Raw genomic sequence first — 54042 nt, forward strand, 5'->3', positions numbered from 1 at the left:
CGCCCGTCGACGTCGACGAGCAGGCGATCGGGTCGATCAACCTCTACGCCGGTGCCGCCGACCTGCTGACCCCGGGGCACCAACTCACCGCGATGCTGCTCGCCGAGCACGCCGGGCTGCTCCTGGCGGCGGTCCGCGACCGGGCGCGCAAGGCCGCCCAGGCGGGTGAGCTGGACCCCTCGGTGCTCGGCGACGGGGTGGTCGGGCAGGCGATCGGCGTGATCATGACCCAGCGCGGCTGCCCGGCCCAGGAGGCGCTCGACGTGCTGCGCAGCGCGGCGTCGTCGCTGGACATCCCGCTACGCGACGTCGCCGACCGGCTGGTCGCCACCGTGTCGCGGCCCCGGGACAACTGAACGCTCCGGCCGTCGCCGTCCCTGCACCCGCCGCCTCCGCCGGTGCGACCGGGGTCAGCGTGACCGCTGGGGTCACGTCGGCCCGCTGGGACCACCGGCACCACCGGGCCCCCGGGCCGCGTGTCGTTTCGGCGTACCGGCGCCCGGGTAGCACCCTGGACTGGTGACGCGTGTGCCGACCTGGGGAGGAACCATGCAGAGCCGGCTGCGGGTGCATGGGCACCCGATCCAACCGATGCTGGTGACGTTCCCGTTCGGGCTCTTCGTGTGCGCGACCCTGTTCGACCTGACCGACGTGCTCGGTGGGCCGGCCTTCCTCGGCGAGGTGGGCTACTGGACGTCCGTGGCGGCCCTGGTCGCCGCCGCGCTGGCCACCGTGGCCGGCATGATCGACCTGTGGGACGTGCCGGTCGACCGCACCCGGCGTACGGCGATCACCTTCAACCTGGTGAACGTGGCGATGGCAGCGCTGTTCCTGATCTCCTGCCTCGTCCGCGCGGACGCGCCGCAGCGGGGCGCCTCCGTCGTGCTGCTCTTCGTCGAGCTGGTGGCCTTGGGCGTCGGCGCGGTCGGCGTCTCGCTGGGCGCCCGCCTGGTACGCCGCTTCGACGCCGGCCGCCGGTCCGAGGCCACCACCTTCGACGCCCTGGCCGACGTCTCCGACGCCACTGTCGACCTGGCCCACCGCCGCCCCTAACCGTCCCGGGTGGGGTGCGACTCGGCGTGGTGGGCGGCCAGGACGTCCGCGCCGAAGTCGCTGGCCGGGCGGCGCAGGACGGTGTGCGCGTGGTTGCCGTCGTCGGTGGTGTTGTCGTACTCGATCAGCAGGTCGTCGCCCTGCACCCGGTAGTAGTGGCGCCGGCCGGGCACGGTGGGGCCGGCCCAGGCGAAGTGCAGCTGCCCCGAGTCCAGCCGGCGTGCCTCCCGGATCGCCAGCTCGGGCGGGAGCCGGTCCAGGTAGAGCGCCACGAGCTGGTCCAGCAGGGCCCGGCCGGTGGGTCCGAGCCGGTCGGCGGGCACCCCGAGCGGCTCCAGCGGCCCGTCCACCCGGGGGCGGGTGGCGCTGATGATGTCCCCGGGCGCCTCGTCGGCGACGATCGCCGCCGCCCGGCCGGCCGGGCCCATCGCGTCGAGCAGGGCGCGGGCCAGGTCCTCCTCCACGCCCAGCGGGCGGGAGACGGGGCGGCCGGCGTACCGGACGGTGGCCGGGTTGGCGCCGAGGAAGATCGGCGCGGGGGAGACCTGGTCGGCCACCACGGTCATGCTCACGGAGAGGTGGTGTCCCTCCAGGCGCCACGCCCAGGCGTCGTCGCGGGCCGGGTCGCCGAAGACGGCCACCCAGTAGTCGCCGCTGTGCCGGCCCCGGCGCCATCCCTCCGCCCGGTCGAGCACCTCCTCCAGCGCGACGATCGCCATCGCCTGGGCGTACGCCGGTGGGCTCAGCGCGGTGGCCAGCAGCCGGTGCGCGGCCTTGCGCCCGGCGCGGTCGAGGTCGGCCAGGCAGACCCCGGGGCGGGGCCGCGGCCGGTACTCGAGCCAGCGGCGGGCCGGCTCGTCGTCGAAGCGGTGGGTGGCCTGGGCGCGGGTGGGCTCGTCCAGCGCGGCCAGCAGCGCCGTGGCGGCGGTGCGCATCTGTTCGGGCAGCGGATCCTCCACCGACCCTGTATACCGTTCGCGGGCCGGGCACGCCGGGTGTCCCTACCGTTTCGCCCCCGGCGCCGGTAGCCGTCGGCGCCGAGCCGGGCGCAGGGGCCGGCCGTCCATGCTGGAGCGTCAGCGTGCGGTCGGTGTCGGGCCCCTGGTGCAGCGGCGGCCGGCGCGGCGCCGCACGTCGCTGTCGGCCGGCTCCGCGGCGGTCGGCTCCGCGGCGGTCGGCTCCGCGGCGGCCGGCTCCGCGGCGGCCGCCGCGATCAGCCGGTCGGTGCGGTCAGCAGCGTGAGCATCTCGGTCAGGTCGAAGAACTGGGCCGTCTGCACCGCCGACGGACTGCCGTGGTGCGGGTCGGCCCCGGCGGCGAGCAGCGTCCGGACAGCCTCGCTGCTGCTGCGGAAGGTGGCGGCGGCCAGCGCCGTCTGACCCCGGTCGTTGGTCCGGGAGTGGTCGGCGCCGCGGGCGAGCAGCGCGGCGACGGTCTCGGGGTGGGCGTGGTAAGCGGCCAGGACCAGCAGGGTGTCGCCCTTGTCGTTGGTCAGGTCGACCGGCAGCCCGGCGTCGACGTAGTCGGCCAGTTCGACGGTGGCGCCGTCGCGCGCCAGGTCGAACATCCGGTGCGCGAACGCCAGCGTCTCGGCGTCGAGTTCCTCACTCACCGGTCCAGGTTAGTCGGACGCCGGCCTGGTACGTTGCTCGGCCGGTGTGCTGGGGGGAGGGCCCGATGGACGACAGGGTGTACGTGGGCAACGCGGGCGTCGACGGGGCGACCAACGCGGGCTGGCTGCTCGGCCACTTCATGCCGTCGGGCGACCCCCGGCACAGTGCCGACGTCGAGGTGAAGTGGGGCGTGCATCCGGCGGGGGAGGCGCGCTCGCGATGGGCCACGGGCGAACGCCGGACGGCCCTGCTGGTGCTGGTCAGCGGCCGGTTCCGGGTCGAGTTGCCGGACCGGACGGTGGTGCTGGGCGAGCCCGGCGACTACGTGCTGTGGGGGCGGGGCGTGGACCACTCCTGGTACGCCGAGCGCGAGTCGGTGGTGCTGACCGTGCGCTGGCCGTCGGTGCCCGGCTACCGGGTGGCGCCGCCGGTCCGGCGCTGACCGCACCCGCCCGCCCCGGCGGCACCCCGCCGAGCACCGTGAACCGGGCGGGCACCCCCCTATCGGGTCAACTCGACGGCTCTGCTGTAATCATCAGGCTTCGTACGCAGAGCGAGCATCCGGCTCCGATGCGTTCGTCAATTGTCACATTCATGCAACGCAGCCGCCCCTTGACCCTCGCCCGGGCGCCGGGAAGCATCGATGGAGCGGCGTCCCGGGCCGTGGGGAGATCCCCGGATCAGCCAAGGAGGACCATGTCGGTCAGCCCCGCCTCGTCGCGCGCCGGATGGCATACGTCCCAGCCTGCTGTTCCCGGTCGCCCCCCGGGCGGCCAGCGTCGTCCCGCCAACACCGCCGCGCCGATGCTCACGGTGACCCTGAACATCCCGTTGGCATCCGAGGAGTCGCTGACCCCGCCCGCCCGGCGGCTGCTCGAGGCCGCCCGGGAGATGCTGGAACGCGGTGAGGGCACCATCGTCACGGCCACCGCCGAGCGCCGCCCCGACCCGGTGCCCGCCGGCCGCGCGCCGTCGCGCGCCGTCGCCGCCACCATCCCCACCCTGCACATCCTCGCGTCGTCCCGGTCGGTGCTTCGTGACGGCGAGCCGTTGCCGCTGACCCGGTTGGAGTTCGACCTGCTGCTGCACCTCGTCGCCCACCCCCGTCGGGTGTTCACCCGGTTGCAGCTGCTCAACACGGTCTGGGGCTACGAGCACGCCGGCGTGCGCACCGTCGACGTGCACGTCCGCCGGCTGCGCGGGAAGGTCGGCGTCGACGTCCCGCTGGTCACCACCGTCTACGGCGTCGGCTACCGGCTCGCCGACGACGCCCGCGTGACCATCGACCGCAACGGCTGACCGCCGCCCGCCGCGTCCGCCGCCCCGCCGGGGCACCATGGTCGGATGCGCATCCGACCCATCTCCCCGCAGCGGCTCGTCGCCGAGCTGACCGAGCGCCTCGCCGGCACCGACGCCCCCGGCCGGCTGCGGGTGGCCGTCGACGGCGCCCCGGCGGCCGGCCCGGACGAGCTCGCCGCCGCGCTGGTCGACCCGCTGCGCGCGCTCGGCCGGCCGACGCTGCACGTACGGGCCGCCGACTTCCTCCGCCCCGCCTCGGTGCGCCTCGAGTACGGCCGCACCAACCCCGACGCGTTCTACCAGGGCTGGGTCGACGAGCCGGGGCTGCGCCGGGAGGTGCTCGACCCGGCCGGGCCCGACGGCTCCGGGCGGGTGCTGCCCTCACTGTGGGACGCCACCGCCGACCGGGCCAGCCGCGCCGCGTACGTCGACCTTCCGCCCGGGGGCGTCGTGCTGGTCAGCGGGGCGCTGCTGCTCGGTGCGGGCCTGCCCTTCGACGTCATGGTCCACCTGGCGCTCTCCCCGGCGGCGCTGGCCCGGCGCACCGATCCCGCGCTGCAGTGGACCCTGCCCGCCTTCGCCCGGTACGCCGACGAGGTCGCCCCGGCCTCGTTCGCCGACGTCGTGGTGCGCGCCGACGATCCCCGGCACCCGGCGCTGGTGGAGTCCCCGGTGTCGCCGTGACGCCGGGAGGCGGCGAAAAACCGTCGGTTTGAGCGCCGGTGGGGCGGGGTATTCGCCCGGCTCACAGAGCGCGGGTGATCCGCCCGCGCGCAGACCACCACGGCGCTGGGGCGCGTACCGGTGCCCCGGCGGATTTCCAGGCCAGAAAGGCAGGCAGCGATGCTCGTCCACGACACGGTCGGTACGGGCCGATCCCAGGCGGAGATCGACCAGATCCGGCGCTCCCTGCAGGCCCGCTACGACGAGCTGTCCGCGGAGTACGAGCAGGCGGTGCTGCAGAGCCAGGTGCTGCGGCTGGTGGAGGTCGGCGACACCGCCGGCGACGATCAGGCCGACAGCGGCACCAAGACGGCCGAGCGGGACACCGCGCAGTCCCTGCTGCGGACCATCCTCGACCGCCGTGCCCAGTACGAGCACGCCCTCACCCGGCTGAAGGAGGGCACCTACGGCTTCTGCGAGGGCTGCACCTCGGCCATCCCCGTCGAGCGGCTGGAGATCTTCCCCTCCGCCACCACCTGTGTGCAGTGCAAGCAGAACCGGGAGCGTCGGGCGGCCTGACCCCCGCGAAGGGTCGCCGGTCGGTCCGGGACGCGGTGAGGTCGAGCCATGGGTGAGATCAGGGTGGGCACCGCCTCCTGGACCGACCGGACCCTGCTGGACTCCGGCTGGTACCCGCAGACGGCCGACAGTCCCGAGAAGCGGCTGGCGTACTACGCCCGGCAGTTCCCGCTGGTCGAAGTGGACGCCACCTACTACTCGCCGCCCGCCGAGCGGACGGCGAGGCTGTGGGCCGAACGCACCCCGCCCGGCTTCACCTTCAACGTCAAGGCGTTCAGCCTGCTCACCGGGCACCCGACCCGGCCCGGTGCGCTCTGGCGAAGCGGTGCGCCCCGCTGCGGCCGGTCTACGAGTTCCGGCACACCTCCTGGTTCGACGGCGACAACGCCGACGAGACCCTCGCCTTCCTGCGCGAGCACCGGCTGGCGTACGTCTGCGTGGACATGCCGCGGGGGCACCGCTCGTCGGTGCCCCCGGTGCTGGCCGCCACCGCGGACCTCGCGGTGGTCCGCTTCCACGGGCACAGCGACAGGTGGACCAGCCGCGACATCCACGAGAAGGTCGGCTACCGCTACTCCGACCGGGAGCTGCGCGACTGGGCACCGAGGCTGCGCGAGCTGGCCGACTCCGCGGTGCAGACCCACGTGCTGATGAACAACTGCTACCGCGACTACGCGCAGACCAACGCCGCGACGCTCGCCGGGCTGCTCGACGCCGCCTGATCCGGGCGGCGGCGGGCACCGGCCCGGTGCCCGACGGTTCATCCCGTCCGGGTGAGGGCCGCTCACCCGGCGCCGCGCAGCATGGACGGTGCGTGCGGTCGACGGTGGCCGTGGCAGGCGACTCCACGGAGGTGGCTGGAGATGACGGTTCGGGTGGTGCCGGGTCGACGGTCCGGCGCCGTGCTGCACGTCGTCGGCTCGTCCGCCGACGTCCGGTCGGCGCCGCGCCCCGCCCGGGTCGGCCCGACCCGGCAGCCGCGCGGCCCGGTGGGGCCGCCGCGACGTGAAGACGACCGACGGTGGGAGACCGACGTACGGGGGTGGACAGATGGCTGAGCAGCTGCATTCCGCGTTCGAGTCCTCGATGGACAAGACCAACGTGATCCTCAAGGACATCGAGCAGGCCTACGGCTGGCCCAAGGAGCAACGCAACCAGTCCTACTGCGCGCTGCGCACGGTGCTGCACCTGCTGCGCGACCGGATGCCGGTGCAGGAGAGCGTGGAGTTCGCCGCGCAACTGCCGGTGCTGGTGCGCGGGATCTACTTCGACGGCTGGCAGCCGTCGAACGTGCCGATCAAGCTCAACCGGGACGACTTCCTGCTGGAGGTCCGGCAGGGCTTCCCGTACGACGCGGAGGGCGGCCCGGAGCGGGTGGTGCAGGTGGTGCTGGACACCCTGCGCCGGCACGTGACCCAGGGCGAGTGGGACGACGTGAAGGCCACGATGCCCCGGGACCTGGCGAAGATCATTCCCTGACCCGGCGCTCGTCCCGCGACGGCCCGCTCCACCCGCGGTGGGGCGGGCCGGACGCCGTTCGGGCCGGCACCGGGCTCCCGGGCCGGCACCGGGCTCCCGGGCCGGCACCGGGCTCCCGGGCCGGCACCGGTAGCGCCGGCCCGTGCGGAAGTCCCCGCCGTCGTCACCAGAGGTCGAAGCGGAAGACCTCGAAGGCGGTGCCGTGGCGGACGCCGAGCCGGGCGCCGGCGGGCCGGCTCAGCCCGTCGAGGAACTCCTCGGCGTCGAAGCTGCCGTCGCCCAGCCCGGCCAGGTACGCGTCGTGCGCCCGCAGCGAGGCCACGCCCCGCTCGAAGGTGTCGGTGACGTCGACCCCGTGCGCGGCCAGGGGCGAGGAGGCGGCCCAGACCTGGCGCACCCCGTTCCACGGCTCGACCCCGTCGACGAGCTGCTCCGGGAACACCCACCGGTTGCCGGCGTCGCGCACGGCGTCCAGCACCGCCCGGCCGGTGGCGATGTGGTCGGCCTGGTTGAGCGTGTACGCGCCGTCCCAGGTGTCGCGGAAGTTGTTGGTGAGCACGATCTCGGGGCGGTGCCGGCGGACCACCCCGGCCAGGGCGCGGCGCAGCGGCACGCCGTACTCGAGGACGCCGTCGGCGAGGCCGAGGAACTCCACGGTCTGCACGCCGACGAGGGCGGCGGACTCGCGTTGCTCCCGCTCCCGGACCTGCCTGGCCCGCGGCGGCGCCATCGCGTCGATGCCGGCCTCGCCGCTGGTGACGAGGCAGTAGCCGACCTGCTTGCCCTGGCCCGTCCAGCGGGCGACCGCGGCGGCGGCGCCGAACTCCAGGTCGTCGGGGTGTGCCACGATCGCCAGCGCGCGCTGCCACTGCTCGGTCACCGGTTCCAGCGGGCGCGGCCCGGTCGCCTCGGTCATCGTCACCTCCTGGTCGAGGACCATCCTGTCACCGTCGGCGCTGTCGCGCGGCGCGACGTCCGGCCCTGGGTGCCGACGGCGACGGCTCCGGACACCCGCCGGCGAGCCCCGGTCGGAGGTGGCCGGCGTGCCTGACGACGGCCCGGACCGGGCGCGGCGAACCACCGGTGTGAACCGGAACGGGCGTCTACGGTGTGGTTAGAGAAGATCGCGCGTGGGGTACCACCCGCTGCACGACGGACCCCGGCGTAACGGCGGGGCGGCACATCCCTAGGGAGCACCGATGGCACTCAACGACGACGACATGCAGACCACCAGCGGCGGCGGCCTCGAGGGCCCGGCCGACGGTGGTGCGACCCCGGGCCACCAGGACGGTGGCGCCGACGGTGGCGCGGAGGGCCCGGCCGACGGTGGCGCGACCCCGGGCCACCAGGACGGTGGCGCCGACGGTGGCGCGGAGGGCCCGGCCGACGGTGGCGCGACGCCGGGCCATCACGACGGTGGCGCCGACGGCAGCGCCTGACGGATCGCCATGACCGACATCGACCCGCCGGGCGGCGACCGCCGCCCGGCGGTTCCGTCCGAGGCCGCCGCCGCGCTCGCCCGCTGCGTGTCGGTCGAACCGGCGAAGTTCGCCGCCGCGCACTGGGGACGTACGCCGCTGCTCTCGCGCGCCGACGAGCTGCCCAACCGGGTCGGCTTCACCGACCTGCTCAGCCCCGCCGACGCCGACGAGCTGCTCAGCCGCCGCGGCCTGCGTACGCCCTTCCTGCGCATCGCCAAGGACGGCCAGCTCGTGCCGGCGGCCCGCTTCACCGGCGGTGGCGGCGCCGGCGCCGAGATCGGCGACCAGGTCCTCGACGAGCGGGTGCTGGAGCTGTACGCCGGCGGCGCCACCCTCGTCCTGCAGGGCCTGCACCGCACCTGGCCGGCCCTGGTCGACTTCACCCGCGAACTCGGCGCCGCCGTCGGGCAGCCGTTGCAGGTCAACGCCTACCTGACCCCCGCCGGCAGCCAGGGCTTCGCCACCCACTACGACACCCACGACGTCTTCGTCCTCCAGGTCGACGGCCGCAAGCACTGGCGGATCCACCCGCCGGTGCTGCCCGACCCGCTGGAGAAGCAGCCGTGGGGCGGCCGGGCCGACGAGGTCGCCGCCATCGCCGACGGGCCCGCCGCGCTGGACGTGGTGCTCGCCCCCGGCGACGCGCTCTACCTGCCGCGCGGCTGGCTGCACAGCGCGCAGGCCCAGGAGTCCAGCTCGCTGCACCTGACCGTCGGCGTGCGGGCGCTGACCCGTTACGCCATGGTGGAGGAACTGCTCGCCCTCGCCGCCGAGGACCAGCGGCTGCGCGCCACGCTGCCGTTCGGCACCGACGTCGCCGATCCGGACGCGATCGAGCCGGAGCTGACCGAGACGGTGGAGGCGCTGCGGGACTGGCTGCTGCGGGCCGACCCGTCGGCGGTGGCCGCCCGGCTACGGCAGCGGGCCTGGCCGGCCGCGCGGCCCGCGCCCATCCGGCCCCTGGCCCAGGCCGCCGCGCTGGCGGCGCTGGACGCCGACACCCGGCTCGCCCCGCGACCCGGCCTGCGCTGGCGGCTCACCCCGCGTGGCGGCCGGGTCGCGTTGGTGCTGTTCGACCGGACGATCACCCTGCCCGCGTCGTGCGCGCCGGCCCTGCGTGCCCTGCTCGACGGGGAATCCGTCCGGGTCGGCGACCTGCCGGGTCTCGACGACGACGCCGACCGGTTCACCCTGGCCCGCCGCCTCCTGCGCGAGGCGGTGCTGGTCCCCGCCTGAGCGGCACCGCCGGACGCGGGCCGGGTCACCTCCGGCCCGGCCCGGTGTGCCGCACGGGGCCGGCTCAGGCGGGACCGACCGCCGCGACCGGACGGACCTCGATCGGCAGGGTGGTCGCCCGGGACAGCTTCTCGGCCCAGCCCAACGCCGCGTCGAGATCCGACACGGCGATCACGGTGAAACCGCCGATGTGCTCCTTGCCCTCGGCGAACGGGCCGTCGGTCAGCAACGTCTCGTCGTCGCGGGCCCGGACCACCCGGGCGGCGTGCGTCAGTTCCAGCCTGGCACCGAAGACCCAGACACCGCGGCGGCGCATCTCCTCGTCGACGGCTGCGACGTCCCGCATGATCGGCTCGAGGAACTCCGGCGGCGGGGTGTCCCCGTCGGGTTGGATCACGTTGAGCACGAAGTTCCGCATCGTACGCTCCCTGTCGTCGGGCGGGGCCGGCGTCGTCCGGCCTCCTCCATCTACACGAACGGCGGACCGGCGGATCGACGACGCGCGGCGGCGACCTGCGCCCGTAACCCTCCGGACTCTGCGGCGCGGGTGGATCAGCGACCGGCAGCGCGCCGGTGGATCAGCGGCCGGCGACCAGCAGCGCCAGGGTGGTCACCAGCCCGGCGACGAGCACGACGGCCATCGGCCGCGGGCCGAGCACGGCGTGCCGGCGGTCGGCGAGGACCTTCGCCGGCACCAGACCGACCAGCGGGCCCAGCAGCGTCACCACCAGGGCCAGCACCGGCAGCCCGACACCCAGCTCCCCGCCGTACCGGTCGCCCGCCGCCCGGGCCGCGCCGCCGAGGGCGTACGCGAGCACCGCGCCGGCCACCCCGCACAACGCCAGCAGCGGGTTGACCGAACCCGGCAGGTCACCCGGCTGGCGGGTGCGGTTGAGCAGGTCCCGCACCCCGGCCAGCAGCGGAGCCGGATCACCCGTCGCGCCGGGCACCGGTGCCGGCGGCCCGCCCGCCCGGCGGCCGGACCCGCCGAGCCGACCGCGCAGCGACTGCCACAGGTCGGCGACCTCGGCGTCCACCCGTTCCTGCTCCTCCCGGGCGTCCACCAGCTCCTGCTCCGCGCGCCGCAGCTCGGCCTCCGCCTCGGCGACGGCCCGCTCGGCGGCGGCACACTGCTGGGCGTGCCAGGTGTGCGCCTCGGCCCGCTGGGCGCGCACCCGCGCGCTCAGCTCGGCCAGCCGGCGGACCTGGGCCGCGTACGACTCGCTGGTCACCGGTTCGTTCATCGCGCCGGCCCGTAGGGGATGATCACCTGGCCGGTGCGGTGCACCGCCCGGTCGAAGAACAGCCCCCGCCAGGGGCGGGGATACCAGTCCGGGCCGCCGGTGCCCGGATACAGCGACGAGCCCAACTCGCCGCCGTGGGCGTCCAGCGCCACCCAGGCGCCGATCTGGTCGGTCCGGGCCGCCGGCCCGCCGAGGTCGGCCCGCATCCGCGCGACGCCCCGCCACCAGGCCAGCACGTGGGTGCGCCGCTCCGGCCCGTCGTGCAGGATCCGGCGCAGCTCCTCCAGCCCGGTGCGCCGGCCGATGCGCGCCGCCATCGCCCCGGCCGCCGCATCGACGGCGAACAGCAGCAGGTAGTGGGGGGTACCCGGCGCGCCGAGCCCTTCGGCGGCCTCGACCATCAGCTCGCCGACGGTCTCCTCGTCGTACCAGGCGGCGTCGTCGGCGAGGTCCTCGTAGAGGGACCGGGCGGCCGGGTCGGCGTCCGGGTCGAGGCAGGCGATGGAGAAGCGGGCCGTGCCGGGGCGGTGCTGGCGGGCCAGGGAGCGGGCCGCCGCGTCGAGCACCGCGCACGCCTCGTCCACCCGGGTGCCCAGCACCGCCAGGTTGCGGCCGGGCGCCCGGGGCAGCCGCAGCGCCGCCGAGCGCGCCTGTACGTCGATGATCTCGCCGAGCAGCGCGACCGGCGTACGCGGGTGCCCCGTCTCCGGCGCGGTCAGCGCCCGGAAGTCCGGCGCGTCGGCAAGCCGGGGGATCGCGTCGCCGTCGAAGAGCCGGGCCGGTGCGGCGTCCTGCGGGCGCATCCGCCACAGCCGGTGCTGCAACTCGCTCCACGTCTCCCAGTCGCTGGCCGACGGGATCCGGGCCACCTCGTTGCCCTCGGCCATGCCCGACTCGGCGTTGACCACCGCGTGGTGGCGGGGCAGGGACTGGGCGGCGTCGTTGCGCTCGGCGAGGATCCGCAGGGCCTTCGGCAGCGCGATGCGCAGCGTGAACTGCGCGACCAGCGCCGGCCGGCCCCACAGCGCCTCGATGCCGCGCACGTCCTGCGAGGCGAGCACCAGGTGGATGCCCTGGGACCGGCCGCGCCGGGCCAGGTCCTCCAGCAGGTCGGCGGCCTCCCGGGCGACCACGTCCCGCCCGGCCAGCAGCATCTGGAACTCGTCGACCACCGCGACGATGCGCGGCCAGTGCCCGGTGGGGTCGACGGCGCGCAGCTCGGCGAGCTTGGTGACCTCGTGCTTCTTCGCGGCGTCGGCACGTCGGCGCAGCTCCTCGGCGAGGAACCGCAGCAGCGCCAGGCCGAACTCCCGGTCGGTGTTGACGTTGATCCCGACGAGCCGCATGTGCGGCAGCCAGCTCGGGTCCCGCCGGCCCTTGGCGAACCGGGCGAAGGACACCCCCTCCTTGAAGTCCAGCAGGTAGAACTCCAGTTCGGCGGGGGAGTAGCGGGCGGCCAACGCGCCGATCCAGGCGAAGATCAGGTTTGTCTTGCCGGTGCCGGACGGCCCGCCGATCAGCGCGTGCGGCGGGTAGTCGCCCAGGGTGAGCAGCACCGGCCGGCCGTGCGGGCCCTCGCCGATCGGGGCGGTCAGCCCGGTCGCGGAGTCCTCCCGCCACATCCGTTCCGGCGGCGGCAGCAGGTCGGTGAACGGCGTCGGGGCGGGGCCGGCGTTGACCCGTGCCGCCACCTCCCGGCAGGTCTCGGTGACCAGCACCGGCGGGGGCGGGGGGTCGAGGCGTACGGGCAGGCCGCCGGGCCCGCCGATCAGGGCGCCGTCGGGGTGCGCGCCCACCCGGGTCACGGTGGGATCCTCGGGCAGCGGCACGCCCCGGACCACGAGGTGCACGCCGCAGGCCGCCCCGGTGCGGACCACCCGGTCGAGCTGGCCGCGCTCGTGCCGGGACAGCTCGTCCCCGCCCAGCAGCACCGCCACCCGCCACGGCTCGGGCCGGCGACCGGTGGCGGCGGCCAGCTCGCGCAGCGAGCCGTACTCCCCGGCCAGCACCGTCTCGTTGATCCGGCGGATCTGCTCGACCAGGTCGTCGAGCAGCCGGGCCAGCCCGCCGGGGCCGACGAAGGTGAGCAGCCCGGCGGTGCCGAGGGGGGCGAACCCGGCCAGACCGCCGCCCAGGTGCTCGGGGTCGTAGCCGACCAGCCGGACGGCGCCCGGGTCGGCCCGCCCGACGCCGCGCAGCAGCAGCGCCGACACCACCGCGTCGCAGCCGACCCGGTCGTCCCCGGTCAGCTCGACGTGGCCGGCGTCGAGCAGCGGCACCAGCGCCGGCACCGGTTCGGCGCCGGGGATGCGTACGGTGCCGATGCGCAGCGGGCCCGGCGGTTCCGCCCGCCGGGTCGGCGTGGGTCGCCACCGGGTCCAGTCCGCGCAGGCCGCCCCGGGGGCCTCGCGCTGCGCCGCGTGCGCCGCGCGCCGGGCCAGCTCCGTGATCTGAGCGGTGTGCCGATCGTCGATCTCGGCCAGCCGCCGGTCGCGCTGCGCGCCCACCCGCTCCGGCACGACCGCCGCGGCGCGGCGCACCTTCGCCAGCCGCTCCCGGGCCGTCCCGAGCTCGGTCTGCGCGATGGACAGCCGGGTCCGGGTGGCGCCGAGGGCCTCGCCCAGCATGCCGCGGACCCGGGTGACCAACTGGCCGCGCCGGTCAGCCATCGACGCCCCGCCCGCGCCGGTCCGCGGCGCCGCCCCGGGCGGGCGGGCTCGACCAGACCCGGCCGGCCGAGCCCGGCCCGCCCCGGCCGGTTCCGCCGTCCGCCGGGCCACCCCGCGCCGCCGCGCCGCCGGCGCCCGTCGACCCGTCGGGCCGGGCGGTCGGCGTGCCGTCGTGCGTCGGGGCGGGCCGCTCGTGCGTCGCCGCCCGCTCCCGGGCCGGGCCGGCCTGCCCGGGAGCCGCCGCCCGCTCGGCCGCGTCGGCCCGGCCTGCTCGCGCCGCCCGATCCCCGGCCCCGGTGGCCTGGTCGTGGGCCGCCTCCGCCCGGTCCCGTGCCGCCGCGACCCGCTCCCGCGCGGCGGCCACCCGGCCCTTCGCGGCGGCGGCACGTCGCTGCCACTCGGCGTCGTCGGCCCGGTCGCGGGCGGCCCCGGCCTGCCGGGCCCGCTCGTCGTCGGCGCTTCGCTCCCGGGTGGCCCCGGCCTGGCGGGCCCGCTCGTCGTCGGTGGGCAGGTCCCGGCCGAGCCGGGTCAGCAGCACCCCGGTGAGCACCCCCGCGGTGACCGCCGGGTCGGCGGCGTGCGGCTGCTCCGCCTCGCCGCGCCGGGGTGGAGGCATCCGACAGATTCGGGTCAGCAGGGTGTCCAGCACCGCGGGGGGCAGGCCGGGCAGCAGGTCGCGGACGCGGCCGTCCAGCTCGCGGTGCAGGCGCCCCAGGTCGTCGGCGCGTGGCGGGTGCCCCAGCAGCTCACCGGCCAGCTCGCGCAGCAGCGGCGGGGCCACCGCGGCCAGGCCGAGACCGACGTCGGCGTGCGCGCGACGCAGCTCGGTGTGCAGCCGGTCGCGGTCGCCGGCCCGGACCCCGCCGACGACCCGGCGCAGCAGCTCCCGGGCGTCGTCGACCTTCTCGTCGGGCTGTTCCGGCGGCCCCTCCCGGCCGCCCGTCAGCTCGGCCACCCGCACCGACCACCAGCGGCGGGGCGTCACCTCGGCGACGGGCTCCGGTGCCGCAGCGCCCGGAGCCGCCTCGCGCGGCGCGTCGTGCGCGGGCCGGCGTTGCTGCTCCTGCGGCCCGGGGGCCGGGGAACCGTCGGCGGCCAGCCCGATCGCGGCGAGGTACGCCGACAGCTGCTCCTGCGCGACGCGCAGCGCGTAGCCGGCGGTCTCGGCGTGCTCGGTGGCGGCGGAGAGCTCCGGCACCCCCATCGGGTCGGCCGACTCCTGGCGCACCCAGCGCAGCCGCTCGGCGGCCAGCCCGAACTTCTCCCGCGCCAGGGCCAGCTGTGCGAGCGGCAGGTCATCGGCGGCGGCGCGGACCTGTGCGCCGACGTCCTCGACGATGGACACGGCCCCGCCCTCAGAGCGTCGCGACGTAGAGTTGCGCCTGCTCGACGGCGACGAGTGTCGCGGCGAGGCACTCCTCCAGTTCCTGGCTGGCCTGGGTCAGCGAGGACTGGGCCGCCTCGACCGTCTCGTGCCCGCTGCCCTCCAGCGCTCCGGCGAGGGTCTGCTGCGCCTCGGCCAGCTTCTCGCCGGCCGCCTGCACGGCGCTCTGGCCGTCGCCGATCTGTTGCAGCGCGACATCGATGGCTGCCTTGAGCTCGGCGACGCTCGCCACGGCGAAACCTCCTGGGGGCGGGGAGGCCTCCATTAGAGCCTATCCCTCACGGTGAGAGAACATCCGCCCTGTCAGTGTTCCTGCCTCGCTGACCGGTTGTCGACCGGAAGCGTCGTCAGTCCGATCAGCGGGACCCGCCGGACGGTGCCACCGCGCCTTGCAGCCAGCGCGGCCCGTACACCTCGGCGCCCTGCGCGGTGACGCGTTCCCGCAGCTCACGGTCGGCAGTGACGACCAACCGACGACGCTGCGGGGCGGCGGCGACCAGGTCGACGACGGCGTCGTCGCCGGAACCGGGCGCGGCGACCACCCGGACCCCGGCGATGCCCGGGACGTCCCGCGCCCGGCCCTCCACCACCAGCACCACCTCCACCGGGGGCGGCAGTCGCGCAGGCAGGCCGGCGGTGGCCACCGGGGCCAGCGAGTCGCGCAGCCGGGCGGTCGCACCCGCGCGGTCGCGCCACCAGCCGTCCGGGCGGGAGCCCACCACGTTGGCGGCGTCCACGATCAGCAGGGGCGTCGTCGCGTCCATGCCGCCAGCCTGCCACCCGCCCGCCCCGCCGCGAGGTAAGGAAGGGTCCCTTCCTCTACCGCAGGCGTTAAGAAGGTGCCCTTCCTTACCGCCCAGCCGGGCCGGTCAGGTGGCGAGGTGGTGGGGTTTGTCGGGCTGACCGCCGGGTAGCCCCTGGCGACCGTCGCGCCCGACTGCGGAGGACAGACATGATGGGACCCGGTGACTTCGGCTCCGACCCGTGGGACGAGTTCCTGGCCCGGTACTTCGGCCGGGGCGAGGGTGGGCGCCGACCCGCGCACCGGGTCGACATCACCCGACTGATGACCGCCGACGCCCGGGAGATGCTGGCCGACGCGGCCCGCCGGGCCGCCCAGCGGCAGAGCACGGACCTCGACACCGACCACCTGCTCTGGGCGGCGCTGCAACGCGAACCGCTGCGCGACCTCGTCCGCCGTGCCGGCGCCGACCCGGACACGTTGCTCAACGCCCTCGGCGGGCGCGGCGACGGCGCGCCCAGGGGCGAGGTGCCGCCCAACCTGTCGCTCACCCCGGCGGCCAAGCGGGCGTTGCTCGACGCCCACCAGCTGTCCCGGGCGATGGGTGCCAACTACATCGGCCCCGAGCACATCCTGATGGCGCTGCCGCTGAACCCGGAGTCCCCGGCCGGCCGGATGCTCGCCGCCGGTCGGATCCAGCCCGAGTCGTTGCAGGCCGCCAGCGCCGAGCGCGGGCCGATGACCGGCCCCAGGCCCGACCGCGGCACGCCCACCCTGGACCAGTACGGCCAGGACCTCACCGACCTGGCCCGCAACGACCAGATCGACCCGGTGATCGGCCGGACCGAGGAGATCGAGCAGGCCGTCGAGATCCTGTCCCGGCGGACGAAGAACAACCCGGTGCTGATCGGCGAGGCCGGCGTCGGCAAGACGGCGATCGTGGAGGGCCTGGCGGAGCGGATCTGCGACGGCGACGTGCCGCAGACGCTGCTGGGCAAGCGGGTGATCCAGCTCGACCTGGCCGGCCTGGTGGCGGGCACCCGGTACCGGGGCGACTTCGAGGAGCGGCTGAAGAAGGTCATCGACGAGATCCGGGCGCACCGCGAGGAGCTGATCGTCTTCCTGGACGAGATCCACACCCTGGTCGGCGCGGGCGGGGCGGGCAGCGAGGGCGGCATGGACGCCTCGAACATGCTCAAGCCGGCGCTGGCCCGGGGCGAGCTGCGGGTGATCGGCGCGACCACGCTGGACGAGTACCGCAAGAGCATCGAGAAGGACGCGGCGCTGGCCCGCCGGTTCCAGCCGGTGTTCGTGCCGGAGCCCACCGCCGACGACACCGTGGCCATCCTGCGCGGGTTGCGCGACCGCTACGAGGCCCACCACCAGGTGCGCTTCACCGACGAGGCGCTGATCGCCGCGACCGAGCTGTCCGACCGCTACGTCACCGACCGGTTCCTGCCGGACAAGGCGATCGACCTCATCGACCAGGCCGGCGCGCGGGTGCGGCTGCGCACCCGCACCCCCGCCTCCGACGTGCGGGAGCTGGAGACGCAGCTCGAGGAGGTACGCCGCGACAAGGAGCAGGCCGTCGCCGACGAGCAGTACGAGAAGGCGTCCGCGCTGCGCGACCAGCTCGCCGAGCTGGAGGAGCAGATCCGCCTGGCCCGGGGAGACGAGGGCGGCTCGTCACAGGTGCCGGCCGTCGGGCCGCAGGAGATCGCCGAGGTGGTCTCCCGGGCCACCGGCATCCCGATCAGCCAGCTGACCGAGGAGGAACGCGACCGGCTGCTGCGCCTGGAGGGCCACCTGCACGAGAGGGTCGTCGGCCAGGAGGACGCGGTCACCGCGGTCGCCGAGGCGGTGCGCCGCTCGCGGGCCGGGCTGGCGGACCCGAACCGCCCGATGGGCAGCTTCCTCTTTCTCGGGCCCACCGGAGTCGGCAAGACCGAGCTGGCCCGGGCGCTGGCGGAGGCGCTGTTCGGCGAGGCCGACCGGATGGTCCGGGTGGACATGAGCGAGTTCCAGGAGCGGCACACGGTCAGCCGGCTCGTCGGTGCCCCGCCCGGGTACGTCGGCTACGAGGAGGCCGGCCAGCTCACCGAGGCGGTCCGCCGCCGCCCGTACGCGGTGGTGCTGCTCGACGAGATCGAGAAGGCCCACGCCGACGTGTTCAACATCCTGCTCCAGGTGCTCGACGAGGGGCGGCTCACCGACAGTCAGGGCCGTACGGTCAACTTCAAGAACACCGTCCTGATCATGACGAGCAACCTGGGCTCGGAGCTGATCACCGGCGCCCAGCGCGCCGTCGGGTTCGGCACCGGTGGCGAGGGCGGCGACCAGGAGCGCGAGGAGCTGCGCGAGCGGCTGATGCGCCGGCTCCAGGAGAACTTCCGGCCGGAGTTCCTCAACCGCATCGACGAGGTGATCATCTTCCGTCGGCTGGAGGCCGAGCAGCTGCGCCAGATCACCGGCCTGCTGCTGGAGGAGACCCGCCGCCGGTTGCACGCGCAGGACATCCAGGTCCACTTCACCAGTTCCGCCATCGACTGGATCGCCGAGCACGGCTACCAGCCGGAGTTCGGCGCCCGGCCGCTGCGTCGGGTCATCCAGCGGGAGGTCGACAACCAACTGTCCCGGATGCTACTGGAATCGGCGGTCTCACCGAGCCAGAAGATCACCGTGGACGCCCGCGACGGGCGGCTCGCCTTCGACGTGGCGGCCGGCGAGCGCGGCTACAGCCCGGCCACGACGTCGCACCCCCGATGACGGGAGGGCGGACATGACCGAACCCGAGGAGACCCGGGACGAGAGCGAGCGCACCGATCCGATCCTGGCCCCGCCGACCGCCAACCCCGCCCGGGTGCGGATGCCGCCGGAGGGCGTGGGCCAGCAGGGCGACGACCCGGAGCCGGCGGAGTCCGACCGCCGCCGTCGAGAGGAGGGCTGATGGTACGCGAGCAACGGCTCGAACCCGAGGTGGAGGTGCTCTGGGACGACTTCCACGCCCAGGTGAACGTCCCGTCGGAGCAGTTGCGACAGTGGCTGCTGACCCGCGGCTCCGGGGAGGAGTCGTTCGGGCCCGACCCGGACCTCGACCTGCCCGGGCTGGGCCGACGGATCCTGCGGGTGCTGAGCAAACGCAAGGTCGACCTCACCCCGGAGGACATCCGGGTGATGCGGGACGCGATCGACGAGATCCAGTCCCGGCTGGAGGAGAAGCCGCCGCGCGGCAACGCCGACGACGAGTGGCGGCACTCCCTGCTCGACCTGGGCCACGACGTCCTCGTCGAACGCTGACCCGGCGGGGCCGGCGACGCCCGGGTCCGCCCGGCGTCGCCGGCCCCAGTGGTCAACCGTGGTCGCTCTCCAGGCTGCCGATCGTCAGGCCCGCGGCGTCCGCCGCCGCCTCGCGGTCGGCGCGCGCCCGCTCCTCGCGGGTCAGCAGGTTGGCGTACTCCGTGACGTCCGCCGGGTCGGGCACCTCCGGCAGGCGACGCAGGAACGATTCCACGTCGCGGGCGGCGGCGGTGTGCGCGGCGGCGGCCTGCCGGAGGACCTCCCGGTCGTCGGCGGCTGGGTAGAGATCGGTCATGTCCGCCTGATACCCGGCGTCACGGCGTTCGCACCCCGTCGGCCCCGGCAGCCGTCAGCCGCCGCGCCCCGTAGGTCGGGTTGCGCAGCAGCCAGGCCAGGTACTCCGGGTGGGCCGCCAGCGAGTCGGTGTACGCGGCCAGCGCGGTCTCCAGCACCAGTTCGGCGTCCCGGGCGGCCGGGGAGTCGGAATGCCAGCCCAGCATCAGCCGCCAGCGCAGCGGCGTCCCGGCCAGCATCCGGGTGACCAACCCGGCGACCGGACGGAACGTGGCCTGGCAGAGCGCGATCGCCTCGCCCGAGTCCACCATGTCGATGCAGCAGCGCACGTCGGTCTCGTACACCTTGCGGGGGGTGAAGCCGGCGCGGGCGCAGGCGGCGGCGAAGCAGTCGCCGAAGCAGCCGTCGCCCGGCGCGGCGACCCACTGCTCGCGGCTCAGGTCCACCAGGCTGACCTCCGCCCGCGCGGCCAGCGGGTGCTGCTCGGGCAGCAGCACGAGCACCGGGTCGACCGCCACCTCCCGCCAGCTCAACCCGAACTCGGCCGGCGGGGCGGCGTCGCCGCACACCCCGATCAACGCGAAGTCCAGCCGGCCGCCGGCGACCAGCTGGGCCAGCTCGTCGGCCGACCAGGAGGCGTGGGTGGTGATCTGGGCCGGTGGGGGGTCGGCGGCGAGCCGGTGCACCAGGCGGCCGAGGATGGGGCTGTTCACCCCGCCGAAGCGGTACCGGCGGGGCGCGTCCCCGGCGCCGGCCAACCGCGCCGCCTCGTCCTGCAGGCCCTTCATGGCCGGCAGCAGCACCCGGGCCCGGGCGAGCACCAGTTCACCGAGGGCGGTCGGGCGGGCACCGCGGCGGTCCCGTTCGAACAGCGGCCCGCCCAGGGTCCGCTCGATGCGCTGGAGCTGGGCGGTGAGTGCCGGCTGGGCCAGCCCGAGCGTCGATGCCGCCTTGGTCACGCTCCCCGTCTCCGCGATCGCGCAGACGACCCTCAGGTGTCGCAGCTCCAGATTCATACCGTGACGGTATGACCCAGTAGCGGCCGACGGAAGGCCCTGAACGGATCAACGCCCTCCGATGTGTCCCCGATCTGCCCCGACGTGCAGTGCGCGAGCCCGCCGGGTCGGGCCGGACGCCGCCTCCCCGGCCCGGTCGCGGGACGGTGAGGCGGCGGCTCGGCCGGCGGGGCGTTCGGCAGGCCCGGCGGGCGTTCGGCAGGCCCGGGTGGGCGGACCGGCAGACGGGACCAGGCCGGCCAGGCGGGTGGGCCGGTCAGGCGGGTGGGCCGACCCGCCGGTTCAGGCCGGCGGCGGCTCGGTCAGGTCGGCCAGGTAGGTGGGTCGGCCGGTGACGGCGTCGCGCAGCTTGTCGACCACGCCCACGGCGGGCTCCACCACCCGGTTCCACGGCGGGGTCGCCGGCGTGCCGGGGTGCGGGCGCGTCGGGGCCGCCTCCTCGGCGATCTCCAGCCGGTTGCCCAGGCGGATCAGCTCCTCGGTGCTGGCCACCTCGCGCAGCGCCGCGACCAGCGCGCCCGCCTCCTCGACGTGGCGGTGGACCCGCGCGGCGACGTCGGCGAGGCCGTCGTCGGCGAGGCCCCGCAGGGCGGTCAGCAGGGCCCGGTCGTCGGCGATGGCCCGGTCGATCCGGTCGGCCGCGTCGGGCATGGCGGCCCGCACGGCGGGCAGCAGGTACTGCTCCTCGGCGGAGAGGTGCCGCGACAGCGCCGCCGTCAGCACCTCCAGGCCGCGCTCGGGAGCGGGCTCCGGGCCCGGGTCGGTGAGCCGCCGCAACAGCTCCCGCAGCTGCCGGTGCTCGCCGTCGAGGATGTCGGCGACGTTGCGCCCGCCCGGCCGGAAGCCCTCGTCCTCACCGGTCGGCGGCAGCGGTGGCAGGGGAACGGTCATGGTGCCCTCCTTGGGCGGCGGGCCGAGCGGGTGTGCCGGGCGCGGTCGGCGATACCCCACCGGGTCGGCGGCGAAACCGCCCCGCACGGCCGCCGGGTACGGGCCGACCCGGCGCAGCGGGACGACCGCGGCCATGGTCGGCTGGTATGAAGAACCGTTGACATCGTGCGGGACTCCGGTCCGCCCCGACGGCGAACCCGCCATGCCTGACCTGCCTCGCAGGAGGTCCCGTGTCCTGCCCGGCCCGACGGCCCGGGAGATCCACAGAAGGAGCCTGATGACGAGCGACGCCGCCGCCGCCCGACCCGACCCCACCGACGAGGTCGTCGACCTCTGCCGCGACCTCCTACGGATCGACACCACCAACACGGGCGACAACGACACCAGCGCCGGGGAACGCCTCGCCGCCGAGTACGTGGCGGAGAAGCTCGCCGAGGTGGGCCTCGAGCCCGTCATCCACGAGTCGGCGCCCGGCCGGGCGAACCTCGTCGCCCGCATCCCCGGCACCGACCCGGGCCGCGGGGCGCTGCTGGTGCACGGCCATCTCGACGTCGTACCCGCCGACGCCGACGAGTGGTCGGTGCACCCGTTCTCGGGGGAACTGCGCGACGGCTACCTGTGGGGCCGGGGCGCCATCGACATGAAGGACTTCGACGCGATGGTGCTGGCCGTGGTGCGGCACTGGCAGCGCACCGGGGTCCGCCCGCCGCGCGACATCGTCCTGGCGTACACCGCCGACGAGGAGGCGGGCAGCGACTACGGCGCGCACTTCCTGGTCGAGCGGCACCGCGGTCTGCTCGACGGCTGCACCGAGGCCATCGGCGAGGTCGGCGGCTTCTCGTACTCGGTCAACGACAGCCAGCGGCTCTACCTGATCGAGACCGCCGAGAAGGGCATCGACTGGCTGCGCCTGCACGCCAGGGGCCGCCCCGGGCACGGCTCGATGGTGCACGACGACAACGCGGTCACCGCGCTCGCCGAGGCGGTGGCCCGGATCGGCCGGCACCGCTTCCCCGTGGTGGTCACCGACACCGTGCGGGCGTTCCTGGAGGAGGTCTCGGACCTGCTCGGCATCGAGCTGGACCCGGAGGACCCGGAGACGGCCATCGCCAAGCTCGGCCCGATCGCCAACATCATCGGCGCGACGATCCGCAACACCGCCAACCCGACCCGGCTCGCCGCCGGGTACAAGGACAACGTCATCCCCGGCCGGGCCACCGCCACCATCGACTGCCGCAGTCTGCCGGGGCAGTCGGAGCTGCTGGAGCGGCAGCTGCGCGAGCTCGTCGGCCCGGACATCGCCATCGAGTACGTGCAGCGCCAGCCGGCGCTGGAGACGACGTTCGACGGCGACCTGGTCGAGGCGATGTCGGCCGCGCTGCGCGCGGAGGACCCGGGGGCGCGGCCCGTGCCGTACATGCTCTCCGGCGGCACCGACGCGAAGGCGTTCTCACAGCTCGGCATCCGCTGCTTCGGCTTCGCGCCGCTGCGGCTGCCCGCCGACCTGAACTTCTCCGCGTTGTTCCACGGCATCGACGAGCGGGTTCCGGTGGACGGACTACAGTTCGGCGTGCGGGTTCTCGACCGGTTCCTCCGCACCTGCTAGCCCCCCGCCAGGAACCCGGTGTTCCGGCGGGAACCTCTGATCGTGAAGGGACTGACCCACATGACCGACCAGCACGGTGAGCTGGACGCCGCCCTCGAGCGCGTGATCGATGCGGCCCGCCACCATCTGGCCGCCGTCCGTGCCGCGCAGGGCCGCATCGACGACGACGACGTCTGGCAGGCGTACGTCGCGCTGAACAACGCGTCCTTCGCGTACGACGAGCAACTCCTGGACGCCTTCGGCGAGGTCACCCCGTGGGACGTCGAGTCGATCGACCCGGAGGAGGCCGACCAGCGCTTCGGTGACGCGGAGGGCGTAGAGCCCACCGACCCGCACCCGCGGGTCGTCTCGGTGCGCCAGCGGCGCGACTACCGGGTGCCGAGCGTGTCGGCGCTGATCCGGGTCGCCGAGGCGGCCCGGCGGGAGGGCACCCCGGCCGAGGACGAGCCGGAGCCCGTGGAGGGGGTCGGCGAGGCGGTGCTGGAGCTGTTGCAGAGCGGCGACGGCTCGCTCGGCGCGCTGGACGTGCCGGAGCTGGAGCCGCTCGACGGCGTGGTGATGGTCAGCGAGGTCGGCACCCCGGTCGACCTGGAGTCCTTCGACGACGACGACCCGGTGGGCCCGTTCCAGCCCGCCGTGGACGACCGGCTGGTCGGCCGGCTCGACGAGCATCCCTTCATGGAGCTCGACGAGGAGCACGACCACGCCCACTAGGCGCTGACGGCCCGCCCATCCGGGCGGTGCGGGCCCGGGGTCGACCGAACGCGGTCGGCCCCGGGCCCTGCTCGTGCCGTGCTCAGTACGACAGCCCCGGCTGCGGCTGGTTGACCCGGCGGCGACGCAGCACCACCTGCCGCGTGCCGTCGCGGTACAGCCGCACCCGCGCCAACTCCCACCCGGAGAACTCCGCCTGGATCGCCAACTGCGCCGCGGCGGTCAACCGGTCGACGTTCGGCGGCAGCCGCAGCGGCGCGTACTCGTAGTCCATGAGCCCCATGCTGCCCAGCCCGGAGGCCGTCCGCCACCCCCTCGCCGGTGACGCTTGCCGCTGTTGCCGGGGTGGCGGGCGGAGCGCGCCGGCGGCCGGCCCGGGCACGCCGGGCCCCGGAGTGACCCCGCCGAACCGATTGACTTTCGATAGGTTGCAAGCGATAGTCGATGTATGTTGAACGAGCATCGAGCGGTAGCGCCGCTCAGAGTCTTCCTCGTGGTGCTGTTCGGGGTCCTGGTCATGCTGCAGACCTTCTCGTTGCCGGGGCAGTTCGCGCACATGGCACAGGAGTCCCCGGAACAGGCCTACCTCAGGTGGCCGATGACCGCCGTCGCGGTGTTCTGGGTGCTGTGCGTCCAGGTCGTGATCGTGTGCACCTGGAAGCTGCTCACCCTGGTCAAGCACGACCGCATCTTCAGCGAAGCCGCGTTGGCCTGGGTGGACGCGATCGTCTGGGCGATCGTCGCCGCCTGGGTGGTGCTGCTGGGCGTCTTCCTCTACGTGGGCTTCAACGCCACGGACCCGGGGCTGCCGCTGCTGCTGTTCCTGATGCTGGTGGGCGTCGCCGTGCTGGGTCTGCTGATGGTGGTGATGCGCGCACTGCTGCGGCAGGCCACGACGCTGCGGACCGACATGGAGGCGGTGATCTGATGCCCATCGTCGTGCGCATCGACGTCGAGCTGGCCAAACGCAAGATGAGCGTCGGCGAGTTCGCCGAGCGCGTCGGGCTCACGCCCGCGAACGTGGCGGTGCTCAAGAACGGTCGTGCCAAGGCCGTCCGGTTCAGCACGCTGGAGGCCATGTGCCGGGTGCTGGACTGCCAGCCCGGTGACCTGCTCGAGTGGGTGGAGGAGTGAACCGCCGCGGCGCACCGCGCGCCACGCCCCGAACCATCGACCACGACCCACCGACCGGCAGGGCCGACACGGGTCCGGCCGCCACCAGGGAGACGTCATGAGGTACCTGCTCGCCCTCCTCGTCGCGGCGCTCGGCGTCGCCGGCGTCGTGCACGGGGAGGCCGACGACTCGCCGGGCCTCCAACTGCTGGGCGTTCTGCTCGTCGTCGGCGCGATCGCGTTCGCCGTGCGGGTCGTCCGGCGCGGCAGGCGCGCCAGGTAGCGGCACCACGGGCGGGAGCGGGGTCAGCCGGTGGGCGGGTCCGCCGCCAGCAGGGTGGCCAACGACGACGCGTCGAGGGCGAGGGCACGCGCGGTGCCCGCGTCCACCACCAGCCCCCACGCCGGGTCGGGCCAGTCCGCGAGCAGGTCCGCGCAGGGCACGGCGACGAACGGCACGCCCTCCCCGGCGAACGCGGTCAGCGCCTCCGGGGAGGTGAAGACGGGCAGTAGCGGCGCGCCGGTCGGGTCCGTGACGATCGTCCACGGCACGTCGCGGTCCGGCCCCGGCTCCGCCGCCAGCGGTACGCAGACCGCCGCGGCGGCGAGGATGCCGAGGTAGCCGGGCAGGTCCCGCCGTGCGCCGGCGTCGCTGAGCAGGTCGAGCACGGACGGGCCGTCCGGCGCCGCCGCGCTCGGCGTTCCGTCCGGCGCGCTCCCCGTTCCGTCCGGCGCCCCCGTTCCGTCCGGCGCCCCCGTTCCGTCCGGCGCCCCCGTCCCGGCCGCGCCGCCGGCCGCCCGGGGGCCGGGTGCCGGGTTCCCGGCCCCGACGCGGGGCACCGGCGGAACGGTGGGCTCCGGCCGTACCCGGGGCACCGGCGGGACGGTCGGCTCCGGCCGCACCCGGGGGCCGGTGGGCGGGAGGACCTGGCAGGACAGCGCGCCGGGCTCCGTGGTGAGCACCGTGGCGGCGGTCCGTGCCGCGAACCCGCTCCACCAGTGCAGGCCCTCGGTGGTGCGCGGCGTCTCGTACCACCAGCCGCCGGCGCCGCGCGGGGCCTGCCAGCCGAGTTCGGCCAGGCGTGGCTCGTCGTAGGGCGGGCAGACCCCGCGCACGATGTCCCGGCGCACCATCAGGTGCAGCCGGCGAGGGCCGGCGGCGAGCTCCAGGTCGGTGTCGCGGTCGCAGCCCGACAGCGTGTCGTGCAGCCGCGCGACGACGTCGGGCCAGCCCGGCGTCGTCATGCCGGCGGCCCGGAGAGACGGCCGTCGAGCCTCCCGAGGCGCCCCACGGCCTCCTCCAGGCGGCCCAGTGAGGCGAAGCCGCCGGGGTTGCCGGAGACCCCGTTCAGGCCCGCGCCGAGCGTCGCGTCGAGACCCTCGGTGTGCTCGTCGAGCTGCTCGGTCGCCGCGGCCCGGGCCTGCCGGTACGCCTGGAGCACCATCGACGCGGGGTCCCCCGTGCCCACGCGCAGCGCGGTCGGGGCGAGGCTCAGCGCGGTGAGCTCGCCGGTGGCGTCGACGGTCGCGGAGACCAGGCCACTGTCGTCCGTGGCGGTGCCGCTCAGCTCGTCCAGGTCGTCGGTGAGCCCGGCGTAGCGGCGCTCGATGTCGGAGAGCCGTCCGGCGAGGGCGTCGAACGCGGACAGCGGGTCGGACATGGGAACCTCCCGTAGGCGGTGCCGCCCGGGGTGGCGGCCGGCGGCGGCACGATCGTATCGTCGTCCCGCCGGGCGAGCGGGGGAGGAACGGCGTGCCTGACCTCGACGTCGACGTGCGGGCGGTACGTCGGCTGGAGGCGGCGGCGAAGCGGGTGGCCACCTCGCTGACCACGCTGGAGAGCCGGCTCACGCCCGCCGGGGACGTCCCGGACGGCGCCTTCGGGCGCCTGCCGTTCGTCAGCGACCTGCTCCGCGAGAAGCACGCCGAGCAGGTCACCGGCGGCAGGGAGCTGTTCCGCTCCGGCCACGACGCCTTCGCGCGGGTCGGCGGCGCGTCGGGCGCGACGGCCGAGACCTACGGGCGCAACGAGCCCCGGGGGTCAGCCGTCGCGTTCCGGGTAGCCCACCGGCACGGCCGACACGTCGTCGAGCGCGGTGACGATCTCGTCCGGCAGGGTCACCCGCTCCACCTGCAGCGCGCCGAGCAGCTGCCCGACCGTCCGCGCGCCGAGGATCGGAGCCACCACCCCGGGCCGGTCGCGGATCCACGCCAGTGCCACCTCCGTCGGGGAGACACCCAGCCCGCCGGCGGCGATGGCGACCGCCTCCACGATGCTGGAGCAGCGGGGCTCCAGGTAGGTGGCGACGAAGCGCTCGAAGTGCGGCGAGGCCGCCCGCGAGTCGGCGGGCCGGCCGTGGCGGTACTTGCCCGTGAGCACCCCGCGACCCAGCGGCGACCAGGGCAGCACCCCCAGCCCGAGGGCGTCGCAGGCGGGTAGCACCTCCCGCTCCACGCCCCGTTCCAGCAGCGAGTACTCCACCTGAGCGGCCACCACCGGGGCGCGTCCCGGCCAGGCGGTCTGCCAGGCCGCGGCCCGCGCGGTCTGCCAACCGGCGAAGTTCGACACCCCGACGTAGCGGACCCGCCCGCTGGCCACCGCGTGGTCGAGCGCCGCGAGCGTCTCCTCCAGCGGCGTGTCGGGGTCGTATCCGTGCAGCTGGAACAGGTCGACGTGGTCCGTGCCGAGCCGGCGCAGCGAGGCGTCCAGCGTGCGCAACAGGTGCCCCCGGGAACCGTCGCGACGCCGGCCGCTGCCCGGCCGCAGCCCCGCCTTGGTGGCGATCAGCAGCTCCTCGCGGGGCACCAGCGAGCCCAGCAGCGACCCGATCACCGCCTCGGCGTCACCGTCACCGTAGACGTCGGCGGTGTCGACCAGGTTGCCGCCCGCGTCGAGATAACTCTTGAGCTGGGCGGCCGCGTCGTCCGCGTCGGTGTCGCGGCCCCAGGTCATGGTGCCGAGCGCGAGCCGCGAAACCGCCAGCCCGCTTCGGCCGAGCGGTCGCTGTTGCATGGGTGAACCTTATTTCGAACGGGGGCCCGCCGATATCCTCGCTGCCGTCAGGTGTGTCGGGCGCGTCGCGTTTCCGACCGTCCCGGCGCCACCCCGGTGGTGGCGACCGGTGGACGGGCCGTGTCCCGGCATTGCGTAACCTGATGCGACCTGTGGTGCGGATGGGGGAGGACCTAGTGCGACTCGGGCTCAGCCTCGGATACCAGACGGCGTGGAGCACACCTGCCGATCACCTTGCGTTCGCCCAGGAGGCGGACCGGCTCGGCTACTCGGTGGTGTGGGCGGCGGAGGCCTACGGCTCCGACTCGCCGAGCATGCTCGCCTGGATGGCCGGGCAGACGGAACGGATCGACCTGGGCAGCGCGGTGATGCAGATCCCCGCCCGTACCCCGGCGATGACCGCGATGACCGCGGCGACCATCGACGCGCTCTCCGGCGGCCGGTTCCGGCTGGGCCTGGGCGTGTCGGGCCCGCAGGTCTCCGAGGGGTGGCACGGCGTGCGGTTCGGCAAGCCGCTGGCGCGCACCCGCGAGTTCGTGGACATCGTGAAGCTGGCCGTGGCGCGCGAGGCCGTCGCGTACGACGGCGAGTTCTACACGCTGCCGCTGCCCGACGGCCCGGGCAAGGCCCTGAAACTGGGCTTCCACCCGCCGCGCGAGCACATACCGATCTACCTCGCCGCCGTGGGCCCGAAGAACCTGGAGCTGGCCGGCGAGATCGCCGACGGCTGGCTGGCCGTCTTCTACGCCCCGGAGTTCGCCGAGGAGCAGCTCGCGTCGGTGCGTGCCGGGCGCGCGAAGGCCGGCAAGGAGCTGGCCGGCTTCGACGTGGTCCCGTCGGTGCCCGTGGTGGTCGGCGACGACATCGCCACCTGCGCGGAGCTGGTCCGCTGGTACGCGGCCCTCTACGTCGGCGGCATGGGCAGCCGCCAGCAGAACTTCTACAACCAGCTCGCCACCCGGATGGGCTACGGCGACGCCGCCCGCGAGGTGCAGGACCTCTACCTGGCCAAGCGGCAGCGCGACGCCGCCGCGGCGGTGCCGATGGAGTTCATCGACCGCACCTCCCTGCTGGGCCCGAAGGAGCGCATCGCCGAGCGGCTGCGGGAGTACGCCGCCGCCGGCGTCACCACCCTGTCCGTGAGCCTGTTCGCCGCCGACCGGGACAGCGGCGTGCAGACCCTGCGTACCGTCGCCGAGGCGCTGGACCTCTCGGGAGTCGGGGAGTGACCTGGATCGAGGCCATCGTCCTGGGTCTCGTCCAGGGACTGACCGAGTTCCTTCCGGTCAGCTCGTCGGGTCACCTCCGGATCACCTCGGCGATCTTCTTCGACCAGGACGCCGGGGCGTCGTTCACCGCGGTCACCCAGCTGGGCACCGAGGCGGCGGTGCTGATCTACTTCGCCAAGGACATCTGGCGCATCACCCGGACGTGGCTGGTCGGCATCAGGGACAGGTCGGTGCGCTCCAGCCTCGACTACCGGATGGGCTGGTACGTCATCGTCGGCTCGATCCCGATCGGGCTGTTCGGGTTCCTGTTCAAGGACCAGATCCGCACCGCCGGGCGCAACCTGTGGCTGGTGGCCACCACCCTGATCGTGTTCGCGTTCGTGCTCGCGTTCGCCGAGTACTGGGGCCGGCAGAGTCGCACCCTGGAGAACTTCCGGCTGCGCGACGGCGTGGTGATGGGGTTCGCCCAGGCGATGGCGCTGATCCCCGGGGTGTCCCGCTCCGGCGGCACGCTCACCGCGGGGCTGCTGCTCAACCTCACCCGGGAGGCGGCGGCACGCTACTCGTTCCTGCTGGCGATCCCGGCGGTGGTGATGTCCGGGATCTTCAGCGTCGGTGACGTCTTCGAGCCGGCGGCCCCCGGCACGTCCGTGCCGAGCGTCGCCCAGATGGTCGTCGCCACCATCATCGCCTTCGGCGTCGGGTACGCGGCCATCGCCTGGCTGCTGCGCTACGTCGCCCACCACACCCTGTACGTCTTCGTGCTGTACCGGGTCGCGCTGGGCACCCTGGTGCTCGCCCTGCTGATGACGGGCACCATCAGCGCCACCTGAGCCGCTGCCCCAGATCCTGGTCAGGTGCCGTTCGGGCTGAGCGGCAACTGTCCAAGATCTCGGGCGACGGTTACGCCGGCGGCCGGCGTTCCGGGTGGGGCGTCGGTGTGGATGTGCCGCTGGCCGGCACCCCGGGTTCGGGTGCCGGCCAGCGATCCCCCTTGTGGTGGAAAGTCTGTGGTCAGTTGTTCCAGTGCTCGGCGACGAGGTCGGCGGCCTGCTGCTCCCACTGGGCGTAGTGGTCGGGGTACGCCGACACCTGCACCGTCTGCGCGGCCTCGGTCAGGGGCATGTCCTGCCACCCGTCGACCTGCTTGAGGCCCTTGAGGAACGCCAGGGTGGAGTACTCGGGGTCGGTGATCTGCTCGACCGTGCCCCAACCACTGGACGGACGCTGCTGGAACAGGCCCTGCGAGTCGTGGTCGTTGCGGTCACCCAGGTGACCCAGGTTCTCCAGCTTCGACTCCTGCAACGCGGTGGCGATCGAGACCACGGCGGCGCGCTCGTCCATGCCGGCCTTCTTCGTCGCCGCGATGATCGCCTTGACGTTGGCCACCTGCTCGTCGGTCAGGTCGACGTGCGACTGCGTGCCCTGCACACCGTGCGGCACCAGCTTGCCCATGTCCGGCTTGTCGGCCTGCACCGCGACGGCGACGGGCGTGGTGTCCACGGTCGGGGCGCTGTGGGTGGTGTCGGTGAGCGGGCCGGCGGCCACACCACCGGCGAACGCGAGACCGGCGATACCGAGAACGCTGTTACGGATGATCGTGTTCATCGCACTTGCTCCATTCGGGGGTTGGCACCCACGCCGAGGGGGATCGGCTTCACGCGGGTGCAAGCACCGTCCGGCGCCCATGATTCAGGGGGAAACCTCTCCGGCGTCTCGCCTGGAGGAAAGATCAGATCGGCCGTGGCGGCCGGTCGTCCGACCTGTGCGGGCCGGAAGGACCCGGGCTGTCTCGCGGGGCGGGGGTTGCCCTCACGTCGGTCGGACCATGTGTAACGACCGCCGGCCCGCCATCATTCCGGGCCCCAGGCACGCCATCCCGTCGGGGCGGCGTGGCCTTGCTCGGCCGTACGCAGGGTGTAACGACCCCGCCCCGGCCACGATTCCGCCCCCACGATGCCCCCGATCACGCCTCGAAACCGGACATTCGGTGCGATGTCGAGGTGCCCGGCGCAGGCGTGCACGGGCACCCGAAGGCTTCGACAGGCCTGACCCGACAACGGGCCGGCCTGGTGCACGGGCGCAGGTACGAGATCTTGGTTCGAGACGGCCGCTGGACGGGCCTTCTCCGACCAGATCTCGAAGGAGCGCAGGAGGGGGCAACGAAGCGGACAGGTGCGCTGGAGCCCGGGTCACGTGGCGGGATGAACCGGACATGTGGGTGTCGGGTGCGGCCGCCGGGCGACCCTGGACATGGTCGAGGGTCTTCGCTGAGCCGCTGTCCCGCCCGGTGCGCGAGTGGCGAGTCGCGCAGCACGGGAGGCACCCGTGGTCGGGCGCAGGTCATAGGGTGGTCCCGTGGCGACCCTTCTGCTCCTGCGACACGGCCGGACGACCGCGAACGCCGACGGCGGGCTGGCCGGTCGCCAGCCCGTCGAGTTGGACGACACGGGCCGGGCCCAGGCGACCGCGGTCGGCGGGCGGCTGCGGGCGGTGCCGCTCGCGGCGGTGGCGACCAGCCCGCTGATCCGGTGCCGACAGACCCTCGAACTGGCCCTGCCCGAGGCCGCCCCGGTGGTGGAGGAGGGCCTCATCGAGTGCGGCTACGGCGCCTGGGAGGGCAGGCCGCTGGAGAAGCTGGCCAAGGAGCCGCTCTGGCCGGTCGTCCAGCAGCACCCGAGCGCCGCGGTCTTCCCGCAGGGGGAGGCGATGGCGGCGATGGCCGCGCGGGCGGTCTCCGCGGTGCGTACGTGGGACGCCCGGATCACCGCCGAGCACGGACCGGAGGCGGTCTGGCTGGCGTGCAGCCACGGTGACGTGATCAAGGCGATCGTGGCCGACGCGCTCGGCGTACACCTGGATCTGTTCCAGCGGATCGTGGCCGACCCGGCCTCGGTGACGGCGATCCGTTACACGCCCCTGCGGCCGTTCCTGCTGCGGCTCAACGACACCGGCGGCGACCTCGCCGGGCTGGTGCCGCCGCCGCGCAAGCGGCGCCGGCGGGCGACGAAGGCGGCCGGTGTGGCCGACTCGGACGCGCCCGTCGGCGGCGGCGCGGGGGCGGGCCGGTGACCGGCCGGTGGCACCCCGGCGGGCGGGTGGCGGTTCGCGTCGGTGGGGTGCGCGGCGCTGTGGCGCGCCGGATAGGGTCGTGGGTATGACCCACCAGGTGCACGCCTTCGAGCCGCCGGAGCGGTTCGTCGCCGGGACGGTCGGGCCGCCGGGGGAGCGCACGTTCTTCCTCCAGGCGCGCGGTGGTGGCCGGCTGGTCAGCGTCGCGCTGGAGAAGGTCCAGGTGTCGCTGCTCGCCGAGAAGCTCGAGGAGTTGCTCTCCGAGGCGCAGCGCCGCTTCGGCGTGGAACTGCCCGAGCCGGTGCCCGTCGTCGGCGACAACGACCCGCTGGACACGCCGGTCGACGAGGAGTTCCGGGTCGGCACCCTCGGGCTGGCGTTCGACGTCGACACCGCGACCGTGGTGATCGAGGCCATCGCCGTGGGCGAGGCGGAGGCCGAGGTCGACCTCGGTGAGCCCGACGACGACGAGGACGCCGACGACGAGGACGCGGACGAGGAGCCGGACGAGGACCTCGACCGGCTCCGGGTGCGGCTGACCCCCGAGGCGACCCGCCAGTTCATCGAGCGGGCCCGGCGGGTGGTCAACGCCGGCAGACCGCCCTGCCCCCTCTGCGGCCAACCCCTCGACCCCGCCGGTCACCTCTGCCCGCGCCACAACGGTTACCACCGGTGACGTCGTCGGACCTCCAGCCCCGACAGGACGGCGAGGCCGCGCTCCGGTTGCTCCGGGACGGCCACCTCGACCTGGAGGGGCGGCTCGTCGAGGCCTCCAACACCACCCTGCGCGGCGTCCTGACCCTCGACGGGGTGACGGCCCGCTGCGTCTACAAGCCGGTGCGCGGTGAGCGCCCGCTGTGGGACTTCCCGGACGGCACGCTGGCCGGGCGGGAGGTCTGCGCGTACGTGGTCTCCCGGGCGACCGGTTGGGACCTGGTACCGCCGACGGTGCTGCGCGACGGCCCGTTCGGGCCCGGTTCCTGCCAGCTCTGGATCGACGAGCCGGAGGAGGCCGAGCCCCTGGTCGGGTTCGTACCGGCCGACGCGCTGCCGCCCCGCTGGTTCCCGATCGCCGCGGCCCGCGACGACGACGGCACACCGTACTCGCTGGCCCACGCCGACGATCCGAGGCTGGCCCGGCTCGCGGTGCTCGACGCCGTCATCAACAACGCCGACCGCAAGGGCGGGCACGTGCTCCTCGGCCCGGACGACCGGATCTACGGTGTCGACCACGGGGTGAGCTTCCACGTGGAGGAGAAGCTGCGCACGGTGCTCTGGGGCTGGGCCGGCCGGCAGTTGCCGGCCGACGCCGTGCGGATGCTCGACGGGCTCGCCGGCCAGCTCCCCGGGGCGCTCGGCGCCGAACTGGCCGAACACCTGACCATCAGGGAGGTCGCCGAGTTGGCGGCCCGGGTCGACCGGCTGCGGCACACCGGCGTGTTCCCGCAGCCGTCGCAGGACTGGCCGGCGGTGCCCTGGCCCCCCATGTGAGGGGGCCCGCCGGGCGGCGAGGCGCCCCGGCGTCGCGCCCACGACGGCTGTCATGATGATCACTGTGGGGCGGTCCTGCCGCGCCGCGAAGGCTGGTTAGGCTGACGGTCATGGACTCTTGGGCGGGACATGAGGTGCCGCGGCTGCCGGGCAGGGGCCAGCCGCTGTCGTTGTTCGACTCGGCGCGGCAGGGCGCCCACCCGAGCGACCCGAGCGGCACCGCGACCATGTACGTCTGCGGCATCACCCCGTACGACGCCACCCACCTGGGCCACGCCGCCACCATGATCGCGTTCGACCTGGTGCAGCGGGTGTGGCGGGACGCCGGCCGGGACGTGCACTACGTGCAGAACGTCACCGACATCGACGACCCGCTGCTGGAGCGCGCCGAGCGCGACGGCGAGGACTGGAAGGTCCTGGCGATGCGGGAGACCGCGCTGTTCCGGGAGGACATGGAGGCGCTGCGGATCATCCCACCGGCGCACTACGTCGGCGCGGTCGAGTCCATCCCGGACATCGCCGACAAGGTGCTCCTGCTGCTCAAGGACGGCGCCGCGTACCGCCTGGAGGACGGCACCGGGGACGTCTACTTCGACGTCGCCGCCTCGCCCCGCTTCGGCTACGAGTCCAACCTGACCCGCGCGCAGATGCTGGAGATCTTCCCCGAGCGCGGCGGCGACCCGGACCGGGCCGGCAAGCGTGACCCGCTCGACCCGCTGCTGTGGCGGGGTGCCCGCGAGGGCGAGCCGTCCTGGCCGGGCGGCGAGCTGGGTGCGGGCCGCCCCGGCTGGCACATCGAGTGCGCGGTCATCGCGCTCAACCTGCTCGGCGACCGGATCGACGTGCAGGGCGGCGGCAACGACCTGATCTTCCCTCACCACGAGTGCTCCGCCGCGCACGCCGAGCGGCTCACCGGCGCGGCGCCGTTCGCCGACCACTACGTGCACGCCGGCATGATCGGTCTGGACGGCGAGAAGATGTCGAAGTCCCGGGGCAACCTGGTCTTCGTCTCCCGGCTGCGCGCCGACCAGGTCGACCCGATGGCGGTCCGGCTGGCCCTGCTCTCCGGGCACTACCGCGCCGACCGCGCCTGGACCGACGAGCTGCTCGCCAGCGCGCACGAGCGGCTGGACCGCTGGCGGCGGGCCGCCGCCGCGCCCGCCGGCCCGTCGGGCGAGGAGTTCCTGGCTGGCGTACGCGCCCGCCTCGCCGACGACCTCGACTCCCCGGGCGCCCTGGCGCTGGCCGACCGGTGGGCCGACGCGACCCTCGTCGGCACCGCCGACGACCCGGCCGCCCCCGCCCTCTTCGCCGCCACCCTGGACGCCCTCCTGGGCCTCCGCCTCTGACTCCCCTCCACCCCACCCCTCGCCCCCGTGCCGCTCGGCGGCGTCGATCCTGCTGTTGTGGTGCCCCGTGCCCCGCACAGGGTGCGCATCGGTGGTGACCGCCCACCACTGGTCCACGATCGACGCGGCGGTTCGTCAGGCGAGGGCCAGGCCCGGGTCCGGGGCCGGGTCGGCGGGCGGGGCGGGGATCTTGTATTCCTCGGTCAGCGTGGTGACCGGGCCGGGCCAGGTGGCCTGGGCCACCTCGATCGGTCTGCGGCGGCCGTCGTAGGCGACGTGCAGCAGGTGCAGCACCGGGGTGTCGGGACGGATCTGGAGGATCTCCGCCTCCTCCCGGCTGGGCTGGCGGGCGCTGATGGTGTCGGTGGCGGAGACGTACCGCCGGCCGGTGGCCTCCTCGGCCTCCTGGTACAGCGGGCGGCCGAACGCCTCGGCGCGCTCCAGCGAGGTGCCGGCGGCGTCGGCGGGCAGGAACCAGGAGGCGCCCACCTCGACGGGGGAGTCCTCGGTGCGCACGAGGTGACGGCGGCAGAGCAGGTCGGTGCCGTCGGTTACGCCGAACGCGTCGGCCACCTCCGGCGGGGCGGGGGCCCGGCCCACCGAGACGAGCTGCTGCCGGTACCGCGCCGCCAGGTCGGTGTGGTAGCCGCGGAAGCCGCCGTAGCGGCCCCGGGAGAGCCGGTTGAGCCGCCGCCGGGTGCCTCGGACGTACGTCCCGGAGCCGGGCTTGGTGATCAGGATGCCCTCGACCCGAAGCTGGTCGACGGCGCGCTGCACGGTCTGCTTCGCCACGCCGAACATCTCGGCGATGGCCGGGATGGACGGCAGCCGCTCGCCCGGGGCCCAGTCGCCGCGGCGGATCTGGGCCTTGAGCTGCGCGGCGATCTGGCGGTGCGGGAACTCGGCCGCCCCCGGATTGATCTGCATGGCGTTCCTCCCACCAGTGAACAGCTAGGTTCCTAGGATGCCCTACGCGAGGTGGGCACCGCCACCCCTTCAGCCGGCTGGACAAACAGGACGGCGAGGTGGCGAGAGCCATCTACCGTGTCGCTCGACTGACCTCGACGAAAGGCGGAAAATATGCCACCTATGGGAAAGCACGCGATCCCGCGCACCGCGCTGACGCGTGTCGTAGCGACGATCCTCGCCGCTGCGACACTGACGCTGGGGCTGACCGTGGCGGCCAACGTCACGACCGCAGCACCGGCGCAGGCTGTCTGCTCCACCCCCGCCATGCTGGGCAACTGGTCCAACATCACCACGGTCGACCCGACCATCGTGCGGGTGAGCGTCCGCTTCTCCTGCAGTGACACGGTGGTCTGCGACGCCGAGACCGGGATCTGCACCCGTCCGCCGTCGTCCCTGGACATCCGCCCGTTCGGCGCGTGCAGCCCGACGGCCTGTGACTGGGGCTGGCGGAGCACCACCGAGATGGGCGACGGATGGGTGCGGGCCCTGTACCACCACAGTTGGGCGACGAAGCAGGTCTGGGCCCGTACCGAGTTCTGGCACGGACAGACCTTCCTGCGGGTGTGGACCCACACCGACTTCACCGACGGGCGCGCCGACTACGAGACCAACGAGTGGTTTCTGAAGTGACCGGTCGCTGATCAGCGATCGGCAACCTCGACGCACGGACCACGGTGGGTCGCCCGGTCGCACAACCGGGCGGCCCACCTGCCGTGCAGGCGGCAACCAGCCGAGTGGCCCCGCGGCGCGTGAACCGACGCGGTGCGGCTACCAGGAACCGGCGGTGGGGCCGGCGGAGCCGCCCCGGCGGCGCAGGTACTTCTCGAACTCCTGGGCGATCTCGTCACCGGTCAGCGGGGTGATGCCCGCGTCGCCGACCCGTTCCTCCAACTCGCGCACGTACTCGCCGAGCTCGGCGTCCTGCTCGGCGGCGCTGCGCACCCGCTGCTCCCACTCGGCGGCCTCCTCGGCCAGGTCGGCCATGGGCACCGGCAGGTCGAGCACCTCCTCGACGCGGTGCAGCAGGGCGAGCGTGGCCTTGGGACAGGGCGGGTTGTTGGCGTAGTGCGGCACGTGCACCCAGAACGAGACGGCGTCGACCTCGGCCTTGTTGCAGGCGTCGTGCAGCACGCCCACGATCCCGGTCGGCCCGTCGTAGCGGGTGGGGGTGAGCTGGTAGCGCTGGGCGGCCTCCGCGTCGGAGGCGCTGCCGCTGATCGGCAGCGGCCGGGTGTACGGCACGTCGGCCAGCAGCGCGCCGAGCACGACCACCCGTTCGACCTCAAGGCTGTGGCAGATCTCCAGGACCTGCTCGCAGAAGGTGCGCCACCGCATGCTCGGCTCGATGCCCCGGATCAGCACGACGTCCCGCTCCGTGCCCTCGGGGCTGGCCACCATGAAGCGCGTCGTCGGCCACTCCACCCGGCGGGTCTCGCCCTCGGCCATCGTGATGGTGGGGCGGCTGACCTGGAAGTCGTAGAAGTCCTCCGGGTCCAGCTCGGTGACCTGCCGCGCCTGCCACACCTGCTCCAGGTGCTCGACGGCGGCGGTGGACGCGTCGGCGGCGTCGTTCCAGCCCTCGAACGCGGCGATCGCCACGGGGGACCGCAGCACCGGCAGTCCGTCGAACTCGGTCACGCCGTCACCTCACCCTGCTCGTCGGGGGCGGCGCCGGCGTCGGATCCGGCCGTCCGCCCGCCGGGCGCGGTGCTGTCGCTGTAGTCCTTCACGTCCGTCAGCCTACGTGTCGGGGCGGGATGCGGCCCGTCGGCCGCGCCGGTCAGGCCCGGGGGTGGCCGGTCATACCGCGATGAACCGGACAGCGTGATCCCGCTGACACAATGTGGGAAGGCACGTCCGGGGGGGCCGGTCGGGTCGCGGCGGCACTAACCTGATCCCGTGCGGACCTCATTGCTCGACGTACTGGCAGACCGGATTCTCGTCGCCGACGGCGCCATGGGCACGATGCTGCAGGCGGCCGACCTCACCCTGGACGACTTCGAGGGCTACGAGGGCTGCAACGAGGTCCTCAACGCGACACGGCCGGACGTCGTGCGCGGCGTGCACGAGGCGTACCTGGCCGCCGGGGCGGACTGTGTCGAGACCAACACCTTCGGCGCCAACCTGGCCAACCTGGCTGAGTACGACATCCAGCACCGCATCCGCGAGCTCTCCGAGGCGGGCGCCCGCCTCGCCCGGGAGGCCGCCGACGCGTACGGCACGCCCGAGCGGCCCCGCTTCGTGCTGGGCTCGATCGGCCCGGGCACCAAGCTGCCCACCCTCGGGCACGCCGACTACGCGACCCTGCGCGACGCCTACCAGGAGAACGCCGAGGGCCTGATCGAGGGCGGGTCGGACGCGCTGATCGTGGAGACCTGCCAGGACCTGCTCCAGGTCAAGGCCGCGGTGGTCGGCTCGAAGCGGGCCATGGCGCGGCTCGGCCGGCCGGTGCCGATCATCTGCCACGTCGCCGTGGAGACGACCGGCACGATGCTGGTGGGCAGCGAGATCGGGGCGGCGCTGGCGGCCATCGAGCCGTTGGGGGTCGACCTGATCGGGCTCAACTGCTCGACCGGGCCGGCCGAGATGGGCGAGCACCTGCGTTACCTCTCCCGGCACTCCCGCATCCCGCTGTCGGTGATGCCCAACGCGGGTCTGCCGGTGCTGACCGCCGACGGGGCCTACTTCCCGCTGACCCCCGTCGAACTGGCCGACGCGCTGGAGCGGTTCGTCACCGAGTACGGCGTCTCGCTGGTCGGCGGCTGCTGCGGCACCACTCCGGAGCACGTCCGGGTCCTGGCCGAGCGGCTGCACGGCGCGCGGCCCGCGCCGCGCGAGCCGCACCACGAGGCCGGCGTCTCGTCGGTCTACCACCCGGTGCCGTTCGCGCAGGACGCCTCCCTGCTGATGGTGGGGGAGCGGACCAACGCCAACGGCTCCAAGGCCTTCCGCGAGGCCATGCTCGCCGGCGACTGGCGGGCCTGTGTGGAGATCGCCCGCAGCCAGGCCCGCGACGGCTCGCACCTGCTGGACCTGTGTGTCGACTACGTCGGGCGCGACGGCACGCAGGACATGCGGGAGCTCGCCGGCCGCTTCGCCACCGCCTCCACGCTGCCGATCATGCTGGACTCGACCGAGCCGCCGGTGGTCGAGGCGGGGCTGGAGATGCTCGGCGGCCGGTGCGTGGTCAACTCGGTCAACTTCGAGGACGGCGACGGGCCGGAGTCCCGCTACGCCCGGGTGATGCCCATCGTCCGGGAGCACGGCGCCGCCGTGGTGGCGCTGCTCATCGACGAGGAGGGGCAGGCGCGCACCGCCGACTGGAAGGTGCGGGTCGCGGGTCGGCTGATCGAGGACCTCACCGGGCGCTGGGGGATGGACCGAGCGGACATCCTGATCGACGCCTTGACGTTCCCGATCGCCACCGGCCAGGAGGAGACCCGGCGCGACGGCATCGAGACCATCGAGGCGATCCGGGAGATCGCCCGCCGCTGGCCGGGCGTCAACTTCACCCTCGGCATCTCCAACGTCTCCTTCGGGCTCAACCCGGCTGCCCGGCAGGTGCTCAACTCGGTGTTCCTGCACGAGTGCCGCCAGGCCGGCCTGACCAGCGCCATCGTGCACGCCAGCAAGATCCTGCCGTTCAACAAGATCCCCGACGAGCAGCGGGAGGTGGCGCTGGACCTCGTCTACGACCGGCGCCGCGAGGGCTACGACCCGGTGCAGAGGTTCATCGAGATCTTCGAGGGCGTGGACGCCGCGTCGGCACGGGCCGGGCGGGCGGAGGAGTTGGCCGCGCTGCCGCTGGAGGAGCGGCTGAAGCGGCGGATCATCGACGGCGAACGCAACGGCCTGGAGGCCGACCTGGACGCGGCGATGGCGCAGGGGCGCCGCCCCCTGTCCATCATCAACGACATCCTGCTCGACGGCATGAAGGTCGTCGGCGAGCTGTTCGGCTCGGGGCAGATGCAGTTGCCGTTCGTGCTCCAGTCCGCCGAGGTGATGAAGACCGCGGTGGCGTACCTGGAGCCGCACATGGAGACCGCCGAGGACGGCGGCAAGGGCCGCATCGTGCTCGCCACCGTGCGCGGTGACGTGCACGACATCGGCAAGAACCTGGTCGACATCATCCTGTCCAACAATGGCTACGAGGTCGTGAACATCGGCATCAAGCAGCCGATCAACGCGATCCTGGAGGCCGCCGAGCAGCACCGGGCCGATGCGATCGGCATGTCGGGCCTGCTGGTGAAGAGCACGGTGATCATGAAGGAGAACCTCGCCGAGATGGCGTCGCGCGGGGTCGCGGAGCGCTGGCCGGTGCTGCTCGGCGGGGCGGCACTGACCCGGGCGTACGTCGAGGACGACCTGCGGTCGATGTTCCCCGGCCAGGTGCACTACGCCCGGGACGCCTTCGAGGGACTGTCCCTGATGGACCGGGTGATGACGGCGAAGCGCGGCGGGGCGCCGGTGATCGACGCGGAGCGGGAGGCGGCGCTGGCGGCCCGCCGGGCGCGCCGCGAGCGGCAGCGGGCGATCGTCAGCGAGTCGCTGCCGGAGCTGGACGACGCGTCGGTACGCTCCGACGTGGCCACCGACGTGGAGGTGCCCACCCCGCCGTTCCTGGGCACCCGGGTGGTCAAGGGCGTGCCGCTGGCCGACTACGCGGCGCTGCTCGACGAGCGGGCCACCTTCCTCGGGCAGTGGGGCCTGCGGGGCGCCCGCAGCGGGCAGGGGCCGTCCTACGAGGAGCTGGTGGAGACCGAGGGCCGGCCCCGGCTGCGCTACTGGCTGGACCGGCTGATCGCCGACCAGGTGCTGGAGGCGGCCGTGGTGTACGGCTACTTCCCCGCGTACGCCGAAGGCAACGACCTGGTGGTGCTGGACGAGAACGGGCACTCGGAGCGGGCGCGGTTCTCCTTCCCGCGGCAGCGACAGGAACGGCGGCTCTGCCTGGCCGACTTCTTCCGCCTGCGCGGCGACGAGCCGGACGTGGTGGCGTTGCAGCTCGTCACGGTGGGGCAGCCGATCAGCGAGTACACGGCGAAGATGTTCGCCCGCAACGAGTACCGCGACTACCTGGAGGTGCACGGGCTGTCGGTGCAGCTCACCGAGGCCCTGGCGGAGTACTGGCACCGGCGGATCCGCGCCGAGCTGGCCCTGCCCGGCGGACGTACGGTGGCCGACGACGACCCGGCGGACCTGGCGGGTCTGCTGCGTACCGACTACCGGGGCTGCCGGTACGCGTTCGGCTACCCGGCCTGCCCCGACCTGGAGGACCGGGCGAAGATCGTGGAGCTGCTGGGCGCGCAGCGGATCGGGGTGCAGCTGTCGGAGGAGTTTCAGCTGATCCCGGAGCAGGCGACCGACGCGATCGTGGTGCACCACCCGGAGGCCAGCTACTTCAACGCCAAGTGAATTCGGTCGCCACGCCGACCAGTGTTTGCCGAACGCGCCGATCGGGAGCTGATCCCGATCGGCGCGTCGCGGACTGTGGGTGGCGGCCAGCGGACGCACCGCGGCGACGTCGTGCGTACGCGGATGAGCTGGTACGTCCTCCGCGCCCCGCGCAAACCGCCGACGACCGGAAGGGGCACGCCTGGCGGTGCCCGACGAATTCCTTCCAGCGATCGGGCGAGTGGTGGCTCAGCTGAAGGTGTAGCAGTACAGCTGCACGTTGGCGGTGTAGTAGTAGTCGCTGATCTTCGAGCTGCTGCTGTAGGTCGTGCGGCAGTCGAGGTACGGGTTGAAGCCGCCCATCTGGGCCTTGAACTTGGCGTCGCTCTCTGCCGACCAGATGGCGAGCGAGGCGGAGGATCCCGAGCCGTACCCCGTGTACCAGCCGACTGCGTTGGCTCCAGCGTCGGCGGACGCAGGGGCCGCACCCGCCAGCAGGGACACCGCGGTCGCGCCGGTGACGGCGGTGGCAGCGAGGACCTTTCGAATCGCGCGCATTGAAGCTCCGTTCTGTTTGGGGGAGCTCCGAGCTTGCCACGATGATCAATGACTGTCAATTCAATCGTGCCTGGTGTTGGCAGTTGTTCATTCGTTGGCAGGGCGCGACGATTGTTTCGATTATGTCGTCTGCCGTCTCGGTCCAGGTGGACGGCTTGAGTCGGTGTTCCAGGCCGCGATCCAGGGGTTGCATCGGCTTTCAGGTCGGCGAGACTGTGGTGGGCCAACCGACGTGGTGCACGGTAGGTTGTGTCGCGGAACCAGTTCGACCAGGGTTGAGCCGCGACGAGTGGCTCGGGGTGAAGTGCGGGTGGAGCCGGCGTGCCCAATGAGCCCCTGCTGGGCGGCGGGCGTCATGTGGGTGCCGTAGCTGCCCAGCATGATGTGTAGTTCCAGCTCGGTCGTGGCCTGCTCGGTCGATGGCACGCAGCAGGCGTAGCAACTCCTGATGGCGGCGTATGCGCTGGGTCTGGCTGACAAGGCACGTCCAATGCGGCGCAAGGATGGTGGTCCCGGCGGACGTAGTCGTTGGTCACTGTCTGTCGGATCGGGTCAACCCCAGAGGGGCGTGACCACCCGGCGGCGCTGGACGGTTCGTAATTGGTCCTTCGACCTGGCGCACCACGCTGTTGTTGGCCGCGATCCACCTCCTCTTGGGTGGTGATGGCGATTGGTGCGGAGGCGAGTTGCCGAGTCGCGGTCAAGCCCATGGGCGAGGACCATTTGCGCATTCATCTTGTCCTGATAGTGGGCGTTTTTCGACTGCGGTGGGTTGGGTTCTCGACGTGATGTAGGGCGAGGATGGCCTGCAGGAATCTGGTTGAGCGGCGTGGGCGGCAGCGCAGGGCGTGCCGTGGCCCCGCCCATGGGCCGGCACGGCGGCGCGGAGGAGGAAACCTTCAGACCGCAGATCCAGAGGCGTAGACATCTTTCATGTTGCATCGATGTCCCGCTATATTGCGGGCACTGTCGATCTCTCCCGATGACGAGGTGCACATGTTCGACAACCCGACGCTCCGGCGGCGTACCCTCCTGGCCGCCGTCGCCGGTGCCGCGGCCGTCCCGATCGTCGCCGGCCCGGCGTGGGCGGCGTTGCCGAAGGTCTACATCGACCCGGGCCACGGCGGCACCGACCCCGGCGCGGTCGGCAACGGGCTGCAGGAGAAGGCCCTGACGCTCGACATCTCCCTGCAACTGCGCAGCATCCTGCTGGCAAACTGGGGCGTCGACGTGCGCATGTCCCGCACGACCGACGTCACGCGCAGCCTGGCGTACCGCACCGACGACGCCAACGCGTGGGGCGCCAACCTGCTCGTGAGCGTGCACATCAACTCCGGCGGCGGCACCGGCTTCGAGAGCTACCGGTACCCGTCGGCGAGCGCGACCACCGTCAACCTGCACAACGCGCTGCACCCGAGGGTGATCGGCGCCATGCGGACGATCGGTGGGGTCACCGACCGTGGGCTGAAGACCGCGAACTTCCACATGCTGCGCGAGGCGGCCATGCCCGCGGTGCTGACCGAGAACCTCTTCATCGACAGCGTCGCCGACTCGAACCTGCTCAAGCGGGCCGACTTCATCACCGCCATCGCCCGCGGGCACGCGGAGGGCATCGCGGCCCACCTCGGCCTGAGCGCGCCCAACCCGCCCACGTTCAGCACCGTCGTGGACAACGCCACGGTGGGGCGGTTCACGGCGAGCACCAACTGGGGCGCCTCCTCGTACTCGGCCCAGCGCTACGGTGCCGACTACCGCTTCGCCACCCCCACGCCCGCCAGCGACGCAGCCTGGTTCAAGGTGAACATTCCGGCGGCCGGCAACTACCGGATCGAGGTACGGCACCCGGCCGACCCCGGCTACAGCGCCTCGGCCCCGCACGTGGTCGTCACCGCCTCCGGCAACCGCACGATCGCCCTGGACCAGCGCGCCAACGGCGGCGTCTGGCGTTCGCTGGGCACCTTCGGACTGGCGGCCGGTGACCGGAACCTGGTCGCGGTGAGCCGCTGGACCAGCGCCGCGGGCTACGTGGTGGCCGACGCCGTCCGGGTAACCCGGGTCTGAACCGTGTGGCCGAGGCTGGTTCCCCGGTCGCGCGCGACCCCCGAACCAGCCTCGGCCACGGGCCGAGCCGCCGTGGGCGGACATCGACGCAGCCCGTCGACCCCGGGGCGCCTCGGTCAGCAGGGCCAGCACCCGCCCGGCGTGTACGCGGCGAGCGCACCGTAGTCCGCCAGGTCGCCGGGGAGGTACCCGGTGGGCGCGTACCGCTCGAGCAGCGTCAGCGCGCGCTCCGGTCGACGCCGACCGGCGACCAGGACCCGCTTGCCGTGCGCCGTCCACCAGCGGTCCCGTTCGCCGGTGTGCAGGTCGTCGCCGGCGAGCCAGCCGGCGCGCAGGCCCGCCTTCACGGTGACCCGTTCCGCGGGCGTTGCCGGGGTCTGCCATGCTCGGGCCGGTGACGACCGGCCACCTCACCAGTCCCCGCACCCACCGCCGTGTCCGCAGCCGCCGCAGCCGCGTCGTGCTCGTCTCCGGCGCGGTGGCGGTGTTCCTCGCCGTCGCCGTCCTCGTCGTCGTGGTGGTCGTGCCGCTGGTGCGGCCGGCGGGGCCGCGTCCGCTCTTCCAGCTTCCCGTCGCGTGCGGCGAGACGTGGCAGTTGGGCACCTATCCCGGTCACGACGACTACGACGTGGACCTGTTCCCGACCGAGGGCAGGGCGTGGGGGCGGCCGGTGCTCGCGTCCTACGCGGGGGAGGTGACCGTGGCGGGGATCAACGGTTCGCTGGGCGGGCGTACGCCCGAGGACCCGGACGGCCCGCGCGGGCGTGGCGGCGGCTACTGGGTGAAGATCGACCACGGCGGCAAGTGGGAGACGCAGTATCTGCACCTGCTGGAGCCGCCGCTGGTCCGGGTAGGTCAGCGGGTCGCCCAGGGCGAGCAGATCGGGCGGGTGGGCAGCACCGGCAACTCCGGCGCTCCCCACCTGCACTACGAGCAGCGGCGCGGCTGGGAGAAGGTCGAGGCGTACTTCGACGGTACGCCGTCGGGAATCACCCACGACGACACCGAATACACGGTCAGACGCAAGAGCAACAACTGCCCGCCCGGGTGAGTGTGGCGCCGATCGCCGTCAGTGGCAGTGGCAGTCGCCGCCGGCGGAGTCCGTCCCGTAGGTGTCGTGGAGGGGGAACTCGTTGACGTAGCGCTGCCGGCCCAGCGGCGTGAGGTCCAGGTAGTTGTAGGTGTTGAGCACCGTCTCCAGACCCCGGCCGTACATCGAGTAGGTGTGCAGGATCCGCTCGCCGTCGCGGACGAACACGCTCAGGCCGTGGCCCTCGCCCTTGATGAAGCCGGCGAGGCCCTGCGCGGCCAGGGTCTCGGCGTCCTTGTAGTTGTATTCCACCGGTGCGACGGCCGGGTCGTTGGTGGCGTGGAAGTCGTAGTTGAAGTCGCTGCCGTGCGAGGAGTACCAGGGAAAGCCCCAGCCCATCCGGCTCCGGAAGGATGCGAGGGTCGCGTACGGCGCGCGGGAGACCACGGCGAGCGTCGTGTCGCCGGCGTGCAGATGCGCGAGGTGGCCGAAGTTGTCGACCAACAGCGAGCAGCTCGTGCAGCCTTCGGTCCAGTCGGGATCGAACATGAAGTGGTAGACGATCAGTTGCCGTCGCCCCTCGAACATGTCCGCCAGCCGCACGGCGCCGGCGGGTCCGGTGAAGGAGTAGTCCTTCTCGACGGCGACCGCCGGCAGTTGGCGCCGCAGCGCGGTGATCTCGTCCCGGCGGCGGGTGATCTCCTTCTCGTGGTCGAGCAGTTCCTTGCGGGCCTCGACCCACTCGTCCCGGGACACGACCTTCGGAATAATCATGGACGACATGCCTTTCGCCTGGGCGCCTGCGCCATTCTTATCGGGCGGTACGCGATCACACCAGCCTCCGACCGGTGCCGTGGGATTCCCATTCATCCGGTCCGTCGCGGCAATTCCACCGACCGGCCGGGAGAATGGGCAGGTAGGCTGGCGCGGCCCCGGCCCCGGCCGGCCCGCGCCCCCGGGGAAACGGGCTCGCCGTACGCGGTGAAGTGCGCAAGGCAGAACAAATTCGCGGAGGCGGTCGGCTCCGCTCGCCAGGCGTCGCCGCACTAGTCTTGCCTGTCGTACGGGCGTCGGAGGGAGCGGGCCGGATGGGGGAGCGGTCGGTGCGGGATGCCGGGACGCTGTTGGCGCAGGCCCGACGCATCGTGGTCTTCACCGGCGCGGGCGTCTCGGCGGAGAGCGGCGTGCCGACCTTCCGCGACGCCCTCACCGGCCTGTGGCGCAGTTTCGACGCGCAGCGGCTCGCCACGCCGGAGGCCTTCCGCGAGGATCCCGCGCTGGTCTGGGGCTGGTACGAGTGGCGACGGGCCACCGTGGCGCGGGCTCGCCCGAACGCCGGTCACGTGGCCGTGGCGGCGATCGAGGCCCGCGTCGCCCACGCGGTCGTCGTCACGCAGAACGTCGACGACCTGCACGAGCGCGCCGGCTCCGTCGCGCCGATCCACCTGCACGGCAGCCTGTCCGCGCCGCGGTGCTCGGCCTGTGCCCGTCCCGCGCCGGTGCCCGACGGGGTGCCGGACGAGCCGGGTGACGGCCGCCGCGCGGCCCCGCCCCGGTGCGCGCACTGCGCGGGCCTCGTCCGGCCGGGGGTGGTGTGGTTCGGCGAGGCGTTGCCGACCGCCGCGTTGGAGGCCGCCGTGCAGGCGGCGTCCGCGTGCGATCTGCTGCTGACCGTGGGCACCTCGGGCCTGGTGTATCCCGCCGCCGAGATCCCCCGGGTGGCCGCGCGCTTCGCGGCGACCGTGGTGCAGGTCAACCCGGAGGAGACGGCCCTGGACGCCGTGGCCGACGTGAACCTGCGCGGCCCGGCAGCCCAGGTGCTTCCCGCCCTCGTGCGCGCCGCCTGGGGCGACGCCGGGCCGGCCTGACGGCGTAAGACGCGCCGCCTGGGGCGACGCCGGGCCGGCCTGACGGCGTGCGGCGCGCTGCGGCGCTTGACCCGGGCAACGGTGACCACGCCGATCTCCAACGGGGGCCGGGCGGCGGCCGGGACGGAGGACCTGCGACGGGCGGGGTGGATCTGTCACACAACCGTCATCCGCCCGAAGGGTTACCGCGAATCGCGGCCGGCAGGTTGTGGACGCAACGACAGCGCACGCGCGCGAACGTGCGGCGACGACGCCGTACGGATGCGGTGGAGGGAGGGGACCGTCACGATGAGCGTCGTCCGGGGTGACGAGCACACGACACTGATCTGCGATGTCTGCGGCGAGACGGTCGTCGAGTCGACGGGCGGCCCGCCCGGCGTGGTCTGGGAACTGGTGTCCGACCACGACTGGACCGGCTCGCCGCTCGCCGAGGGGCCACACCGCTGCGCCCACTGCACCCTGCTGGCGGGCGCCCAGGACGCGACCACGAACGACCCGGGGCCGGGCGGGATCCTCGGCATCGACCATCGCGGCGACGCGACCGTCATCACGTGCGCGGGAGACATCGACGTCGACGGCGCGGGCACTCTGCGTACGGCCCTGGTGCACGCCACCGACATGGGCGGGCACGTCATCGTCGACCTGACCAACGTCCGCCTGATCGACTCCACCGGGCTGGGCCTGCTCGTCGGCGCCCACCGCGACTGCGCCGCCCGGGGCGCGACGCTGAGCCTCGCCGCGCCGTCGCCGTTCCTGCGGACCGTGCTGCGGACCCTGCGTCTGGACGAGGTGCTCCCGGCGTACGACAGCCGTGCCGAAGCGATCGCCCGGGTGACCGGCGCCGGATCGACCGCGCCCCGGCCCTGACGGCGGCCGACGAACCCTGCCTGCGTCAGGTGGGCCAGCCGAGGAGCCGCGCACCGAGTACGGCGGTGTGCAGGGTGAAGCGCTGCGTGGGTTCGCCCGGGTGGTAGCCGGTGAGGGCTCGGATGCGGTCGAGGCGGTACGTGACGGCGCGGACGGACAGGTGCAGCTGCCGGGCGGTGGCGGTGTAGTTGCCCTGGTTGTCGAAGAGCACGGCCAGGGTGTCCAGGTACGGCCGCACCCCGCCGCGCGCTGTGCCCAGTGGCCCGAGGACCGTGCTGACCAGGTCGGTGATGGCGTCGCGGTCGCGCAGCAGCACCGGGAAGACCAGCAGGTCGGCGGCGTTGAGGACGGGCGCGGTGAAGCCCAGCCGGGCGGCGTGGTCGAGGGTGTTGTGGGCCTCGTCGAGCGAGGTGGACAGGCCCTGGAGCCCGGGATGGGTGCGGCCGACGGCGATCTGCCACCGGTCGGCGCCGACTTCGGCGAGCAGCAGGTGCGCCAGTTCGGCGCTGATACCGCGTAGACCGCCGGCGCTGATGCACACCAGGTCGCCGTTGCGCCGGGTGGTGAGGGTGTTGCCCTCGCCGAACCGGGCGGCGAGGGCCGCGTCGATGCGGTGCACCACCTCCGGTGTCAGGTCGGGTGTGCGGGCGACGATGACGGTGTGGGTGGCGGACAGGCGGATGCCGTAGCGGTGGGCGCGCTCGGCGAGGCGACCGGGATCGGCGCGTCCGGCGAGCAGGTCGTTGACGAAGGTGGCGCGTTCGTTGTCGTGGCGGTCGAGCTCGGCGCGGGTCTGCTCGGCGTACCCGTCGAGGGCCGCCGCCAGCAGACGGCGGGTGGTGTCCAGCAGGGCGTGCGCGCGGTCGTGGAGTGTGGCGGTGGTGTCCGCGGGATCGACCGGGGTCGCCGCCAGCCGGGCGGCGGTGGCGCGCAGGGCTCCGTCGACGAGGTCACGCAGCGGCACGCTCCTGTCCGCGGCGCGTCCACCCACGTCGGCGGCCGATCGCAGCCGCCGGTCGTCCGCCGGGCGGTGCAGCAGTTCGGCCCAGGTGTCGGCGAGCCAGGTGTCGTCACCCATCGGCGGTTCCTTCCCGGCGTGATCGCGGTGGTGCCGGTGACGGCCGACGGCCGGTCTCAGACACCGATGTCGCGGCGGTCGAACAGGATCAGCCCGGCGAGCGTGGTGACCGCGCCGACGGCCACGAGGGTGAGCAGGGCTGCCGGGTGCCAACCGGTGTTCAGCGGATCGGTACCGATGAAGTAGTGGAACGGTGACAGCCAGCGCAGCCAGTGCCAGCCGTCGACCATACCGCCGATCGCGTTGGCCATGTAGGTGGCGACGGCCAGCGCCCCGGTGACCGCCAGGACGGTGGTGCGCCTTCCGGTGGCCGCGCCGGCGAGGAAGGCGACCCCGGTGAAGCACCACGCCAGGGCGACCAGTCCCGCCCCGGCCGCGGCCACGTTCGACAACGCGACGTCGATCCCGATCGCCGGGACGATGACCATGAGCAGGAGCCACGGGACCGCCGCGATCACGGTCACGGCCGTGCCGGTGGCGGCCAGCCGCTGACCGGCGAACGCGAGGCGGGAGACCGGGCTGGCGAGCAGCAGTTCCATGCCGCCGTCCTCTTCCGGCCGGGCGATGGTGCGGGCGGTCAGCGTGATCGCACCCATGAGCACCAGTAGCGGCCCGATCAGGCTGAAGATCGTCGCCTGCAGGTAGCCGGTCGGCGAGAGCATGTCGGCGATGCCGAGGAAGTCGAGCATGCCCTTGGGCAGCGCGTCCTGCTTCAGCTGTGCCGCTCCCTGGAACTGGGGGTAGAAGGAGGTGTAGATGCCGGTGAAGGCGGCGAGGCCGACGGTCCAGCCGAGCAGCGCACGACGGTCGTCGCGCCAGGTCTTACGGACGAGCGCGGGAAGCATCGTCGGCTCCTTCGGAGTGGTAGTAGAACGACAGGAAGGTCTCTTCCAGGTCGGGTTCGGCCGACAGCAGGTCGACGACCTCGTGCCGTGCCGCCGCCTTGATCAGTGCGTCGAGGCGCCCGTCGACGGTGCACCTGAGTACCGGCCCCGAAACCACCACGTCGCTGACGCCGGGCAGTGCGCTGAAGGCGCGGGGATCGACCGGATCGTGGAAGTGGATCTCGACGGCGCGCACGGCGCGTCTGCCGAGCGACTCGACCCGCTCGACGGCGGCCAGCCGGCCTGCCCGCACGATCGCCACGCGGTCGGCGACCTGCTGCACCTCGGCGAGCACGTGGGAGGACATGAAGACGGTCTGACCGGCCGACCTGGCGTCACGCACCATGCCCAGGAACTCCTGTTGCATGAGCGGGTCCAGGCCGCTGGTCGGCTCGTCCAGGATGAGCAGGGCGGGCTGGTGCATGAACGCCTGGATCAGTCCGACCTTCTGCTTGTTGCCCTTGCTCATCGCCCGGACCGGCCGGGACAGGTCCACCTCGAGCCGCCCGGCCAGCTCCGTCACCCGGGACCAGGCGACCCCGCCGCGCGCGTCGCCGAAGAAGCGCAGCAGGTCCGCGGCGGTGTCCCGGCCAGGGAACGCCAGCTCGCCGGGGAGGTAGCCGATCTGACGGTGCAGGGCGGCCTTGTCGCGGCGCGGGTCCAGACCGAGGACGGTGGCGCGACCCTGGGTGGGGCGCAGGAAGTCCAGCAGCAGCCGGATGGTCGTGGTCTTGCCGGCGCCGTTGGGCCCGAGGAAGCCCATCACCTCACCGGCCCCGACCTCGAGGTTCAGGCCCTCGAGGCCGCGATGGTCACCGTAGAACTTGGTCAAGTCCTCGGTCAGTACGGCCAGATCGCTCGTCATGCCCCTATCGTCGCGATCGGCCGGCGCCGGAATCCAGGTCGGATTCCGGCCGACATCGTCCGCCACCGTTGCCGGGGTCCGGCAACGAGCGGGCGCAGGCCCCTCACCGCGCGGCGTCCCGACAGGAGGGCTTCCTGCCGGGCGAGCGCGGGAGTACGGTGAGGTCCGGTGTGCCGGGAAGTCTGGTCGGCGGTCGTATCCGCATCGGCTGACAAGGACCCCCTCGATGAACGATCCTGCGCTGCGTGCCGTCCACCTGACCAAACGGTACGGTCGGGTCACGGCGCTCGACGACCTGTCTCTCGACGTGCCGGCCGGTGAGGTGTTCGGGTTCCTCGGGCCCAACGGCGCCGGAAAGTCCACCACGATCCGCATGCTGCTCGGCCTGGCCCGCCCCACCTCCGGCCGCGCCTGGATCTTCGGCACCGACGCGACGGACGTCGCCCGGGCGCACCGGCTGTTGGCGTACGTGCCCGCTGACGTCGCGTTGTGGCCGCACCTGACCGGCGCGGAGATCCTGCACCTGCAGGCGTCCACCGGCCCCGGCACCGACCTGGCCTACCGGGACGAACTCGTGGAACGGTTCGCGCTCGACACCGCCAAGCCGGCCCGTACCTACTCGACCGGCAACCGGCAGAAGGTCGCGCTCGTCGCGGCGTTCGCCACCCGCGCGCCGCTGCTGGTGCTGGACGAGCCGACGAGCGGCCTCGACCCGCTGATGGAGCGCGAGTTCCGCACCGCCGTCAGGCAGGCCCGTGATCGCGGGCAGACCGTGTTCCTCAGCTCGCACCAGCTGGACGAGGTCGAGGCGGTGTGCGATCGCGTCGCGATCCTGCGGGCCGGTCAGCTCGTCGAGATCGCCTCGATGGAGCAGCTGCGGGGCCTGCGTCGCGCCGAGGTGACGGTCTCCTACACGGGTGCGCCGCCACCGGGCCTCGGTGAGGTTCCTGGCGTCGAATCGGTCGAGCAGGTCGGCGAGGGGCGGCTGCGGTTCTCGCTCGTCGGAGCGCCCGCACCGGCGTTGCGTGCGCTCGCGGCCGCCGACGTGCGGGCCTTGGCGATCCGTGAGCCGAGCCTGGAGGAGATCTTCCTCGACTACTACGGCACGGCGGCCGGCCGGTGACCACCGCTCGGGGCCTGAGCGTGCCGGCGGCCCCCGGAAGGGCGATCACCGGGCTGGCGCTGCGCCAGTTGCGGCGCACCGGCCTGATCGTGCTGGGCCTCACCGCCGCCATGCCCGCCCTGGTGGCGACCACCTACGACAGCGTCATGGCCGATCCGGCCGCGGCGGACGGCATTGCCAGGCTCGCCGGCAACCCGGCCATCCGGACCCTGTTCGGCGAACCGGTCGCGCTCGACCGGGCGGGCGGTTTCACGGTGTGGCGGGTCGGCACCTTCGTCGCCGTCCTGCTCGCCGCGTGGGCGATCCTGGCCACCACCCGCATCACCCGGGGCGAGGAGGACGCCGGCCGGTGGGACGTGCTGCTGGCCAGCCGGGTGCCGCTGCCCGAGGTGGCGGCCCGCCACCTGGCCGCCGTCATGATCGTCCCAGTCGCCGCCGGCGGCGCCGTGGCCGCCGTGCTGCTGCTGGCCGGCACCGAACCCGCCGGTGCCGTGGTGCACGGTGCGGGCATCGGCCTGCTCGGGTTGTTCTTCGTCGCCGTCGCCGGTCTCGCGGCGCAGGTGTTCCCGGTGCGGGCGAGCGCGACCGGAGCCGCGGTGGCGGTGCTCGGCGGCGGCCTGCTCGCGCGGATGATCGGCGACGGCCTCACCGAGCTGGGCTGGTTGCGCTGGCTGTCGCCGTTCGGGCTGCTCGCCCTCACCGAGCCGTACGCGCGCAACGACGTCCTGCCGCTGTTGGTCCTGCTCGCCGTGGCCGTGGTGCTCGGTGGCGCCGCGATCGTCGCCGCCGGCCACCGCGATGTCCGGGGTGGTCTCGTGGCAGCCGCCGCCGGTCGTCGATCCCGGCTGGTGCTGCTCGGCAGCGTGGAGGCGTTCGCCGTGCGGCGCGTGCTGCGACCGCTGACCGGGTGGGCCCTCGGCGTGGGCGCCTACTACCTGCTCATCGGCTTCACCACGTTGTCGGTCACCGACTTCCTGACCGACAACCCGGCTTTCGCCGCCGAGGCGGCACGGGCCGGGTTCACCGCGCTGGGCGCGGTCGAGGGGTTCACGGCGACCCTGTTCGCGCTGCTCGCCCTTCCCGTGGGGGGTTTCACCGCGGTGCGTATGTCGGCATTCGTCGCCGCCGAGACCGGCCGCCAGCTGACGTTGTCGGCGGCCCAGCCGGTCAGCCGGTTCCGGTTGCTCGCCGCCGAGGTCGCCGCCGCGACCGGCGGTGCCGTCGTCCTGGTCACCGTCGCCGGGCTTGCCGTCTGGGCGGGCATCGCCGCGACCGGCGGCGGCCTGACCCTGCTGGCCGCGCTCGCAGGGGCCTGGAACACGCTGCCCATCGTGCTGCTCAGCCTCGGCGCGGCCACCTGCGCCACCGGCTGGACTCCCCGGGCGGCCGGGGTCGCCGGGTCGATGCCCGCGACCGGCGGGTTCCTCCTGCTGGTGATCGCCGACAGCGTCGGCGCACCGGCCTGGGTGCGCGAGCTCTCACCCTTCGCCCACCTGGCACCGGTTCCGCTCGCCGGTGTCGACTGGAGCGTCGCGCTGGCCATGACCGGCCTGGCCGTGGCGCTGGCGACGGCGGGTGTCGCCGGCTACCGGCGGCGTGACCTGCACGGGTGACGCGGGCCCGGTCACGGCCGGGGTGGCGTACCCCGCCGGGGCCGGGGCCTGCTCCTCGACCACGGACGGGAGCGGGTGCGGAGGCGCTGCTAGCGGGGCGAGAAGCGCAGGACGGCGCCCGAGTCGGAGATCGCCACGACCTGCACGCTGATGTCGTTGGCGTTGAGCTCCCCGGTGCCGTCGACGTGGCCACGCAGGTTGCCGTTGACCGGGTCGCCGCCGAAGAACTGTGTCCTCTTCGGCGGAATGAAGGTCACCGTGAAATCGGTGAAGCCGAACCGCCGGTCCAGGGGCACATCGACCTTGCCCCGTACGACGATCTCGCAGGTGCCGTCCCGGCACGCCCGGACGTCGGTGCCGTCGCGCGCGGAGAGCGGGGACGGCGAGGGCGCGACACCGCTCGGCGACGGCGTGGCGGGCGCGGATGCCGGCGAAGTCGAGGACGCTGCGGGTGGCGTGCCTGCGTTCGGCGTGTCGCCGGAGGACCCGCATCCGCCCAGGACGAGTGCCACGACCGGCAGGAGGGGCACCGCCAGGGGCTGCCATCGATTCGACGTCATGCCTCATTGTGGCGGTGCGGTCAACCCGGGGTGATGGAGCGCGGACCCCGACGGGTCATCGGCACGTGTCTATTGACAGGGCGGCGCCGCCGGCGCGACGCTGAGAGAGCGCTCTCTCGGTTGTCTGCCACCACCCTGAGGAGGAGTTCACGTGAAGCTCCGAAGAAGGCTGCTCGCCGCCGTTTCCGCGTTGGTCGCCGCCGTTTCGGTGACCGTCGCCGCGACCCCCGCCCACGCCGTCGGCCCCGCCCTGCTGCCCGTCACGGTCACCAACAGCACCGGCCGGGGCGAGGCCGTCCACCTGTACGTCATCGGCGTGCAGCTCTCCAGCGGCCGCCTCGGCTACGTCAACCAGGGCGGTACCTTCGTCCCGTGGTCGGGCGGGCAACTCCCGCCGTCGCCCGCGCCGGACGCCTCGATCCCGGGCCCCGGCAACGGCGGCAGCACGACCATCCGGTTCCCGCGCGGCTTCTCCGGCCGCGTCTACTTCTCCTTCGGTGCGAAGCTCAGGTTCTTCCTCACCCCGGACGGCCTGGTGCAACCCGCGCCCTGGGCGGCCGGCGACGCCAACCGCGACATCCTGTTCGACTGGAGCGAGTTCACCTACAACGACGCCGGCCTGTGGCTCAACAGCTCGCAGGTCGA

At 73.8% G+C, this 54042-nt stretch carries 57 protein-coding genes and 2 pseudogenes (2 of these 59 cut by a window edge); 33 read left to right on the top strand and 26 right to left on the bottom strand.

The genetic code is table 11. The annotated features are described in order from the left end of the window. Together KBX06_RS08605 and KBX06_RS08610 are read left to right on the top strand one after the other, a co-directional pair. Positions 1-356: the final stretch of a GAF and ANTAR domain-containing protein gene (locus KBX06_RS08605; protein WP_210833707.1), read on the top strand. Its footprint begins 385 nt before the window's first position; the window shows 356 of its 741 coding nt (coding positions 386-741); its start codon lies beyond the left edge, outside the window; its stop codon occupies positions 354-356. A gap of 163 nt (positions 357-519) precedes the next feature. Continuing rightward, positions 520-1053, top strand: a complete 534-nt coding sequence (locus tag KBX06_RS08610) for a DUF2231 domain-containing protein (protein ID WP_307854516.1) — start codon at positions 520-522, stop codon at positions 1051-1053. Here the strand turns inward: KBX06_RS08610 and KBX06_RS08615 are convergent. Continuing rightward, on the bottom strand, positions 1050-2012 hold the full coding sequence (locus tag KBX06_RS08615) for a DUF3500 domain-containing protein (RefSeq protein ID WP_210833708.1): 963 nt from the start codon (positions 2010-2012) through the stop codon (positions 1050-1052). The genes KBX06_RS08610 and KBX06_RS08615 overlap by 4 nt on opposite strands. A gap of 254 nt (positions 2013-2266) precedes the next feature. Further along, positions 2267-2665: an ankyrin repeat domain-containing protein gene (locus KBX06_RS08620; protein WP_210833709.1), complete on the bottom strand. Its 399-nt coding sequence runs from the start codon at positions 2663-2665 to the stop codon at positions 2267-2269. A 65-nt stretch (positions 2666-2730) separates the two neighbouring features. Here KBX06_RS08620 and KBX06_RS08625 point away from each other — a divergent pair, with 65 nt between their 5' ends. The 6 genes and pseudogenes from KBX06_RS08625 (at position 2731) to KBX06_RS08650 (ending at position 6686) form a co-directional block, all read left to right on the top strand. After that, positions 2731-3108: a signal peptidase I gene (locus KBX06_RS08625; protein ID WP_210833710.1), complete on the top strand. Its 378-nt coding sequence runs from the start codon at positions 2731-2733 to the stop codon at positions 3106-3108. 254 nt (positions 3109-3362) lie between these two features. After that, positions 3363-3965 carry a winged helix-turn-helix domain-containing protein gene (locus KBX06_RS08630; protein WP_210833711.1) on the top strand — a complete coding sequence of 201 codons (603 nt, stop codon included), beginning with the start codon at positions 3363-3365 and terminating at the stop codon, positions 3963-3965. Positions 3966-4010: 45 nt separating this feature from the next. Next, entirely contained in the window at positions 4011-4649 is a 639-nt protein-coding gene (locus KBX06_RS08635; RefSeq protein ID WP_210833712.1) for a uridine kinase, read from the top strand. A 159-nt stretch (positions 4650-4808) separates the two neighbouring features. Next, a complete protein-coding gene (locus tag KBX06_RS08640; RefSeq protein WP_210833713.1) occupies positions 4809-5207 on the top strand; it encodes a TraR/DksA C4-type zinc finger protein in 399 nt (132 codons plus the stop codon). 48 nt (positions 5208-5255) lie between these two features. Next, positions 5256-5929: pseudogene (locus KBX06_RS08645) on the top strand (DUF72 domain-containing protein). A gap of 328 nt (positions 5930-6257) precedes the next feature. Further along, on the top strand, positions 6258-6686 hold the full coding sequence (locus KBX06_RS08650) for a DUF2267 domain-containing protein (protein ID WP_210833714.1): 429 nt from the start codon (positions 6258-6260) through the stop codon (positions 6684-6686). Positions 6687-6849: 163 nt separating this feature from the next. Here KBX06_RS08650 and KBX06_RS08655 read toward each other — a convergent pair whose 3' ends face one another. Further along, positions 6850-7626: a PIG-L deacetylase family protein gene (locus KBX06_RS08655; protein WP_247685486.1), complete on the bottom strand. Its 777-nt coding sequence runs from the start codon at positions 7624-7626 to the stop codon at positions 6850-6852. 259 nt (positions 7627-7885) lie between these two features. Here KBX06_RS08655 and KBX06_RS08660 point away from each other — a divergent pair. After that, positions 7886-8122: pseudogene (locus KBX06_RS08660) on the top strand (hypothetical protein); the annotation flags it as partial. Positions 8123-8134: 12 nt separating this feature from the next. Then, positions 8135-9403 (top strand): cupin domain-containing protein, encoded by a 1269-nt coding sequence (locus KBX06_RS08665; protein ID WP_210833716.1) that lies wholly within the window; start codon positions 8135-8137, stop codon positions 9401-9403. A gap of 64 nt (positions 9404-9467) precedes the next feature. On the opposite strand, the gene KBX06_RS08670 is transcribed toward KBX06_RS08665, so the two are convergent. The 6 genes from KBX06_RS08670 to KBX06_RS08695 form a co-directional block, all read right to left on the bottom strand. Further along, positions 9468-9821 (bottom strand): YciI family protein, encoded by a 354-nt coding sequence (locus KBX06_RS08670; protein WP_210833717.1) that lies wholly within the window; start codon positions 9819-9821, stop codon positions 9468-9470. A 160-nt stretch (positions 9822-9981) separates the two neighbouring features. Then, on the bottom strand, positions 9982-10647 hold the full coding sequence (locus KBX06_RS08675) for a hypothetical protein (protein ID WP_210833718.1): 666 nt from the start codon (positions 10645-10647) through the stop codon (positions 9982-9984). After that, positions 10644-13316, bottom strand: coding sequence for an FtsK/SpoIIIE domain-containing protein (locus tag KBX06_RS08680; RefSeq protein ID WP_210833719.1), 2673 nt, complete (start codon positions 13314-13316; stop codon positions 10644-10646). The genes KBX06_RS08675 and KBX06_RS08680 overlap by 4 nt, the downstream gene beginning before the upstream one ends. Beyond that, the gene (locus tag KBX06_RS08685) at positions 13309-14661 is read right to left on the bottom strand and encodes an FUSC family protein (RefSeq protein ID WP_247685487.1); all 1353 of its coding nucleotides are present in this window, start codon (positions 14659-14661) and stop codon (positions 13309-13311) included. The genes KBX06_RS08680 and KBX06_RS08685 overlap by 8 nt, the downstream gene beginning before the upstream one ends. Positions 14662-14671: 10 nt before the next feature. Further along, positions 14672-14932 carry a hypothetical protein gene (locus KBX06_RS08690; protein WP_089000636.1) on the bottom strand — a complete coding sequence of 87 codons (261 nt, stop codon included), beginning with the start codon at positions 14930-14932 and terminating at the stop codon, positions 14672-14674. A 124-nt stretch (positions 14933-15056) separates the two neighbouring features. Next, positions 15057-15464: a hypothetical protein gene (locus KBX06_RS08695; RefSeq protein WP_210833720.1), complete on the bottom strand. Its 408-nt coding sequence runs from the start codon at positions 15462-15464 to the stop codon at positions 15057-15059. 188 nt (positions 15465-15652) lie between these two features. Between KBX06_RS08695 and KBX06_RS08700 the strand changes: the two genes are divergently transcribed. Genes KBX06_RS08700 through KBX06_RS08710 form a run of 3 tightly spaced genes read left to right on the top strand, consistent with a single transcriptional unit; the run spans position 15653 to position 18739 of the window. Next, positions 15653-18208, top strand: coding sequence for an ATP-dependent Clp protease ATP-binding subunit (locus KBX06_RS08700; RefSeq protein ID WP_210833721.1), 2556 nt, complete (start codon positions 15653-15655; stop codon positions 18206-18208). Between the two features lie 13 nt (positions 18209-18221). Then, positions 18222-18389 carry a hypothetical protein gene (locus tag KBX06_RS08705; protein ID WP_210833722.1) on the top strand — a complete coding sequence of 56 codons (168 nt, stop codon included), beginning with the start codon at positions 18222-18224 and terminating at the stop codon, positions 18387-18389. After that, positions 18389-18739 (top strand): DUF3140 domain-containing protein, encoded by a 351-nt coding sequence (locus KBX06_RS08710; RefSeq protein WP_210833723.1) that lies wholly within the window; start codon positions 18389-18391, stop codon positions 18737-18739. Before KBX06_RS08705 ends, KBX06_RS08710 begins: the two co-directional genes overlap by 1 nt. Before the next feature lie 52 nt (positions 18740-18791). Here KBX06_RS08710 and KBX06_RS08715 read toward each other — a convergent pair whose 3' ends face one another. The 3 genes from KBX06_RS08715 to KBX06_RS08725 form a co-directional block, all read right to left on the bottom strand. Further along, positions 18792-19034, bottom strand: coding sequence for a hypothetical protein (locus KBX06_RS08715; RefSeq protein WP_210833724.1), 243 nt, complete (start codon positions 19032-19034; stop codon positions 18792-18794). Positions 19035-19053: 19 nt separating this feature from the next. After that, the gene (locus KBX06_RS08720; protein ID WP_210833725.1) at positions 19054-20049 is read right to left on the bottom strand and encodes a LysR family transcriptional regulator; all 996 of its coding nucleotides are present in this window, start codon (positions 20047-20049) and stop codon (positions 19054-19056) included. Positions 20050-20331: 282 nt separating this feature from the next. Next, positions 20332-20940: a hemerythrin domain-containing protein gene (locus KBX06_RS08725; protein ID WP_210833768.1), complete on the bottom strand. Its 609-nt coding sequence runs from the start codon at positions 20938-20940 to the stop codon at positions 20332-20334. Positions 20941-21217: 277 nt separating this feature from the next. Between KBX06_RS08725 and KBX06_RS08730 the strand changes: the two genes are divergently transcribed. Together KBX06_RS08730 and KBX06_RS08735 are read left to right on the top strand one after the other, a co-directional pair. Next, the gene (locus KBX06_RS08730) at positions 21218-22546 is read left to right on the top strand and encodes a M20/M25/M40 family metallo-hydrolase (protein ID WP_210833726.1); all 1329 of its coding nucleotides are present in this window, start codon (positions 21218-21220) and stop codon (positions 22544-22546) included. A gap of 60 nt (positions 22547-22606) precedes the next feature. Next, positions 22607-23260, top strand: coding sequence for a hypothetical protein (locus KBX06_RS08735; protein ID WP_210833769.1), 654 nt, complete (start codon positions 22607-22609; stop codon positions 23258-23260). 82 nt (positions 23261-23342) lie between these two features. Here the strand turns inward: KBX06_RS08735 and KBX06_RS08740 are convergent, their stop codons facing one another. After that, positions 23343-23534 (bottom strand): DUF5703 family protein, encoded by a 192-nt coding sequence (locus KBX06_RS08740; protein WP_013734349.1) that lies wholly within the window; start codon positions 23532-23534, stop codon positions 23343-23345. A 174-nt stretch (positions 23535-23708) separates the two neighbouring features. On the opposite strand from KBX06_RS08740, the gene KBX06_RS08745 reads away from it, so the two are divergent. From KBX06_RS08745 to KBX06_RS08755, 3 genes are all read left to right on the top strand, one after another. Next, the gene (locus KBX06_RS08745; RefSeq protein ID WP_210833727.1) at positions 23709-24188 is read left to right on the top strand and encodes a DUF2975 domain-containing protein; all 480 of its coding nucleotides are present in this window, start codon (positions 23709-23711) and stop codon (positions 24186-24188) included. Continuing rightward, positions 24188-24394 carry a helix-turn-helix transcriptional regulator gene (locus KBX06_RS08750; protein WP_091094605.1) on the top strand — a complete coding sequence of 69 codons (207 nt, stop codon included), beginning with the start codon at positions 24188-24190 and terminating at the stop codon, positions 24392-24394. The genes KBX06_RS08745 and KBX06_RS08750 overlap by 1 nt, the downstream gene beginning before the upstream one ends. A gap of 97 nt (positions 24395-24491) precedes the next feature. Then, positions 24492-24656, top strand: a complete 165-nt coding sequence (locus tag KBX06_RS08755) for a hypothetical protein (protein ID WP_210833728.1) — start codon at positions 24492-24494, stop codon at positions 24654-24656. 23 nt (positions 24657-24679) lie between these two features. Here the strand turns inward: KBX06_RS08755 and KBX06_RS08760 are convergent, their stop codons facing one another. From KBX06_RS08760 to KBX06_RS08770, 3 genes are all read right to left on the bottom strand, one after another. Next, positions 24680-25618 (bottom strand): SseB family protein, encoded by a 939-nt coding sequence (locus KBX06_RS08760; protein ID WP_210833729.1) that lies wholly within the window; start codon positions 25616-25618, stop codon positions 24680-24682. Continuing rightward, complete coding sequence (locus KBX06_RS08765) at positions 25615-26034, bottom strand: YbaB/EbfC family nucleoid-associated protein (protein ID WP_210833730.1); 420 nt, start codon at positions 26032-26034, stop codon at positions 25615-25617. The genes KBX06_RS08760 and KBX06_RS08765 overlap by 4 nt, the downstream gene beginning before the upstream one ends. 380 nt (positions 26035-26414) lie before the next feature. Next, on the bottom strand, positions 26415-27386 hold the full coding sequence (locus KBX06_RS08770; RefSeq protein WP_210833731.1) for an aldo/keto reductase: 972 nt from the start codon (positions 27384-27386) through the stop codon (positions 26415-26417). A 176-nt stretch (positions 27387-27562) separates the two neighbouring features. Here KBX06_RS08770 and KBX06_RS08775 point away from each other — a divergent pair, with 176 nt between their 5' ends. Next, positions 27563-28615 carry an LLM class F420-dependent oxidoreductase gene (locus KBX06_RS08775; protein ID WP_210833770.1) on the top strand — a complete coding sequence of 351 codons (1053 nt, stop codon included), beginning with the start codon at positions 27563-27565 and terminating at the stop codon, positions 28613-28615. Continuing rightward, positions 28612-29448: an undecaprenyl-diphosphate phosphatase gene (locus KBX06_RS08780; protein ID WP_210833732.1), complete on the top strand. Its 837-nt coding sequence runs from the start codon at positions 28612-28614 to the stop codon at positions 29446-29448. Before KBX06_RS08775 ends, KBX06_RS08780 begins: the two co-directional genes overlap by 4 nt. Positions 29449-29629: 181 nt before the next feature. Here KBX06_RS08780 and KBX06_RS08785 read toward each other — a convergent pair whose 3' ends face one another. After that, complete coding sequence (locus KBX06_RS08785) at positions 29630-30223, bottom strand: hypothetical protein (RefSeq protein ID WP_210833733.1); 594 nt, start codon at positions 30221-30223, stop codon at positions 29630-29632. 750 nt (positions 30224-30973) lie between these two features. Here KBX06_RS08785 and KBX06_RS08790 point away from each other — a divergent pair. The 4 genes from KBX06_RS08790 (at position 30974) to mshC (ending at position 34527) form a co-directional block, all read left to right on the top strand. Further along, complete coding sequence (locus tag KBX06_RS08790; RefSeq protein ID WP_210833734.1) at positions 30974-31687, top strand: MSMEG_4193 family putative phosphomutase; 714 nt, start codon at positions 30974-30976, stop codon at positions 31685-31687. 85 nt (positions 31688-31772) lie between these two features. Further along, positions 31773-32363, top strand: a complete 591-nt coding sequence (locus KBX06_RS08795) for a DUF3090 domain-containing protein (RefSeq protein ID WP_210833735.1) — start codon at positions 31773-31775, stop codon at positions 32361-32363. Beyond that, complete coding sequence (locus tag KBX06_RS08800) at positions 32360-33178, top strand: SCO1664 family protein (RefSeq protein WP_210833736.1); 819 nt, start codon at positions 32360-32362, stop codon at positions 33176-33178. Before KBX06_RS08795 ends, KBX06_RS08800 begins: the two co-directional genes overlap by 4 nt. A 110-nt stretch (positions 33179-33288) precedes the next feature. Further along, positions 33289-34527 carry a cysteine--1-D-myo-inosityl 2-amino-2-deoxy-alpha-D-glucopyranoside ligase gene (gene mshC, locus KBX06_RS08805; RefSeq protein WP_210833737.1) on the top strand — a complete coding sequence of 413 codons (1239 nt, stop codon included), beginning with the start codon at positions 33289-33291 and terminating at the stop codon, positions 34525-34527. A 135-nt stretch (positions 34528-34662) separates the two neighbouring features. Here mshC and KBX06_RS08810 read toward each other — a convergent pair whose 3' ends face one another. Further along, positions 34663-35454 carry a GntR family transcriptional regulator gene (locus tag KBX06_RS08810; RefSeq protein WP_210833738.1) on the bottom strand — a complete coding sequence of 264 codons (792 nt, stop codon included), beginning with the start codon at positions 35452-35454 and terminating at the stop codon, positions 34663-34665. Between the two features lie 162 nt (positions 35455-35616). On the opposite strand from KBX06_RS08810, the gene KBX06_RS08815 reads away from it, so the two are divergent. Beyond that, complete coding sequence (locus KBX06_RS08815) at positions 35617-36126, top strand: hypothetical protein (RefSeq protein WP_210833739.1); 510 nt, start codon at positions 35617-35619, stop codon at positions 36124-36126. 138 nt (positions 36127-36264) lie between these two features. On the opposite strand, the gene KBX06_RS08820 is transcribed toward KBX06_RS08815, so the two are convergent. Beyond that, positions 36265-37134 carry a PAC2 family protein gene (locus tag KBX06_RS08820; protein WP_101409578.1) on the bottom strand — a complete coding sequence of 290 codons (870 nt, stop codon included), beginning with the start codon at positions 37132-37134 and terminating at the stop codon, positions 36265-36267. A gap of 261 nt (positions 37135-37395) precedes the next feature. Between KBX06_RS08820 and metH the strand changes: the two genes are divergently transcribed. After that, positions 37396-40911: a methionine synthase gene (gene metH, locus KBX06_RS08825; RefSeq protein WP_210833740.1), complete on the top strand. Its 3516-nt coding sequence runs from the start codon at positions 37396-37398 to the stop codon at positions 40909-40911. 228 nt (positions 40912-41139) lie between these two features. Here the strand turns inward: metH and KBX06_RS08830 are convergent, their stop codons facing one another. Beyond that, entirely contained in the window at positions 41140-41448 is a 309-nt protein-coding gene (locus tag KBX06_RS08830; RefSeq protein WP_210833741.1) for a hypothetical protein, read from the bottom strand. A gap of 996 nt (positions 41449-42444) precedes the next feature. On the opposite strand from KBX06_RS08830, the gene KBX06_RS08835 reads away from it, so the two are divergent. Next, positions 42445-43509 carry an N-acetylmuramoyl-L-alanine amidase gene (locus tag KBX06_RS08835; protein ID WP_210833742.1) on the top strand — a complete coding sequence of 355 codons (1065 nt, stop codon included), beginning with the start codon at positions 42445-42447 and terminating at the stop codon, positions 43507-43509. 116 nt (positions 43510-43625) lie between these two features. Here the strand turns inward: KBX06_RS08835 and KBX06_RS08840 are convergent, their stop codons facing one another. After that, a complete protein-coding gene (locus KBX06_RS08840) occupies positions 43626-43856 on the bottom strand; it encodes a hypothetical protein (protein ID WP_210833743.1) in 231 nt (76 codons plus the stop codon). Positions 43857-43891: 35 nt separating this feature from the next. Here KBX06_RS08840 and KBX06_RS08845 point away from each other — a divergent pair, with 35 nt between their 5' ends. Further along, positions 43892-44560 (top strand): M23 family metallopeptidase, encoded by a 669-nt coding sequence (locus KBX06_RS08845; protein WP_210833744.1) that lies wholly within the window; start codon positions 43892-43894, stop codon positions 44558-44560. Between the two features lie 18 nt (positions 44561-44578). Here KBX06_RS08845 and KBX06_RS08850 read toward each other — a convergent pair whose 3' ends face one another. Continuing rightward, on the bottom strand, positions 44579-45313 hold the full coding sequence (locus KBX06_RS08850; protein ID WP_210833745.1) for a DUF899 domain-containing protein: 735 nt from the start codon (positions 45311-45313) through the stop codon (positions 44579-44581). Between the two features lie 314 nt (positions 45314-45627). On the opposite strand from KBX06_RS08850, the gene KBX06_RS08855 reads away from it, so the two are divergent. Together KBX06_RS08855 and KBX06_RS08860 are read left to right on the top strand one after the other, a co-directional pair. Then, positions 45628-46407 carry an NAD-dependent deacylase gene (locus tag KBX06_RS08855; RefSeq protein WP_210833746.1) on the top strand — a complete coding sequence of 260 codons (780 nt, stop codon included), beginning with the start codon at positions 45628-45630 and terminating at the stop codon, positions 46405-46407. Between the two features lie 288 nt (positions 46408-46695). Then, entirely contained in the window at positions 46696-47274 is a 579-nt protein-coding gene (locus tag KBX06_RS08860; protein WP_210833747.1) for an STAS domain-containing protein, read from the top strand. Between the two features lie 25 nt (positions 47275-47299). Here the strand turns inward: KBX06_RS08860 and KBX06_RS08865 are convergent, their stop codons facing one another. The 3 genes from KBX06_RS08865 to KBX06_RS08875 are packed head-to-tail and all read right to left on the bottom strand — an operon-like array spanning position 47300 to position 50101. Further along, on the bottom strand, positions 47300-48352 hold the full coding sequence (locus tag KBX06_RS08865) for a CdaR family transcriptional regulator (RefSeq protein WP_210833748.1): 1053 nt from the start codon (positions 48350-48352) through the stop codon (positions 47300-47302). A gap of 56 nt (positions 48353-48408) precedes the next feature. After that, on the bottom strand, positions 48409-49197 hold the full coding sequence (locus KBX06_RS08870; RefSeq protein WP_210833749.1) for an ABC transporter permease subunit: 789 nt from the start codon (positions 49195-49197) through the stop codon (positions 48409-48411). After that, positions 49175-50101 (bottom strand): ABC transporter ATP-binding protein, encoded by a 927-nt coding sequence (locus tag KBX06_RS08875; RefSeq protein WP_210833750.1) that lies wholly within the window; start codon positions 50099-50101, stop codon positions 49175-49177. Before KBX06_RS08875 ends, KBX06_RS08870 begins: the two co-directional genes overlap by 23 nt. A gap of 226 nt (positions 50102-50327) precedes the next feature. On the opposite strand from KBX06_RS08875, the gene KBX06_RS08880 reads away from it, so the two are divergent. Then, positions 50328-51224: an ABC transporter ATP-binding protein gene (locus KBX06_RS08880; protein ID WP_210833751.1), complete on the top strand. Its 897-nt coding sequence runs from the start codon at positions 50328-50330 to the stop codon at positions 51222-51224. Further along, a complete protein-coding gene (locus KBX06_RS08885; protein ID WP_210833752.1) occupies positions 51221-52837 on the top strand; it encodes an ABC transporter permease in 1617 nt (538 codons plus the stop codon). Before KBX06_RS08880 ends, KBX06_RS08885 begins: the two co-directional genes overlap by 4 nt. Positions 52838-52926: 89 nt before the next feature. Here the strand turns inward: KBX06_RS08885 and KBX06_RS08890 are convergent, their stop codons facing one another. Further along, positions 52927-53397: a hypothetical protein gene (locus tag KBX06_RS08890; RefSeq protein ID WP_210833753.1), complete on the bottom strand. Its 471-nt coding sequence runs from the start codon at positions 53395-53397 to the stop codon at positions 52927-52929. 151 nt (positions 53398-53548) lie between these two features. Between KBX06_RS08890 and KBX06_RS08895 the strand changes: the two genes are divergently transcribed. Further along, positions 53549-54042 carry the 5' end (the start) of a beta-1,3-glucanase family protein gene (locus KBX06_RS08895; protein ID WP_210833754.1) on the top strand. It continues 1105 nt past the right edge of the window, so the window shows 494 of its 1599 coding nt (coding positions 1-494); its start codon is at positions 53549-53551; the stop codon falls past the right edge of the window.

Source organism: Micromonospora sp. C31, assembly GCF_018070575.1.
In the GTDB taxonomy this organism is placed as follows: Bacteria; Actinomycetota; Actinomycetes; order Mycobacteriales; family Micromonosporaceae; genus Micromonospora.

Bases quoted from the DNA above. Each gene is read 5' to 3' on its own strand.
- KBX06_RS08830 (WP_210833741.1), bottom strand. From the start codon at position 41,448: ATGCGCGCGATTCGAAAGGTCCTCGCTGCCACCGCCGTCACCGGCGCG.
- mshC (WP_210833737.1), top strand. From the start codon at position 33,289: ATGGACTCTTGGGCGGGACATGAGGTGCCGCGGCTGCCGGGCAGGGGC.
- KBX06_RS08815 (WP_210833739.1), top strand. From the start codon at position 35,617: ATGGGAAAGCACGCGATCCCGCGCACCGCGCTGACGCGTGTCGTAGCG.
- KBX06_RS08650 (WP_210833714.1), top strand. From the start codon at position 6,258: ATGGCTGAGCAGCTGCATTCCGCGTTCGAGTCCTCGATGGACAAGACC.
- KBX06_RS08630 (WP_210833711.1), top strand. From the start codon at position 3,363: ATGTCGGTCAGCCCCGCCTCGTCGCGCGCCGGATGGCATACGTCCCAG.
- KBX06_RS08725 (WP_210833768.1), bottom strand. From the start codon at position 20,940: ATGACCGTTCCCCTGCCACCGCTGCCGCCGACCGGTGAGGACGAGGGC.
- KBX06_RS08675 (WP_210833718.1), bottom strand. From the start codon at position 10,647: ATGAACGAACCGGTGACCAGCGAGTCGTACGCGGCCCAGGTCCGCCGG.
- KBX06_RS08865 (WP_210833748.1), bottom strand. From the start codon at position 48,352: ATGGGTGACGACACCTGGCTCGCCGACACCTGGGCCGAACTGCTGCAC.
- KBX06_RS08855 (WP_210833746.1), top strand. From the start codon at position 45,628: ATGGGGGAGCGGTCGGTGCGGGATGCCGGGACGCTGTTGGCGCAGGCC.
- KBX06_RS08875 (WP_210833750.1), bottom strand. From the start codon at position 50,101: ATGACGAGCGATCTGGCCGTACTGACCGAGGACTTGACCAAGTTCTAC.
- KBX06_RS08785 (WP_210833733.1), bottom strand. From the start codon at position 30,223: ATGAACACGATCATCCGTAACAGCGTTCTCGGTATCGCCGGTCTCGCG.
- KBX06_RS08745 (WP_210833727.1), top strand. From the start codon at position 23,709: ATGTTGAACGAGCATCGAGCGGTAGCGCCGCTCAGAGTCTTCCTCGTG.
- KBX06_RS08715 (WP_210833724.1), bottom strand. From the start codon at position 19,034: ATGACCGATCTCTACCCAGCCGCCGACGACCGGGAGGTCCTCCGGCAG.
- KBX06_RS08740 (WP_013734349.1), bottom strand. From the start codon at position 23,534: ATGGACTACGAGTACGCGCCGCTGCGGCTGCCGCCGAACGTCGACCGG.
- KBX06_RS08695 (WP_210833720.1), bottom strand. From the start codon at position 15,464: ATGGACGCGACGACGCCCCTGCTGATCGTGGACGCCGCCAACGTGGTG.
- KBX06_RS08795 (WP_210833735.1), top strand. From the start codon at position 31,773: ATGACCCACCAGGTGCACGCCTTCGAGCCGCCGGAGCGGTTCGTCGCC.
- KBX06_RS08850 (WP_210833745.1), bottom strand. From the start codon at position 45,313: ATGATTATTCCGAAGGTCGTGTCCCGGGACGAGTGGGTCGAGGCCCGC.
- KBX06_RS08720 (WP_210833725.1), bottom strand. From the start codon at position 20,049: ATGAATCTGGAGCTGCGACACCTGAGGGTCGTCTGCGCGATCGCGGAG.
- KBX06_RS08705 (WP_210833722.1), top strand. From the start codon at position 18,222: ATGACCGAACCCGAGGAGACCCGGGACGAGAGCGAGCGCACCGATCCG.
- KBX06_RS08835 (WP_210833742.1), top strand. From the start codon at position 42,445: ATGTTCGACAACCCGACGCTCCGGCGGCGTACCCTCCTGGCCGCCGTC.
- KBX06_RS08845 (WP_210833744.1), top strand. From the start codon at position 43,892: ATGCTCGGGCCGGTGACGACCGGCCACCTCACCAGTCCCCGCACCCAC.
- KBX06_RS08750 (WP_091094605.1), top strand. From the start codon at position 24,188: ATGCCCATCGTCGTGCGCATCGACGTCGAGCTGGCCAAACGCAAGATG.
- KBX06_RS08640 (WP_210833713.1), top strand. From the start codon at position 4,809: ATGCTCGTCCACGACACGGTCGGTACGGGCCGATCCCAGGCGGAGATC.
- KBX06_RS08890 (WP_210833753.1), bottom strand. From the start codon at position 53,397: ATGACGTCGAATCGATGGCAGCCCCTGGCGGTGCCCCTCCTGCCGGTC.
- KBX06_RS08635 (WP_210833712.1), top strand. From the start codon at position 4,011: ATGCGCATCCGACCCATCTCCCCGCAGCGGCTCGTCGCCGAGCTGACC.
- KBX06_RS08680 (WP_210833719.1), bottom strand. From the start codon at position 13,316: ATGGCTGACCGGCGCGGCCAGTTGGTCACCCGGGTCCGCGGCATGCTG.
- KBX06_RS08765 (WP_210833730.1), bottom strand. From the start codon at position 26,034: ATGTCCGACCCGCTGTCCGCGTTCGACGCCCTCGCCGGACGGCTCTCC.
- KBX06_RS08735 (WP_210833769.1), top strand. From the start codon at position 22,607: ATGACCGACCAGCACGGTGAGCTGGACGCCGCCCTCGAGCGCGTGATC.
- KBX06_RS08655 (WP_247685486.1), bottom strand. From the start codon at position 7,626: ATGGTCCTCGACCAGGAGGTGACGATGACCGAGGCGACCGGGCCGCGC.
- KBX06_RS08730 (WP_210833726.1), top strand. From the start codon at position 21,218: ATGACGAGCGACGCCGCCGCCGCCCGACCCGACCCCACCGACGAGGTC.
- KBX06_RS08670 (WP_210833717.1), bottom strand. From the start codon at position 9,821: ATGCGGAACTTCGTGCTCAACGTGATCCAACCCGACGGGGACACCCCG.
- KBX06_RS08860 (WP_210833747.1), top strand. From the start codon at position 46,696: ATGAGCGTCGTCCGGGGTGACGAGCACACGACACTGATCTGCGATGTC.
- KBX06_RS08625 (WP_210833710.1), top strand. From the start codon at position 2,731: ATGGACGACAGGGTGTACGTGGGCAACGCGGGCGTCGACGGGGCGACC.
- KBX06_RS08755 (WP_210833728.1), top strand. From the start codon at position 24,492: ATGAGGTACCTGCTCGCCCTCCTCGTCGCGGCGCTCGGCGTCGCCGGC.
- KBX06_RS08870 (WP_210833749.1), bottom strand. From the start codon at position 49,197: ATGCTTCCCGCGCTCGTCCGTAAGACCTGGCGCGACGACCGTCGTGCG.
- KBX06_RS08880 (WP_210833751.1), top strand. From the start codon at position 50,328: ATGAACGATCCTGCGCTGCGTGCCGTCCACCTGACCAAACGGTACGGT.
- KBX06_RS08810 (WP_210833738.1), bottom strand. From the start codon at position 35,454: ATGCAGATCAATCCGGGGGCGGCCGAGTTCCCGCACCGCCAGATCGCC.
- KBX06_RS08700 (WP_210833721.1), top strand. From the start codon at position 15,653: ATGATGGGACCCGGTGACTTCGGCTCCGACCCGTGGGACGAGTTCCTG.
- KBX06_RS08770 (WP_210833731.1), bottom strand. From the start codon at position 27,386: ATGCAACAGCGACCGCTCGGCCGAAGCGGGCTGGCGGTTTCGCGGCTC.
- KBX06_RS08710 (WP_210833723.1), top strand. From the start codon at position 18,389: ATGGTACGCGAGCAACGGCTCGAACCCGAGGTGGAGGTGCTCTGGGAC.
- KBX06_RS08665 (WP_210833716.1), top strand. From the start codon at position 8,135: ATGACCGACATCGACCCGCCGGGCGGCGACCGCCGCCCGGCGGTTCCG.
- KBX06_RS08760 (WP_210833729.1), bottom strand. From the start codon at position 25,618: ATGACGACGCCGGGCTGGCCCGACGTCGTCGCGCGGCTGCACGACACG.